The organism is Candidatus Methylobacter oryzae (assembly GCF_003994235.2).
Taxonomy (GTDB): Bacteria; Pseudomonadota; Gammaproteobacteria; order Methylococcales; family Methylomonadaceae; genus Methylobacter_A; species Methylobacter_A oryzae.
Genome location: NZ_RYFG02000116.1, coordinates 1 through 57,671, shown reverse-complemented (window position 1 = coordinate 57,671; position 57,671 = coordinate 1). Strand labels below are relative to the sequence as shown.

Genomic DNA, 57,671 nt, shown 5'->3' with positions numbered 1-57,671 from the left:
AAAAAACCGCGCAAATTTATAATGGAGCATCCTTATTGGGGGAAAGAATACAACGACGATGAGGCTTTGTCAGCCATTAACGCGACCGGGCGTTCATTTGAAAAAGTGGAAGACCCGGATAAATTGGCTCATATGATTACCGACGACTTGCTTGCCGGCAAGGTTGTCAGTCTTTGCCAAGGGCGTTTCGAGTGGGGACCTCGCAGCTTGGGCAATCGCTCAATCATTGCCGATCCGCGCAGAGCTGAGATGAAATCCATCGTTAATGAAAAAATAAAATTCCGTGAGCCTTTCAGGCCTTTTGCTCCGGCTATTCTCGAAGAGCGGACCTGTGAATTCTTCGAAGACATAGACGACCCAAAGACTCATTATCCGTTGCGTTTTATGCTGTCGGTTCATAAAACTAAAAAAGATAAAATAGATAAAATCCAAGCCGTAAGCCACGAAGACGGAAGCGGTCGCGTCCAAACCGTCCGCAAGGAATGGAACCCGCTATGGCATCGTACGATCGAATTGTTCGGCCAGGCAACAGGAGTACCGGTGATACTTAATACTAGTTTCAATCTCCGCGGGGAGCCGATGGTAACAAGTCCTTCGGATGCTTTAAAAACCTTCGGTAAAAGCGGTTTAGAAACCCTTTATGTAGGGAAATATGTAGTTCGTAAATAAAAAAGGCTACAGGCTTTGCGGATGACTGGGAGCTATGGCTAAAAGCGCAACTAAAGGAAGACACCAAAGCGGCGAGGGGGCCAGTTAGCGCGGAAGCAGTACTCTCGCAGGATTAGGGGCCGATAAAGAATTTCGAGAAATCAAGCCAAGGATTTGCCGTGATTTCTTCGCTTCGCAACGAAGCGGTCGGCAACTAATTAATAATATGTTTTTTGTGGTCTGGTGTTCGCCGCGTAGGAAAAATGGCGTTCGGTAATAAACAGTGACATAACCTAATAATTATAAACATGATAAAAAGTTTGGATAAAATTACCCTGCATCTTTCAATAGTCAGTGAAATGTTTGGCTTTTACTGGAAAGAAAAACGATGGCTATCGCTACCCGGCTTAATGATCTGGTCGCTGTTACCGTTGTTTTTAATCATTGTTTTGTTCATAGCCGTCGCTATGTTTTGGAAGATAATCTAAGCCCTTATGACCGATTTCAATCCTTTTCTTAAAAAGCTTGGCTACTCTGCCGATGATCGTGTCGTTATTTTTCATGCCGATGATGTCGGTATGTGCCAAGCTACAGTTAGCGCATTCAAGCAGTTGATAGAACAGCAAGTATTAAATTCAGGGGCGGCGATGGTGCCTTGTTCGTGGTTCCCATCAGCCGCTTCTTACTGTAGGGAATTTCCAAATACCGATTTAGGCGTTCATATGACCTTTACGAGTGAATGGAAAAGTTATCGATGGCGGCCTCTCTCTACCAGTCATCCTGAGTCCGGCTTGATTGATTCCGAAGGCTACTTTTTTTCCACTACCGATGCGGTTCATAAAAACGGGATAGCAAAATTCATTGAAGGCGAGGTGGCGGCGCAAATCAATCTGGCCTTGGCGGCCGGAGTCGATGTCAGTCATATCGACATGCATATGGGGGCAATGTTGCATCCCAACTTCCTACCGGCCTATTTGCAAGCAGGAAGAACGCACCGCATTCCAATGCTCGCTTACCGGATGTCTGAAGAAAAATTGCAAAAATGGAACAACCCTCAATTGGCCGCAAAAATTAAGCAAATTTTAGCGGAACTGGAAGAGCAGGGCTTTCCTATCATCGATCACTTCTATCAGACCGATTTGTCGCGGCCGGAAACACGCATGGACGAGATTGATCATGTATTGAAAACACTGGAACCCGGTCTTACTCACTTTATTATACATCCGGCACACGACACCCCTGAATTGCGGGCAATTACAACCGACTGGGCCGGCCGCGTTGCCGATTACCATGCCCTGGAACAAGATGGGTTTCTTAAGTGCCTGAATAAATACAATATCCAAAGAATCGGCTACCGAGAACTTAGAGATGTGATGCGCAGCCAATAAGGTTTAATGCAGATGGAAAATTCAAAAAACGAAATCAATAAACGTATTCAACAGCTGGACCCTGAAAAGCGGGCTGCACTGGCAGACATCGTAAAAGAAAAAATGGCCCAAAGGGAACGGTCGCCTGAAATGCCGGCAGACTATGATGTCGTTATCTTGGGCGGCGGCCTAGCCGGCTCAGGACTGGCTAGGCAGCTGATCCGCCGGAGAAAAGCCACGCGAATATTAGTCGTTGAAAAAAGTACATTTCCCTGTCCGGAAGTTGCCTTTAAGGTTGGGGAATCCGTGACGGAGTTAGGCTCCTATTATTTAAGGGAAGTTCTCGAACTTCATGAGCACCTCAATGAAGAGCAGATAGAGAAAGCCGGAGTTCGCTATTTCTTTTCATTCGAAGACAATCAAGATATTACGCGCCGCATGGAAGTCGGTTTGAAACGCTTTCCCCCTGTCCCTGGGTATCAGTTAGACCGAGGCCGTTTGGAAAACTATTTATACAAGGCAAACTGTAGCGAGGGCGTGACATTTTGGGACAATTGCCGCGTGGCCGATATTGCCGTCGGAAACCCGCATAAAATTACCGTAAAACGGGGTACGGAACAGCACGAAGTTACCACAAAGTGGATCGTTGACGCGACGGGGCGGGCCGGCACATTAAAACGTAAATTGGATCTTGCCGAACAAACCCAACATGCTTCCAGTTCGGCTTGGTTTAGGATTTCCGGCGTTGTTAGTGTAGAAACATGGACGGATAACCTGAAATGGAAAGAACGCATTGCTCCGGGCATTCGCCAAATCGGCACTATCCATTTAATGGGCAAGGGCTATTGGGTTTGGATTATTGTATTGCCAAGTAATGCAACCAGCATTGGTATCGTAGCCGATCCCGAATACCATTCTCTCAGTGAATTTAATAGCCTGGAAAAAATGATCCAGTGGCTTCATAAGCATGAGCCTCAGTGCGCCGCAGTTATCGAAGCGCGTAAAGACCAGATTCAGGATTTTCTTGCGGTTAAACATTTCTCGCACGGTTGCAAGCGCCTGTTTTCAAAAGATAGGTGGTGTATCACCGGAGAAGCCGGCGTTTTTGCAGACCCTTTTTATTCTCCCGGAACAGACTTTATTTCTATAAACAACACTCTGATTTGCGATCTGCTGATGCGGGATTTCGAAGGTGAAGAGATAGCCGCCCTTGCCGAGCAATATAACTTTAACTTACTTGGCCTATTCAAGCTGTACCTGAACACCTATCAAAATCAATACCCGGTAATGGGCAATGAACAGGTCATGCTGGCAAAGATCATATGGGATTGGGCTATTTACTGGGGCGTCAATGCTTTCATGTTCTTTCGAGAAAACAAATCATTCGATTTGCAATGGCTGTCGACAGTGCAATCCGAAATGCGGCGCTTCAATGAACTGAATAACACCATGCAAAGTCTATTCAAAGAATGGGATAGGATCGAAAATCCCGTCGTTAGCGACCAGCTGTTTAGCCTGCTTGACCTCGAATTTCTGTACAAACTGCACACCGGGCTGGTTGTCGATCTCGACTCGGAAGAAAGCAGGGCTCAACTCATCGAAAACATTAGAACGCTTGAAATTCTTGCTCGCGAATATTGCCGATATGTCAGTGCGTTGAAAGATCCTGCCGAGCCCTCGATGAAAGCAGCCCAAGAGCTAATAGAAAGCTTAAAGCTCGATCAGTCCCTGACTGCTTCAGAACGAATGCAGAATGACTTGAGCACCATTTGGCTGTCGAAACGCCAACAATCAATCGCTTAATTTTTACTATCTATTACCGAAGATTTTATGAAAACAACAGAAGCCATCGCAATCGTAGGAATGGGGTGCCGTTTCCCCGGAGGTGCCAATGATCCCAATGCCTATTGGGAGCTATTAATCAATGGTATTGATGCCATTTCCGAGGTTCCTGAAGATAGATGGAATCTTCGTTCTCATTTCAACGAAGACAAAACAAAACCTGGGAAGACTTATACTCGTTGCGGCGGGTTTATTAAAGATATTGATAAATTCGACGCTGATTTCTTCGGAATCTCCCCGCGCGAAGCGGCGTGCATGGATCCCCAGCAGCGCATCTTGTTGGAAACCACGTGGGAAGCCTTTGCCGATGCCGGCATAGATACGGAGCGGCTAGCCGGAACAGGCGTCGGCACGTTCATGGGGATTTTCACCCATGATTACAATAATATGCAACTCGACACCAGCAATCGCGAGCTGATTGATACGCATACCGGGGTTGGCGTTTCGATGAGTATAGTGGCCAACCGGATTTCCTACGTCTTCGATTTTACCGGGCCGAGCGTGACTTTGGACACTGCCTGCTCCTCTTCGCTGGTTGCACTGCATCTGGCTTGCCAAAGCATTAGAAACGGCGAATGCGAGGTTGCTATTGCAGGCGGGGCCAACGCTATTCTAAAACCGGAATTTACGATTGCCACCAGCAAGGCGTCGATGTTGTCTCCGGATGGCCGTTGCAAAAGTTTCGATGCTTCTGCGAACGGTTATGTTCGTTCCGAGGGGGCGGGCGTTGTCATTTTAAAGCCGTTGTCGGCAGCACAAAAAGACGGGGATTCTATTTACGCCGTTATTAAAAGTAGCGTCGTCAACCAAGACGGTAAAAGTAACGGATTGACGGTTCCCAATCAGAAATCGCAAAAAGCGGCTCTACGCAAAGCTCTTGAGCTTGCCGATGTCGCTGCCGAGGAAATTTCCTATGTCGAAGCCCACGGCACCGGAACATTTGTTGGCGACCCGATAGAGGCCAATTCGATCGGATCGGTCTTTGGGGAAAACCGCAAAACGGATCTTGTAATAGGGTCCGTTAAAAGTAATATCGGCCATTTGGAAGCGGCCTCGGGTATGGCAAGCTTGATCAAGGTTGCGATGTCTTTAAAGAATGAAATGATTCCGCCTAATATTCATTTTAAGATGCCTAACCCGCAAATAGAGTTCGATAAATATCACCTGCACGTTCCAGTAGTTCCCGAAACTTGGGCGGCTGACCCGGATAGTAGCCGTCATGCCTGTGTCAATTCTTTCGGTTTTGGCGGTACGAACGCGACCATTATTCTCGCTGAAAGCCCTCAACGACAACCGTCGCAAAGCGAAGCGGTTAATAAAGCCGATGCCGGTTCGTCCCCGTTCATACTGCCGCTTTCAGCCAATACGCCAAAGGCGCTGGAAGCCGTGGTCGGAGGGATTCGGAGCCATTTGGAAACTACTGATGACAGCCTGTCCGATATATGTTTCAGCGCGGCTAACCGAAGCGGTCACAAAGATCAGCGCGTGGCATTTATTGCATCGGACAAAGATAAGATGCTTGATTTAACGGCCCAATTCCTTGAAGGCAAGGACAGTCCTTTTATTGTTAAAGGAAGCAATCGTTATACAGGCGGAAAGCTCGCCTTTATATTTTCGGGCATGGGTACCCAGTGGTGGGCCATGGGGCGCCAGTTGATCGCAGAGAACGCTCTTTTTCGCGAGACGATAGAAACTTGCGATCGGTTATTGTCACAACATGCAAGTTGGTCGCTGCTGGAAGAATTAAGCCGTAGCGAATCCGATACCCGCATTAACACCACTCAATTTGCCCAACCGGCTATCTTTGCTGTTGAGGTCGCGTTGGCTAAGCTTTGGCAGTCATACGGGATTGTGCCCGATGTTGTTTGCGGTCATAGCGTCGGCGAAGTCGCAGCCGCGCATATATCGGGAGCGCTGAGTCTCGAGGACGCCGTTAAGGTTATTTTTTACCGCAGCCTGCTGCAACAAAAAACCGCCGGCATGGGCGGCATGCTTGCCGTTTCGATGCCTAAAAGCGACGCGGCTCAACTTATTGAAAAGTATAACGACAGAGTATCCATTGCGGCTGTTAATAGTCCTTCTTCCGTGACCTTGGCAGGAGAGTCGGATGCTCTAAACGCCCTCGAAAAACAGCTCAGCGCCGATAATATATTTTGTCGCCCATTAAGGGTCGAAGTTCCATTTCATTGCGTCGTGATGGACGTGATTAAGGATGAGCTGATCAGCTTATTGCAATCAATCGCTCCCAACGAAACAGTCATTCCTCTTTATTCTACGGTGACCGGCAACCTCATTTCAGGCACCGAACTCAATGCCGATTATTGGTGGCACAATGTCAGGGAACCGGTAGAGTTTGCTAAGACCATTAAAGCGATGGAGGATTGCGATGTTTTTCTGGAAGTCGGTCCGCATCCGGTATTAACGCAATCGATGAACGAATGTTTAAGCGCAAGAAAAAGTGCAATCGTCCTGGGCACGATCAAGCGGCAACAAGACGAAACGGCTGCGATGTTCAGTACATTTGGCGCGCTCCATGCTGAAGGTTATCCGGTAAATTGGACTCATATCGTTCAAGGACAATTTGTAAAATTGCCGAAGTACCCTTGGCAACGGCAAGCGTACTGGAGAGAAAGCGAGATTTCCGCTCAGGACAGAATGGGCAATATGACAAAACGCACCTTGTTGCTGGAAGAAGCGCATCCTTTGCTAGGAAACAAGATCGCATTGGCTCAGGCCGACTCGATTTGGGAAGCGGAGATTCAGACCGAAAACCTCCCGTTTTTAACAGGGCATAATGTTCACGATGCGATTGTTTTCCCCGGTGCCGGATTTATCGAAATGGCGCTGGCTGCGGTATTCAAAGAAGGCCGTAGCGTTCAAGTGATAGAAGGTTTTTCTTTCGAAAAAGCATTAGTCTTGAGAGAGGAGGCTGTAAGAATGCAGTCGGTGCTTTCGCAAAATACCTTTTCTATCTACTCGGAGAAAATGACGCCGGGCGGTGCGAGCACATGGATAAAACACGCATCGGTTAATATCGCCGGCCATCATACGGCTAATGAAAGCCCCGAGTTTGATTTAGCGGCTATTCGTCAGCGATGCACCTCATCGAAAAGCAAGGAAGAGGTTTATGAAGCATTCACCAATATGGGATTTAACTATCAAGGTGATTTTCGCGGGATCGGCAGTTTTCAATACACTGAAAACGAAGCTTTGGCCCGGATAGAGTTAGGTAGCCAGCCCGACCGGATTTACAAGATCTATCCGCCTTTACTTGACAATGGTTTCCAGGCCTTGTTGGGTATTATTTCCTGCGCTGCCGGCAACCGGATCCAAAACCGTGTTTTCTTGCCCGTACAGATAGCTAAAATCATAGTTCACCACCGTTCCAGCACTATCGGAACAGAGGCTTGGTGTCATGCCGTGATTACCGAAAGCAACGAGCAGGGATTGAAAGGGAATTTAAGTATTTACGACAACAATGGGAAGCTCGTCATTAGCATCGAAGAGCTCTTCTGCGTTTCGGTCGAAAAAGCCAAATGGGATGCCTTGCTTTTGCAGAATGAGCAGGACTCGACGTCGCAATGGTTCAACGAGGTTCGTTGGATGCCTTCAACATCGGAGTTGGAAACCTATACGGTTTCACCGAGGCAGTGGATCATATTTGGCGATAATGCCGGCCATGGCGCGCAATTAACAAGCAAATTGTTGGCGCAAGGGCACGATGCTTTCTCCGTCTCGGCGGGTACTGAATTTCGCCAATGCTCCGATCGTGAATTCCAAATATCCGTCAAGCAGCCGGATGATTTCCGCGAATTGTTAAAGCTTGTTAAAGATGCAGGAAGTTCAGCGGGAATCGTTTACCTGTGGCCGCTCGATGTCTTGCAGCTTGATCAATCTTCCGACTCGACGTGCGGTTGCGGAACGCTGTTGTATTTGATCCAGGCATTAAACAGCCTCAATCTGGAAATTCCGTTATGGATAGTCACGCAAGGAGGTCAATTCATATATCCTGAAGCGTCGCGGTTAGAGCAAGCGCCAATGTGGGGCTTTGCTCAAGTCATTTCACTTGAACAACCCCAGCTTCAGTGCCGCTGCATCGATTTAGACCCGGAAGCGGACACAGCTGATAACGCTTTGTTTCTGGTGCAAGTTCTCAATTCGGACAGCAAGGAATCCAGATTGGCATTCCGTAATGGAGAAGCGCATACGGCGCGGCTCGTTCCGTCCCAGTTCGCGATCGGTAAGAGCGGCAATGACGACGTTTCGTCAATTTCAGCAGAAGCTACATACCTGATTACTGGCGCTTTTGGCGGTTTAGGCCGTTTGGTCGCTCAGAGGTTGGTTGACAATGGGGCACGCCATTTGGTGCTAATGGGGCGGCGTGGTGCTGTGGGGAACGAGGATTTTGTTGCCGATCTTGGCCGTGCCGGCGTTACATGCCATGTTGCTGTCGCCGATGTCAGTGTCAGGAAGGATGTTGAACGCGTCGTCAACGACATCAAGGAAACTATGCCTCCTTTGCACGGTATTATCCATGCGGCGGGCGTATTGGACGACGGCGTGATTACGCAACAATCCCCGGAGCGCTTTGAAAAAATCATGCAGCCCAAAGTTCAAGGCAGTTGGAACTTGCACGAACTGACGGTGGATTTGCCGCTGGATTTCTTTGTTTGTTTTTCCTCGGTTGCGTCATTGGTTGGTTCGCCCGGACAAAGCAACTACGCCGCCGGAAACGCCTTCATGGACTTGCTGGCCCACTCGCGGCAATCGGCGGGGCTGCCCGCGCTGTCGATCAATTGGGGGCCTTGGGTAGGCGAGGGCATGGCTGCAACGCAACTTAAACGCCTGGAAAGCAAGGGATTCGGAGCTATTGATATTGAACCGGGATTGCAGGCTTTTGAACAACTGATCAGCGAACCGAACATCGCACAAATCGGTGTTGCACCGATAAATTGGGAGATCTTTTTCAGCGCATTTCCGGCACATAAAAACTCTTTCTTCTCAAAATTCATCGAAAAATCAACAACTGAAGAATCCGGCAATAATGATTTCCTTAAACAGCTTAAAGAAGTCATTGAAGCTGAACAACACCACTTCTTACTCAAGCATATTGAAGATGTTGTTAATGCGGTTTTCGGTTACAGCTCTTCCGAAAGTACGGACCACCGGAAATCACTGTTCGATAATGGACTGGATTCGTTGATGGCGCTTGAAATTAAAAATCGCCTAGAGTCCAGTTTACGCATGCCTCTGCAATCGACTTTGTTATTCGAGCATCCGACCGTTGAATCTTTAGGCGATTTCTTAAGTCAGCAAATAGGGCTCTCAACAGGCAGTCAGAGCGACTCTGCTGCTAGCGAAGTGGACGAGCTCCTACTCGACTTGGATTCGCTAACGGACGAAGAGCTAAGCGCACTTCTGGAAAATGAGTTATCTGATATTATCAATAACTGATAGTTGTTTTTCCGGGCATCGAAACGGCACGAGTTTGTAGAAGAACAATCGGTTTCGCTGAGAATCTTGAAAGCGAAGCCGATTTAGCGAAAACGCAAGCTTAGTGCCGCGCGTGAATATTTTGAAATTGCGTTGAAAATTGTCAGAACAATGCCGGGCACCCCTGTGGGATGCCCGGCAAAATAAGCGGTTTATTGAAAATAGCCCCTGAAGTTATCTCTCGGTCAAACAACCATCTGTTCGTCAGCGTTTTGCCCTTCATGGCTGATTTGTAATCGCCACAACTGAGCATAGTGCCCTTCTTGAGCTAAAAGCTCTTCGTGAGTTCCTACTTCACGCACCTCGCCATTTTCTAAAAGATAGATACAGTCGGCTTTGCTGGCGCTTGAGAGCCGGTGAGCGACTATCATCAGCGTTTTATTGGGGAGTTCGTCAACAATAGCTTTATACATTTTTGCTTCAGTCAGGTTATCAACCGCAGAAGTGGCTTCATCCATGATCAAAATCGGCGAATCTTTCAACAACGCCCTGGCGACGGAAATACGCTGGCGTTGTCCGCCCGATAAAGACTGTCCACGCTCACCCACATCTGAATCAAAGCCTTGTTCTTTTGCTTCGATGAACTCGTCGGCGCCGATCAGCTTTGCTACCTGTATCACGTCGTTATCACTCGCATCCAGATTTCCATAGCGGATATTATCGGCAATGCTGCCTTCAAAAAGATAAACATCCTGGCTCACCCAACCCAATGCATGCCTTAAATCGGCAACGTCAATCTGACGAATGTCTTTACCATCCAACAGAATTCGGCCTTCAGTAGGTTCGTAAAAACGCAGCAGTAACTTGATCAATGTGGATTTGCCTGAACCTGAGCTTCCGACAAAAGCGACGGTACTTCCGGGAGGAATTGTCAGATTGACGCGGTTCAGTATCAGCGTTTCCGCTTGTTCATCCTTTAGGATGATTTCTTGCCCTGAACACGCTTCTTCTAGGATAGATTGCAGGGGAGGAGCTGGATAGCGGAAAGAAACATTCTCGAAACGAATCTCTCCCTTGAGTTTGCTGAAATCCAGCGAGTCGCCTGAAGATTGGTCGGATTGAGTGGCTAAGAGCTGCTTAATTTTTTGAGCTGAGCTTTGCGCTGCCAAGTAGTAAGAATAATCCTGATCGAGTCCTTGGGTCGACAAGATCATCCTGGGCAGCAGGAAGGCGATGCCGGTAAATACAGTAAAGCTTAACTGTTTTTGGTAAGCCTTATAGCTGCTATAAATGATCGGCATACTAATGCCCAGGTAAATTCCGTATTCGAGTGTCGTATGGTACTTCGTGCGTTCCTTTGAAGCTTTTTGATGACTCAACTGATAGCTGTGATTGATCTCTTTTAAGCGGTTCTGTTCCCACGTTTCGGCAGTATAGCTTTTTACCGTAGGAAGACCGTTTAGGCTATCGGTGATACGGCGATTGAGTTCCTGCTCGTGGCGGCCGACATCCTTGTAAAGATCCTGGCTTTCGCGATTAAATTCTCCGGTTAACCGGTACATGAACGGCAGCGGAATCACTGCCAGCAACAGCGCAACAGGTGAAACCGCCAATAACAGAACGCTGCATCCTGAAAAAGTAAGGCCTTTATCCAGCAGATTGGGAGCTGCGAATTCAAGAAGCTTCTTCACCCGGTCGTTGTCTTCTTTTACAAAGCGAGCCAGCTCAGCGGCCCCCCATTCCTGTTCTGTCAGCGTGGTTAGCGATAATGAATGGATATGTTGGTAAGTACGCTGACGCAAAGAGGCTTCTACCATATTCGCATAGGCGGTCCATTTCTGTTTGCGTTTATATTCGATGGTCTTTTCTAATGTCGCAGAGGTGTAGTAGCCGCCGGCCAGTATTGCTATTTGGGAAAGGACATTTAAACCCAGGCGGGAAAAGATAGAGAATCCCCCCTGAAGCCCGCAAGCCATGATCATGCCTTGCATTAACGGCGTGGTGATTTTAAAGGTGGTATTAAGGGCCGATAAAGTAATAGCTTCGCGGCGTATCTTTTTCTCTCCATCGACAGATCGAATTAAGTCAAATAAGGTCTTGCCGTCATTAGGAATTTGAGGGACAGTCGCATCCTGTTCAACTAGCAGTCCATTATCGCAGTGTAATTTGGTTAGCCGCGACAGTGCCTCTCTGATTAACCCGCCAGTACCTTGTTTAAAATATGTTGGATCAAAAAGAACCAAAACCCGCCCACTGAAAGGATTGGCTTCGGCAACAGTAATATGCTCATTAGCAAGCAGTTCTTGCTCCAGAGCCTGGGCCAGAAAATGTTTGCGCCGCAAGGCCTTTATCTGCCAACGCTCTCGACCGCTAGTCGCCGAACGCAGGGAGATGCTATCTGCAAAAGAAAAAGACTCATTCATTTTGTTGTTCCGTTTATTCGGGTTTGTTGCTTTGCTGAATCTCAAAATAGGCATCCTCAATATCTTCCTGGATTCCCGCCTTGATTTCTTCAAGTGTCATGCCTGCAACCATTTCTGTACGGACCTTCTCACTCAAATCCTTGATACGGTCGCTGCCGTCTACTTCGATCGGTTTTTCGTCTGCTTTCAGAGAGCGGTAGAATGAACTGGCTCCAACTAATAATAGCCCCGGCACACCCAGTAAAGTCTTGCCTAACAGTCCCACACCGGCATGAATCACACCATCTTGAGTCTTGCCTTCGCCCAAAAGGCTAATGCCCGGAGTTATTAAAACTTCCCCAGCAACTTTAAGGGTGTTTTTTACATATTCATTCTTAAGGGTGTTTTTTATGTATTCATTCATAATTATCATTCTTTAAATTAAAAAGCTGCTTTTGTTATCTAGTTAAGCCGGTGAGACTAAATAACCTTAATTTCGGCTGGTCTTATAACGAAAAACATGAAAAATTGAGGCAATAGTCTAGTGAGTACAATGAAACTGAGCTATATTTACAATCACTAAAACATGGCAACGATCGAATTGTAACCAAGATTTACAACTTAAATTTTTTTATCGTAAAGTTCTATAAAGCATTCCGCCTAATATCCAGAGTGCTGTAAATTAAAATAGGGACTTAAATGCAGCGCAATCTTAACCTAGTATCAATAATGATTCCATATACCCCGTAAAAATAATCCCCTGAATAAAAAACGTTTATTCTAAACTCCCAAAATCAGCATTCATTTTACTTGATAAAATCTCATTTAGATTACACGGATGAATTAAGAATACTGGATAACCTAATAACCGAAACATAATAACAAGAATAGTCCATATGAAGCCCAATTTAGAGTTATTCAAGCATCAAAAAATCGTGTTAATTCGTCTAATTGAGCGCCGTATTTTGTTAGGAAACAGTTTTATACAACCCAATAATAATTAAATATTTCATTAAGCTGATCTTTGAGTATTTAAGTCCCTATATTTCAATTTTGTAACTGGTTAAGTTTCAAGGAACATCGTTGTGAATCCCAATCTGCGCCTTCCCGTTCTGTGGACGTTTTCTTGTCTGCTGCTCCCCATTCTGACCTCATGCGAAGAACAACGTGCAACCCCAAAGCCTCATGTTGTGCCGGAAGCCATCATTCAACGAATTGAGGCGCGAACCATTCCGGTAGAATGGGATTTTGTCGGCCAGACCGAAAGCTCTCGCCTAGTAGAAATTCGTACCCGGGTTGAAGGATTTTTGAATAAGCGCCTCTACGAAGAAGGTTGGTTGGTGCATGAGGGGCAAACGCTGTTTCAATTGGATGACCGTCCCTTTATCGCGGCTTTGCAAAGCGAAAAAGGCGCTTTAGCCCAGCAAATAGCCAGGCAGGATAACGCCCAACGCAATATGGTGAGGCTTAAAAATCTGATCGCACAAAAAGCGGTTAGCCAAAAAGATGTGGATGACGCAGCTTTTGAATTGGCGCAAGCCAATGCCGCCGTCCTGACCGCACGCGCCAAAGTAACTTCGGCCGAATTAAATTTGGACTACGCCACTATTAAATCGCCGCTAACCGGATTGGCAGGCCAGGCCAAAAAGGCAGATGGCAGTCTTGTCAGCCCAGGGCAAGAAGGTTTATTAACCACAGTGATCCAGACCGATCCTATATGGGTTAAATTCAGTGCATCGGAAAGCCGGCAGTTGAAAGTTAACGAGGCCATCCTGCATAAAAAAATGCTAATGCCCGAAAACCACAAATACGAAGTAATACTTCAGTTGTCGGACGGTTCGACTTATCCCCATATTGGCAAAATGAGTTTTTCCGATAAACAATATTCCGTCGAAACCGGTACTACCGGTTTTCGCGCGGTATTTAAAAATACGGACATGATGCTTGTCCCAGGTCAATTTGTTAAGGTCAAAGTAAAAGGAGCTATCCGGCCCGATACCATTTTGGTTCCCCAGCGTTCAGTGATGCAAGGCCCGCAAGGCAAATACGTTTATGTCGTCGGTGCCGATAACAAAGTGGAAATTCGCCCTGTTGAAATAGGCGATTGGTACAGTGACGATTGGATTATCGAAAGCGGTCTAAAAAGCGGCGAGCAAGTCGTTGTCGAGGGTATGGAGCGGGTGACGCCGGATATGCCGGTAAAACCGCAACTTTTAAACAAGCCCGCCGGTGAGCAGTCGTGAACATTGCTTTTTTTATATCCAGACCTATTTTCGCCGCGATTCTGTCGATAGTTATGGTGATGGCGGGCCTATTGGCCTTGCGTCAATTGCCGGTAGCGCAGTTTCCGGATATTTCCCCGCCGCAAATACAAGTTGTTGCAAATTACCCCGGCGCCAGCGCCGAAACGGTGGCTCAAACTATCGCCGCGCCGATTGAGCAGCAAGTTAACGGCAGCGAAAATATGCTTTATATGAACTCAACCAGTTCGTCTAATGGTTCGTTGGCGCTGAGTGTGGTGTTCGATATCGGCACCGATATTGATAAGGCCCAGATTGATGTGCAAAACCGGATCAAAATGGCCGAAGGGCAATTGCCTGACGAAGTGCGCCGTAACGGCGTGTCTGTGACCAAATCCAGTTCCAGTATTTTGCTGGTGGTGGCTATCAAATCGGACGGCCGTTACGATCCCACTTTTGTCAGCAATTACGCCAACCTGCATGTGCTGGATAAACTCAAGCAGATTCCGGGAGCCAACCAGGTTGCGCCAATGGGCTCTTCCGACTATGCGATGCGCATTTGGTTGAAACCCGACAAGATGGCGCATCTTAGCATCACCGTTGCAGATATTCGTGACGCGATAGAACAGCAAAATACTCAATTCGCCGTTGGCCAAATTGGCCAGAAACCGACTTCCCAGCCTGTAGTGCTCACCTTGCCGGTAGCGGCGGAAGGTCGCCTGACCGACCCGAGAGAGTTTGAAGATATTATCCTGCGTTCGAATAAAAACGGCGAGACTATCCGTTTGCGCGACGTGGCGACGGTGGAGCTGGGAACGCAAAGTTACGACATGAAAACCCGGCTTAACGGCGGAGACACCACATTGATAGCGGTGTATCAACAAGCCGACGCCAATGCGTTGGATGTGGCGACGCAAATCAGGGACACCATGAGCCGTTTGTCCTCTACATTTCCGGCCGGCATCAGCTATGAAATTCCTTACGACACCACGGAGTTTGTCAAAATATCCATTGAGGAAGTTATCCATACGCTGTTTGAAGCGATTATTCTGGTAATCGCAGTGGTGTTTTTATTCTTGCAAAACTGGCGCTCCACGTTGATTCCGACGCTGGCCGTTCCGGTATCGATGATCGGCACGTTGGCGGGCATGTATTTTTTGGGGTTTTCAATCAATACGCTGACACTGTTCGGCATGGTGCTGGCCATTGGATTGGTGGTCGACGATGCGATCGTAGTGATCGAAAACGTCGAACGCAATATGCGCGAACTGGGTTTGAAGGGCAGGGAAGCGGCTACTCACGCTCTATCCGAAGTAGCGGGCCCGGTGATCGCCACTACGCTGGTGCTGATCGCCGTGTTCCTACCGGTATCGTTCCTCGGCGGCATGACAGGACAGCTCTACAAACAATTTGCGATCACTATCGCCATTTCGGTTACTTTGTCCGCTATCGTCGCCTTGACGCTGAGTCCGGCACTTGCAGCAATCCTGATCAACTGTTCCGAGCATACGGAAAATAAACCGCGCCTATTCCAAAGTTTCGATAACCTGCTGGAAAAGTTCACCCAGTATTACCTTGCCGGTATCCGCTGGCTGTTACGGCATGCCGGTATCGGCCTGTTGCTGTACCTGGGCATGGTGGCAGTCATTGTTGGTTTGTTTAAGATAATTCCGACCAGTTTTGTTCCTCCGGAAGATCAAGGCACTTTATTTACCATCGTCAAACTACCCGATGCCGCCAGCCTGGACCGTACTAACGCAGTAGTGAAGCAAGTCGAGGACATCGTAAAACAAAGTCCGGCAGTACGCGATATAGCGTCTATTGCCGGTATGAACATGATGGATGGCGGCGACGCGTCCAATGCCGGGGTGTTGTTTCTTACCTTGAAAAATTGGAAAGACAGGGCCTCCGCCGAACTGCAAGCGGAAAATGTGCTCAATAGTTTGAGGCGCCAACTCTTCAGCATCAAGGAGGCATTTGTAATGCCCGTGAATCCGCCATCTATTCCAGGGCTTGGCATGGTCGGCGGTTTTGAGTTCTGGATACTGAATCAGGGCGAGGGCAATACCGTCGACCTGGAGAATATGACCCAAAAAGTTATCGCCAAAGCGAGCCAGCGCCCTGAATTACAACGTTTATCTTCGTCGATTAACGCTAACTCGCAACAGTTAGGCATTAGCGTAAACAGACAAAAAGCCTGGGATATGGACGTACCCATCAGCGATGTGTTCGATACGTTGCAAGGCCTTTTCAATACCACCTACGTTAACGATTTCAATAAGTTCGGGCGTACGTATAAGGTTTTGTTGCAGGCGGAGGCGCAATACCGCAGCCGTCCCGAGGATATTGAAAAAGCGTCTGTCCGCAGCCGCTCCGGCGCAATGGTGCCGCTTACCAGCTTGGTCTCCATGCATTACGCCAGCGGTCCCAACTCTATCAGCCGTTTCAACGGTTTCTCCGCAGCCCGTATCAACGGCAACGCGGCACCCGGCTTTAGCTCCGGCCAAGCCATGCTGGCCATGGAGCAAGCGGCACAGGAAACCCTGCCGGACAACATGACATTTGCTTGGGGCGGTCAATCCTTCCAGGAAAAGGCCGCCGGCAGCTCTTCCGTATCTGCGTTCGCCTACGGTATCGTTATGGTATTCCTGATTTTGGCGGCTCAATACGAAAGACTGATACTGCCTTTCGCCGTCATGTTGGCCGTGCCTTTCGGCTTGTTCGGCGCCTTTTTGTTAGTCTGGATCTACCATATGGAGAACGATGTTTATTTCCAAATCGGCTTGGTGACGCTGATTGCGTTGAGCGCCAAAAACGCGATACTGATTGTCGAGTTTGCCGCGCTTAAACAAGAACAGGGCATGAGTGCGCTGGAGGCCGCGCTGGAGGCCTGCCGGCTGCGCTTTCGCCCGATCCTGATGACTTCCTTTTCGTTTATTCTTGGCGTATTGCCTTTGGTTCTTAGCACCGGTGCAGGCGCAAACAGCCGTCATTCAATCGGCGTCGGCATTATGGGGGGCATGGTTAGCGCCACTTTATTGGCGATATTCTTCGTGCCGTTGTTTTTTGTGCTGTTGGAAAGGGCCAGGGCAAATAGCATTGTTGAAAAAGAGGAAATCTAATCATGCGGCGTACTACCATTTCTTTATTATTGCCTTTGAGCCTAACCGGCTGTTTTATGGTCGGCCCTGATTACCAACAACCAACGACCATTTCCCCGAAAACCTGGCGTTTTGCTCCCGCCGAAACCGTCTCAGCCAATGACAGGCAATGGTGGAAGCAATTTGGCGATCCCCAACTGACGCAACTGATAGAACAGGCGTTGTTGTATAACAAAGACCTGCAAATAGCCACGGCGACAGTGGAAGAATATTTGGGCTTATACCGGGTTACCCGCGCGGATTTATTTCCACAAATTGCCGGCGACGCATCGGGCCAACGCCAAAAGCTTTCCAGTGCCGAATTCGGTGCCAGCGATACGCCCGAATTCAACAGCATTCAAGCATCGTTGAACCTGTCCTGGGAAATCGATGTTTGGGGAAAATTGCGCCGTGCCACGGAAGCCGCCCGCGCGGGCCTATTCGCACAGGAAGAGGTCCGTCATACCGTGGTGCTTACTCTTGTCACCAGCGTGGCTCGTTCTTATGTGCAATTACGCGAACTTGACCTGCGCCTGGAAATCGCCAAACGAGCACTGGTCGATCGTAACGAGGCTCTTCGTATCGTCAAGGCGCGTTTTGAAAACGAGCTCAACTCAGAAGCCCAGGTGCGACAAGCGGAATCGGAAGTCTATAATGCCGCGGCATTGGTTCCGTCGTTGGAAAAACTGGTGGCGCAAAAAGAACATGAATTGAGCGTATTATTGGGCCATAATCCCGACGCGATAAAACGCGGTTTAGCGTTAGGTGATTTGCATCCGCCGGCTATACCGGCGGGTCTGCCGTCCGAATTATTAACCCGTCGCCCGGACATACGGCAAGCCGAACAAAATTTAATTGCCGCCAATGCCAATATCGGCGTTGCCAGAGGCCAGTATTTTCCTAAGTTCACCATTACCGGGGAACTCGGCAGCTCTAGCGCGGACTTTAGCCGCCTATTATCGGGGCCTGCCGGACTGTGGAGTTACGGCGTTGGCTTAGCCATGCCGTTATTTAACGCCGGCAAAATTGCAGGTCAGGTAAAAGCCGCCGAAGCGCGTGAACAACAGGCATTATTTACTTACCAAAACACACTGCTGCAAGCCTTTAGAGAAACCGAAGATGCGCTGGTGGACAACAGCAAGACGCAAGAGCAAGTTCAAGCCTTAAGCAGCCAAGTCGTCGCCTTACGTGAATACTTAAAATTGGCATGGCTGCGCTATGACAATGGTCTTACCAGTTACCTCGAAGTATTGGACGCGCAACGTAACTTACTTAATGTTGAGATCGCTCTGGCGTCAAGCCGTAGCGGCGCATTGCAAGCGCGCATCAATATATACAAGGCGTTTGGCGGCGGCTGGGCGGTGAACTCTTAATATACCCAGCCGCAGTTGTTGATGCTAACCCATCTTCTTATGCTTATTGGTAAAGTCAGGTAGCGGCTCCGAAGCATGTACAGGTTCGCTTTTCACTGTTTTGAAAATAACGGACTTTAGGCGTTTCAGCATCGGGTTTACGACAGGGATTGTCAGCATGGTGCTGCTCACGGCCATTAGCAACAAAGCGGTAAAAGTTTCATCGGTGATAATATGTTTATCCAGCAGCACGTTGGCAAAGATGATCTCGATCAGCGCCTTGGTTTGCAGCAGCCAACCAATCAGCGAAGCTTCGCCTTTTTCCCATTTTAGCGCCCAACCGGCCATGCGCAGACCGATCAATTTGCCCGCCACCGAGACAAACAACAGGACCGCGGCACCGAGTAATACGACAGTGCCGCCCAATTGCCAGTTGGTCCTTAGCCCGGTGCTGAGGAAAAATACCGGCATGACGACCATTAGGACATGATTGCGCATTAAATCCATTTGTTTTTGTTCGAACCAGTGGTGGTCGATTACAACGCCCGCCAAAAACGAACCCACCATAAAGTGCAGGCCGGACCAGTCGGCAAAAAAAGCGCACAAAGGTAACCAAATAAACAATATATACCAGCGGTCCTGGGGCGGCAGCCAAGCAATCAGCTTCCTGATCAAATAAGCGCAGACAGCATAACCGGCCAGGAACGCGCCTTGTTTACCCAAGCGGTCCCAATCCATTAATACAACCGACAATACTCCCCAGATAGCGATGTCGTCTAAGCTTGCATAGCGCAAAATGCGTTGGCCGATAGGCTGGCGCAAAATTTCCAACTTTTCCATCAACAGAACCAAGATAGGCAAGGCCGTGACTGCGCAGGCCATGCCGACACCAAGGATAAACTGCCACGGCCGGCCTTCGGCGCCAAGCCAGCCGGGAAATTGCAAAAAACCTAAGGCGGCTATACAACCGAACAATAACGGCGTTCCCAAGGCAAAGCCGGCGGTGATGGTACTTTCCCTACGATTGATCCACGCCTGGCGTAAATCCATCTCAATGCCCGCAAGCATTACGAAACAGGATACTCCCCACCAAGCGAGACCGTTTAAAGATTGGATGACTTGTTTATTGAAAATAAAACTGTAAATATCGGGAAAGGCATGGCCCAATATTCCAGGTCCCAGCAAGATACCGCCAATGATTTGCACGACTACCAGTGGGGCGTAATAATCGAGAGAACCCAAGCGCCACACTAAATAAGGAAAAGTAAAAATAATAAAAAGAGCAATAAAAAATATTTCTGTGGTACTCATTGAGGGATATCCTTTCTTTGCAAAAATATAGTAGCCGTTAGGTATATAGAGTACCGGCCTAGCAAAAATCCAGGGCGCCGGTTTACCGCGCCCGGTATAAAGTTACAATTCGGCTATACCGGTAGCAGGTGAGGATAATTACTAATCTAAGTCATGTCCAGAAATTTAGCCGGGAAATTTTAAGTGCACTAGCTTAGAAAATGTTCTGGATCCGATTGTGTTCAACGTATAAAAATAGTGCGAAGGCATCTTAACGTGACCCCAACTCAATTCCGGAGATTGCAACAATGTCAAAAAAGATCATAAAAGCCAAAGAAAACACCGATAGACAGGACTATATTCAGGATTTGCAACGCAGGGCCGAAGAATTCGTGGATAGAGATGTGTCGTTTTTCGAATCGGAAGCAATGCCTCAAGAGGTGCGCGAGCAATTTTGGGAACGCGTGGCAGCCTTCGAGGAATCGGAGTGGACTACGTCTTTCAACCAACTGGTGCAGGGTGGGATGGAACTGCCTGCACCGGAAGAATTGGACGATGCACAACTGAGCGCCAAGCTGTGGGAAGTCATACGTGGCTTGGCGATGCTGCGGACGTTCCTTTATAGCACCGACCATCTTAGCGGCCGCGAACTATATGAAGAGTTGTGGCATGAAGTGTTACGGGAAGAAAACCCGTCCATGCCACTCGACGAAAATTCGGCTTGTCACATCGATCTGGTTAGCAGCGGCAGCGAGCAAGATAATGTACTTTATCTTCGCTATTACGCCGATGAAGAAGAGCGGGCTAAAGATTGGCCTGACGACGTTATACCGGTTCATAAAGCCTTACCTTACGACCGTGACAGGCATTTGCCGAGTCGCGATCAAGCCGAGTGGCAAAGCTGTTGTCAATCATCTTGATAATTATCTTTACGGCGAAGTCAACCTCATTTTCTTATTATCTAAATGCCATGTTTCAGATTGATGCAAGCGCTTATAACTCTCGTATTGACTGTGCCGCAAACGGATTCAATTATTAGCCGAATTTTTTCGTTATAATTCAATAATACAATAACTTGTCGAGTCGCATGTCTGACAATACGGTAAACTATAACGATTTGGTTCGTCTCATTTCTCTTGCAAATTCGGAACACTCATGACTACTTGGTTAGAAACCTGTCAAAAACAATTGGCCAGACTGGAAAAAACGTCGGTACTGGCAGATAAACTAATTACGCTAGGCAATAAAACCGGTGTGGATATTTCCCAGGATTTACTGAGACGACTTAATATTGAGCGGCCGCGTTTAGAGCGCCAATTAGAACGCTTACATGCGAATCGTTTTGAAGTCGCCGTAATCGGTTTGGAAAAGGCCGGCAAAAGTGCGCTATTGAATGCTTGGTTAGGGCAGGAAATTTTGCCGTCCGCGCGGGAGCGCTGCACATTTACCAGTACCGAGATATGGTCTGCGCAAACCGAACAGGACCAATTGCTGTTCATCCAGTATTACACCAAGGAAGAAATCAGCAAGCTGCAATTACAGCGCCGCGATGCATTGTTAGGTACGCTGGGCGAACGCGAGCGCAAAGAAATACAAGAAGATTTCGACGATACGGAAAAGCACCTTAGCGATATTTTAGTATTTTCGAAGCAGAAAAACGGCTTTACTCAGCGCTTTACCGATATTGGCGAAATCAGCGAACAATTGCAATCGGCCGTGTTTAAAAACCGGGCCCAATCTTTGGCGATCAAGCGTATTCAATTAAAAACCGTGCGTTTACGCAGTGACCGCGACATTATTTTTCATGACGTGCCGGGCTTTAATTCGGGTATTTTAATGCACTCCGAGCAAGCGATCGAACGGCTGAAAAACTGCGATGCCATTATTTATGCGAAGGAAATGAAGCAACCTTCGATTACCGGGCCGGAGAAAGAAATGCTGGTCATTGCCGATTCCGAAGATCCTACTATCAAGGTTTCCGACAAAGTCTTTGTGGTACTCACGCAAGCCGATGCGATGGACGATCAAATCGATTTTAAAGAGACCTATGCAAAGCATCGCAGCTATTGGCCGTCAGTGCCTGAACGCCGGTTAATTCCGGTGTGCGCGCGCGCTCATTTGGTCGAATTCGGCATTCCTTCCGAGGATACGTTAAGACGGACTAAAAGCGCTGACGACAAAGCGAAGATGAAAAAGCTCGGCATCAACGACGGCATGGCTGCTTTAAAAGAATCGATAAATTACTACATCGACAATGAGCGCTCTGGCGTTTTGGAAAGGCGCTGCGACGCTCTGGTCAGCAACATTCGCCAAATCGCTAACGAAGTGTTGCTAAAGCTTGAACCGATTTACGGCGTGTTCGATGAAACTGAAATTCAAGAAGACGACTTGCTCGGCAAAGAGTTTAATCAATGGTGGGGAAGGGAATGGCAGCGCATCAAAAAAGACTTCGATACCTGGTATGCCGAGGTTATCCAAGGCCGTAAAGAAGCCGATGCGTTGGGTTCGGAACATCACGAATTGGCCGCCTTGCATTCATCCTACGATGAAAAAATCGAGTTTTTGCTGTCCAACCTGAACACAGCCCAGGCTGACGAGTTAAAGCGCATCTATACGGCAGGCGGCACCATTTCAATGCCCGATCCGCGCGAAGGCAATTATAAAATTCGCGAGGAATTATTCCGGGAAATCCAGAAAAAATTTGAAACCGAGCTGACCGACCAATTGGCGCAAGCACTACAAGCGCTTATCGATCAGATCGCTCTTAAAACGCAAAGCCTGTTGTGGGATACCGAAGAAGTGCGCAAAAGCTTGCTGCATTCCGATGTTGACGAAAGTCTTGAACAAGCGCGTATTCGTCACGGCTTTCAAGTGCTGTTTTTACGTTTTAGCCGCGTTGCGGTTGAAGCATTCATTGCCAAACCTTTGCAGGCCCGTGAACGTTTATTGAAAGAACGCGCTGCTGAAATTAAAACGCTGGAAGCATTTTATCAAGGCAGCGATAAAGCTAAACGCGAAGGCGGCCTTACCAACTACCTGCGTTACGGGTTGTGGACAAAACTAGCTCAAGGCGGCACTGTCAGCCGCGCCAAAGCAGCGGAAAAACCGACCGCCAAAAACCAGGTCATACAGGATATTGTTAATGCAGTTACCGCCGAAGCGCCGTCTCCTGTCAAAAAGGTCATCGAAGAGTTGGAAAATACGGCCACTGTAAATGAACCCAGTGATTTCGAGTCCGTTGTTGCCGAAATTAACGGCGATTTGGCTGCCTTGCAGGATTACCTGAAAAACAGCGTATTTTATGCCGCAGGCTTTATTACTTACTGCAACCAGGAACTGGAGCGCATTCGTAACCGCTTTAAAGAAATGGAAGATAACGACCGGCAATGGATCGGCATCATCCGCACCGCCGTCAAATATGAAAAAAATCCGAACATTCCTTACAACATTATCCACACCAAGCGCGATTTTCGTATGCGCCGGGAGATTGCTGTAGAGCTTAAGGAAGTCAGGGAAAGTTGCACGAATGTATTTTGATGTTTTTTTCTTATGGGCAGTGTTCCGAAGCTTGTCGCGGAATAACAGATGCGGCTGAATCAGTACCGGGTAAAATTGCCGTTTTAATCTAATGCAGCCGGGCCAGGAATTGGCCCGGTATGTCAAAATGATCGGGGTGCAGCATCCGCCGGCTTGATGATTGTTTTCAACGGCGTGACTCATATCTCTAAATTTTCTTAGTCCGGAATATTGAACTCCGAACCCTTATCAACACCGGCCTGCCCCGAATTGATGCGATCGGCTATAATCTCCCGCCTTGACTGAAACGTGCGGCCTAGGCGATTACGGCGTATTTTAAAATCAATTGTAACTATCAGCACATAGAAAACGGGACACGGATAGGACGGATTTACACGGATATTTAGCCCAAGCCACGTTAGATAATGCTTTTAAAATCCGTGATTATCCGTTTAATCCGTGTTCTATTCGGAATACGCCGAATAGCTACAATCAATTTAGAGAACCATATGAGAAAACTATCCTTATTTAGCGCAATAATGTTGACTGCCTGCGTCACTATCAATATTTATTTCCCCGCTGCCGCCGCTGAAAAAGCCGCGGATGAAATCATTCAAGACATACAGAAAAACACCCCGCAACAAACGGAACCCAAACCCAAGGCAAGTTTGCCTGATTGGCAGGTGAGCATGTATCAGCTAATCGATTCGGCAATCAATATGGTGGTGCCGCCGGCTCAAGCCGATCAGGCAAATCTGGCAATCGATAGTGCCGAAATCAGGCAGTTGCGCGCGGCGATGGCAGGCCGCTTTGCCAGTCTGCAACCTTTGTATACATTAGGCTATATCGGCATACAAGCGGACGGTTTGCTGGCGGTCAGGGATATTGACGACATAGCGCTTAAGGACAGGAATCAGGTCAACAAGCTGGTCGCCGCGGAAAATGCGGATCGGCAAAGTCTTTACCATGCGATTGCCAATGCCAACGGCCATCCCGAATGGGCCGCACAAATTAAATCAAGTTTTGCCGGCCGTTGGGTGAGCAATGCTCAGCCGGGCTGGTGGTATCAATCCTCTGGAAGCTGGAAACAAAAGTAAACATGGCAAGAAGAAAGAGAGTTAAAAAACCGTTACCGGAAACCCCGGTTAAAGTCGCTATAGAATCGTTGGCTCATGACGGGCGCGGCGTGGCGCACGTTGAAGGTAAGGTGATTTTTATCGATGAGGCGCTGCCGGGCGAGGAGGTGGAGTTTGTTTATACCGAAAGCCGTAAGGATTATGCGGAAGGCAAGGTCGTTAATCTGTTGAGCCGCGCCGCTGACCGCGTCGATGCGTTGTGCCCGCATTACGGTGTGTGCGGCGGTTGCAGTTTCCAGCACGTTGAATCGGCCGCGCAAATTCGCATCAAACAGGATTTGCTGATTGAGCAGTTCAAACGCATCGGTAAAACCGAAATCCCCGAACTTTGGCAACCGCTGGAAGGCCCGCATTGGGGTTATCGCAGCAAAGCGCGGATGGGCGTTAAATACGTCGAGAAGAAGAACCGGGTGCTGGTCGGTTTTAGGGAAAGACGGCATCCTTATTTGGCTGAAATTGACAGTTGCGTGGTGATGAACCCTATTGTCGGCACTAAGCTGATCGCGTTGTCGGAAATGATCGGCGGTTTGACCGTCAGGGACAAAATTCCGCAGATTGAAGTCGCTATCGGCGATCGGCAATGCGTGTTGTCGTTCCGGGTGCTGGAGCCGCCGACCGATGCCGACAAGGAACGGATGCGCGAATTCGGCCGTCAGCATGACATATCGATGTGCCTGCAATCCAAAGGTCCCGACACCATCGTGCCGCTCGACGGAGAACCGGAAGTAATTCCAACTTATGCGCTGCCGGATCAGGGCCTGGAGTTTAAATTCAAGCCGGCAATGTTTACGCAGGTGAATTACGACATTAACCGGCAAATGATTAACCGCGTGCTGGAGACCTTGGCGTTGAATGAAAACGACTCGGTGCTGGACCTGTTTTGCGGCCTGGGCAATTTTACGTTGCCGATGGCAAGATTTGCAGGCAATGTGGTCGGCGTCGAAGGCGATCAACCGTTGGTTAATCACGCGAAAGAAAACGCCCGCCATAACGGCATAGAAAACGTTGAATTTTATGCGGCCGATTTAAGCAAGGATATTAGCGGCCAGCCTTGGGCTAACCGGAAATACAACAAAATCATGCTCGATCCGTCCAGGGCCGGAGCTTCCGAAATCTTGCATCATTTTAAAAAATGGCAACCCGAGCAAATTGTTTACGTGTCGTGCAATCCGTCGACGCTGGCTCGCGATGCCGGGATTTTGGTTAACGAGCTGGGCTATAAACTGATTAAAGCAGGAGTCATGGATATGTTCCCGCAAACCGGTCACGTCGAGTCGATTGCTTTATTCAAGAAATAAAATGACGGATTATCTGGATATTTGTATCGCCACCCAGCAATTGACCGTTTATGAAGGCGGAGACAGCGTGCAATGTTACCCGGTTTCTACCGCCAGAAAAGGCGCGGGCGAACTGATGGGTAGCGAATGCACGCCGACCGGCTGGCATAAAATCAGGGCCAAGATCGGTGACGGTCAACCGTTAAATTCGGTATTTGTCGGCAGACGCGCCACGGGTGAAATTTACAGCGCCGCTTTGGGCAAGCAGCAACCGCAACGCGACTGGATATTAACGCGAATTCTGTGGCTGGGCGGCCTGGAGCCGGGCAAGAACCGTTATGGCAAAGTCGATACGACTTGGCGGTATATTTATATCCACGGCTGTCCCGATCAGTTAATGAATGGCAGTCCCGGCTCGCATGGCTGTATCCGGATGAAAAATGCCGACGTATTGGAGTTGTTTAATAGGATTAAGGTTGGGGTTAAAGTTTATATTCATGAGTAAGGTTTTAATGTTTCGCGGCGTGCCCAAGGGGACGGTATGACGCGTATCGTTTTAGGTGTCGAATACGACGGCAGCGGTTTTTCAGGCTGGCAGTGGCAAACCCATCAACGCAGCGTTCAGCAGGTGCTTGAGCAAGCTTTATCGAAAGTCGCCAACCACCCTGTTACCGTGCAATGCGCCGGCAGAACCGATACCGGCGTGCATGCCTTGGAGCAGGTCGTGCATTTTGACGCCAAAGTAGAACGCGACCCTCACTCATGGTTGCGGGGCGGTAACAGTAATCTGCCGGACGACGTCAGGATTATCTGGGTAAAGCCGGCGGTAGGGGATTTTCATGCCCGATACAGCGCGATTGCGCGTTTTTACCGCTACGTCATTCTTAACCGGGCTATCAAGTCGGCGTTACTGCGCAACCAGGCGACTTGGCGTCCCGGTCCGCTGGATGCCGATAAAATGCACCAGGCTGCGCAGTACTTGATCGGCAAGCATGATTTTTCCTCGTACAGGGCGCAAGGCTGCCAGTCCAAAAGTCCCTGCCGGGAAATGTATTTTATCGATGTTTACCGGGAAGGGGAGAAGGTCATTATCGATCTTTCCGCGAACGCTTTTTTGCACCACATGGTCAGGAATATTGCCGGCGTGTTGATGGATATCGGTGCCGGAAAACAACCGCTGGATTGGACTTGGGAACTGCTTGAGGTGAAAAGCCGGAAGTTGGGTGGTGTGACCGCGCCTCCCGACGGCTTGTATTTGGGTGCGGTTTATTATCCCGAGCATTACGGTATTGCCAAACATCCGGTGTTCGATAAATTGCCGGTTGACGCCAAGCGTCACGATTGAGCCGTACGGAGACGTTGTGAAGCGTATTTGCAATTGTTTAAATATCAAGTAGATTGTCTTTCTTATACCCAAAGGGCATATGAGCAGACAATCTACTCATTATCAATAATAGTGATGGTTAATATGAATAATTTTTTGTCTTTCCAAGTTCATGGCGGAGCCGACCACGGCGGCGGCATTGCTGACAATATTGCAAGTCTGCTGGCTTTTTTTGAAGGACTTACCGCGCATGATTCGCCGGGTATTTTCCCGAGCCTAATGCCCGGTCTTGCCAATATGGATAATATTCATCCTATGTTGGTTCATTTTCCTCTCGCGTTTTTGTCGACTTTTTGGGTTTTGGATGTGGTCGGTACTCTGGCGAAAAAGCAACAATGCCGTAATGCCGCAAGCTGGCTGCTTTATTTGGGGACTGTAGGCGCCTTGTTTACGGTGATCGCCGGTTTTATTGCGGCAAATTCCGTACCTCATGGCGAGGATGTTCATGCCATTATGGAACGGCATGAACATTTTGGGGTGTCTGTGCTTTCGTTAGCGGCATTATTGTCGGTCTGGCGTTTGAGAACCGGCGGAGTTATTCAGGGTGGAGCAAACAGTTTTTTCCTGGCGCTGGCGACGTTGCTCTGTGGGTTGATGATGCTGGGCGCCGATTTAGGCGGTTTGATGGTCTATAAGTATGGAGTGGCTGTTAAAGCCGTTCCGGTTTCGGCTGTTGAAATTCATGAACATGAACACGATCATGAACATGCTCATTCGCACTCGCATGAATAAATAGTTTTTTACTAAACGTAATTTGTCGATGTGCATAATGAAGATGCTGATTTTAAGAAAAAGCGGCAAATATTTTGAGCTTGAGTTGTGAGTCAAGTCTTGCTTGATTTTCAATGTCATAGCGAAAAAGGCCGATTTTACGTCGGCCTTTTTTATTGATGAGCTTGTTAATTACAGACAAATTAGAGTGCCGTTTTATGTTATTCTAGGCGGCTAGCTTTTTTTGGTTAAATTTCTAATATCACTTTATGCGAACTCGCGTTAAAATTTGCGGCTTTACCCGTGTTGAAGATGCTGTTTACGCAGCCCAGCTAGGGGTGGATGCAATCGGGTTGGTGTTTTATCCGCCCAGCCCAAGAAACGTTGATATTGATCACGCGGTTAAGATTGTTAATGCGCTGCCGGCGTTTGTTTCGGTCGTTGCTTTGTTTGTTGACGAACAGGACTCGCGAATACGCGAGGTTTTGGAACAGGTGCCTATCGATTGTCTTCAGTTTCATGGCGATGAACCCGCTGAAGCGTGCAGACTTTATGGTAAACGTTATATGAAAGCGGTCAGGATGCAGGATGGCATCGACATTCCAAGCCTGGCCCGGCAATATCATGATGCGGCTGGGTTGCTGCTGGATGCGTATCATCCGGGAGCGAAAGGCGGGACAGGCAGCCGATTCGATTGGAACAGGATTCCTGAGCATTGTGAGCTACCCATCATACTGGCGGGCGGTTTAGATGAAAATAACGCCAGACAGGCGGTACAGGCGGTAAAACCTTATGCATTGGACGTTAGTAGCGGTGTAGAAGCGGAAAAAGGTGTAAAGGATGCGCTAAAGATGGCAGCATTCGTACGTGAAGTTAATGAGGGTAACAGAATAATAATATGACAGAAAAATATAATATGCCCGATGAGCGGGGGCACTTCGGCCCTTATGGCGGAATGTTCGTCGCAGAAACATTGATCCCGCCGATTCAGGAGTTGAATGCCGCTTATCAGCAGTATCTAAACGATCCTGAGTTTATAGCCGAATTGGATGCCGATTTACAGCATTACGTAGGCCGGCCTTCGCCTTTATATCATGCCGAACGCTGGAGCCGCGAGCTGGGCGGTGCGCAAATTTATTTGAAGCGCGAAGACTTGAACCATACCGGCGCTCATAAAATCAACAATACGATTGGGCAGGCTTTATTGGCCAAACGCATGGGCAAGACCCGTATTATTGCTGAAACCGGCGCCGGCCAACATGGCGTTGCGACAGCTACCGTTGCTGCGCGATTGGGGTTGGAATGCGTGGTTTACATGGGCGCGGTCGATGTTGCGAGACAATCTTTAAACGTTTATCGAATGAAATTGCTCGGCGCAAAAGTTGTTGCTGTTGAATCCGGCTCAAAAACCCTAAAAGACGCATTGAACGAAGCGCTCAGGGATTGGGTAACCAACGTCGATAATACTTTTTATATTATCGGCACCGTCGCAGGCCCGCATCCTTATCCAGCGATGGTTAGGGATTTTCAAGCCATCATCGGCCGCGAAGCAAGACAGCAATGTCTGGACCAAGCCGGACGCTTGCCCGATGCGTTGGTCGCCTGTGTCGGCGGTGGATCGAATGCAATCGGTTTGTTTTACCCTTTTATTGACGACCGTTCGGTAAAAATGATCGGCGTTGAAGCAGCCGGCGACGGCATCGAAACAGGCCGTCATTCCGCGCCTTTATGCGCAGGCCGTCCGGGCGTTCTGCACGGTAACCGCACTTATCTGATGGAAGATGACGACGGTGAAATCATCGAAACGCATTCGATTTCGGCAGGCCTGGATTATCCGGGCGTTGGCCCTGAGCATGCATGGCTGAAAGATACCGGCAGGGCTCAGTATGTCAATATTACCGACAACGAGGCTTTGGAAGGTTTTCACTCATTGACTCGGATGGAAGGTATTATTCCTGCTTTGGAATCGAGTCACGCGATGGCTTACACGATGAAGCTCGCACCAACCATGAGCAAAGATGACATTATTATTGCCTGTCTGTCCGGCCGCGGCGATAAAGACATGCAAACCATGGCGCAACGCGAGGGGATAGCACTGTGAGTCGATTAGCCGCTACATTTGAACAACTATCTAAAACAGGCCGCAAGGCGCTAATTCCATTTGTTTCTGCCGGCGATCCAAGACCCGATTTCACCTTGCCGTTGATGCATGCAATGGTTGAGGCAGGTGCCGATGTGATTGAGCTGGGTGTGCCGTTTTCCGATCCAATGGCCGACGGCCCGGTCATTCAACGTGCCAGCGAGCGCGCCTTGGCCCATAAAATGAGCTTAAGACGCACATTGGCTCTCGCATTGGAATTCAGGAGAACTAATCAACATACGCCGGTGGTGCTAATGGGGTACGTCAACCCTATTGAAGCCATGGGCTATGAAGATTTTGCGAATGCCGCACAACGAGCCGAGATTGACGGTGTTTTAACCGTTGACCTGCCTCCAGAAGAAGCCGAAGAATGCGCCGCATTGCTAAAGGCTCGCGACATTGATCCGATTTTCCTGTTGGCGCCCAACAGTAGCGAAGAGCGTATCAAGAAAATGGACGCGGTCGGCAGTGGTTATCTTTACTATGTCTCGTTGAAAGGCGTCACTGGCGCCGGGCATTTGGATATTGCCGATGTTGAAGCAAAGCTCAATCAAATCAGGGCGAATACGCGCTTGCCCGTTGCTATCGGCTTTGGCGTTAAAGACGCGCAGACTGCAAAAACAATTGCACATTTAGGCGACGGCGCGGTAATCGGCAGCGCCTTGATCAGCAAGATCGAAGCCAATCTGGATGATCCTGAACGCGCAAAAAATGAGATAGTCGAATTATTAAAAGCTATGCGCGAAGCAATGGATAGCTGATAAGAGCCGGGGTTAAAATACGATGATGAAATACAACGGGGCATACGAATGAGTTGGTTTGAGAAGTTAATCCCTTTAACAATTAGAACCGAAGGGTCCAAGAAAAATACTGTACCCGAAGGATTGTGGAACAAGTGCCCTAGCTGTAATGCAATCCTTTACAACACGGAACTGGAAAGAAACTTCAGCGTTTGTCCGAAATGTGAGCATCACCTGCGCATTTCAGCCAGAACAAGGTTGAACATGTTCCTGGATGAGGGCAATCATGAAGAGATAGGTAAAAATGTTAAGCCTGTCGACCCGCTAAGGTTCAAGGATAGTAAAAAATATAAGGACCGGATTTCCCAAGCGCAAAAACAGAGCAAAGAAAACGATGCGCTGGTTGTAATCAAAGGCCAGCTAAAAGGCCGCGATATCGTTGCGGCAGCTTTTGATTTTGGCTTCATGGGCGGATCGATGGGCTCGGTGGTTGGCGAAAAATTTGTTCGCGGCGTCAACAAGAGCCTCGAACTGGGCGTGCCTTTTATCGTGTTTACGGCCAGCGGCGGCGCGCGCATGCAGGAATCGCTGTTTTCGTTGTTCCAGATGGCAAAAACCAGTGCCGCATTAACCAAGTTATCCGAAGTCGGCATTCCGTACATTTCATTCATGACCGATCCGACCATGGGCGGCGTTTCGGCCAGTTTGGCCATGTTGGGCGACATCAATGTTGCCGAACCCAATGCGTTGATAGGTTTTGCAGGACCTCGTGTCATAGAGCAAACCGTCCGGGAAAAATTGCCGGAAGGTTTTCAGCGTAGCGAGTTTCTACAGGAGCATGGCGCTATCGACATGATTATCGACAGACGCGAGATGCGCGACAAAATAGCCAGCATTTTAGCTTTGTTGATGGCCAATAAAGCATCGTCTGTACAATCTTCCGATGTTGAACAGGAAGTTAGCGCGGTTGTTGAAGAAACAGCGATTGTAGACATTGAAGCGAATGATGCCGAACATCACTCGGATTCGGAAGACTGATTTTAATATCGGTTAATGACAGGTTTTGATTCGCTACAGGACTGGCTGAAGTGGCAGGAAAGCTCACACCCCTTACTGATTGATTTAGGTTTAGAGCGGGCGGCGCAGGTTTTTCATGCGCTTAACCCCGATTATGTAAAACCGCCAACGATTACTGTTGCCGGAACCAATGGCAAAGGCTCGACTATTGCTTATCTTGAGTCGATTTATACGGCGCAAGGTTATCGGGTAGGCGCTTATACCTCGCCGCATATTCTGAAATATAATGAAAGAATAAAAATAAACGGCAAACCGGTATCCGATGACGAAATCTGCAAAGCGTTCACAAGAATAGAGTCGGTACGCGGCAATACTTCATTAAGCTATTTTGAATTCGGCACATTGGCCGCGCTGGATATATTCCGGCGTGCCGATGTTGATGTTCAATTGCTTGAAGTGGGCTTAGGCGGGCGGCTTGATGCAGTCAATATTATCGATCCCGATGCGGCAATAATCACCAGTATCAGCATTGATCACATTGAATGGCTGGGCGGCACGCGGGAAGCCATAGGACGCGAAAAAGCCGGTATTTTCCGGGCCGCAACGCCCGCTATCATAGGCGATCCGGAACCTCCGCAATCGTTAATACAAAGCGCTGTTGAGCGGCATGCTTTGTTGTATCGTATCGGCAAGGATTTCGGTTATAAAAAGCATTCGACAGGATGGGATTGGTTTTTTAGCGATCGACAAATATTACAATTACCGGAACCGGGATTAAAAGGGGAGCATCAATATCGCAATGCATCCTCCGTCATTTTAGCCGTGACCCAGATGGCTGAAACCTTGCCGGTAACTGAGGCATCGATTAAGCAAGGGTTGAAAAGTGTCCATTTAGCGGGGCGCTTTCAACTGATCGACGGTGAGGTTCCAGTGCTGCTCGACGTGGGGCATAATCCGCAAGCAGTCAGAACGCTGGCCGATTACATAACAACTGTCTTTCCGGGCAGACGTATTCATGCCGTCTTTTCAATGATGAAAGACAAGGACATTGCCGGCGTCCTTGAAATTATGAATCATGTGGTTTATGACTGGTTTTTTGCACCGTTGGCAAATCCTAGAGCGGCATCGGAATCCGTTATGCGTGAAATTTTTTCACAAAGTTCGGTAACCAATGTCGCTTTTGGTTTTAACAGCTTTAACGAAGCATTCTCTGCTGCGAAAAAACAGTCGCGGGAAGGCGACCTGTTGCTGGTTTTTGGATCTTTTTTTTTAGTATCTGAGTGCTTGGTTGAATTTGAGAATAAGTGAGTAGACGAAATGGATCATGAATTAAAACAACGTTTAATTGGTGCCGTCGTTGTTACGGCACTATGTGCTATTTTTATCCCGATGCTGTTCGATGATCCTGTTGATAATAGTGGTCAGTTAGTCAGTGAGTTAAATATCCCGGCTCCGACTGGAACTGGCGCAACCAATACAGCCAATAAATTACCAACCAGTGCCGACCAGGTTGCAAAACTGCCCGATCCGGAACCGTTATCGGCTGAAACTTCCGGCGATACGATTGAAAGTACCGGAGCAGCAGAAGAAATTATCGATGAACCTGTAGCGGGTCGTCAGTCGAAATCAGGGCAATCCGAAGAATCTTTGTATACTGAATCCGAGGGCTATACCAAAGAAGATGGCAATGTGGAAGAAGTCGCCGACCCTGAAGAAGTTCGCCCCAAGTCTCGTCCGCGGCAAGTTCCTGTTGATCAATCTTTATCGGCAGAGGTTGCGGATGCCGCTCGCAAAAATATAGTTCCGAAAGTACCTGTTAGAGAACCTAACGTAGAAGTTATAACGAAAGAACCTGCAAAGGTTAAAAAGATTGTTGAAACAGTAAAGCCGGTAATTGTAAAAAAAGAGCCGGTAATTGATGAGCGTGGCGCTACTACCTTTACCGCAGCCCCTCCTAAACAACCTAATAGTGCAAAGAGTCTGGCCGCCGCTGTAGCGGAAGCTAAAAAACCGTCGGCTGAGCCAAAAGCGAATCCAAAAATGGTGCGTTGGTATATTCAGCTAGGCAGTTTTAGCAAGAAAGAAAATGCGATGTCTCTTTGGGAGAGCTTGCATGAACAGGGAGTGCCTGCCTCATTGGATACCGTTCAAACAGATAAAGGCGTTTCATACCGGTTGCGGGTAGGTCCTGAGCTTGATGGAAAAAAGGCCGCCGCAATGAAGTCAAGACTGGATAAACAAAACATCAAGGCAATCCTGATGTCCGAGTGATGCGTTTAATGACGGCATGATCTGGATAGATTTTACTTTTATTGGGCTTATTTTTGTTTTCTTTGTGACCGGGCTATTGCGCGGATTTGCCAAGGAAGTTTTTTCACTAGCATTCTGGATACTGGCAGTCTGGGTAAGCTTGATGTTTAGTCGCAGTTTTTCCGTCTTTTGGGAACCGGCTATCAAAAATCAGCTGGTCCGGATTGTGGCTTCTTTTATGGCTTTATTTGCAATTACGCTGAGTCTTGGCGGTTTAATCGGTTTTCTGGTCAGCTTAGTGACGAAGAAAACCGAGTTGACCTTTATGGATCGTTTTTGGGGTATGGTGTTAGGCATTTTTCGCGGCATGGTTGTTGTTACCGTCATTGTCATCGTTGCGGGCCTAACGCCGTTACCCAAAGATTCCTGGTGGAAAGATTCAACATTGATTCCACCTTTTCAGATGTCCGCAGTATGGCTGCGAGACCATTTTTCGCCAGGTTTGGCGGAATACATCAGTTATCGTTAATTCCTTTCGCTAATTTTTATAAAACAATGCAGGTTAAAAAATAATGTGTGGTATTGCTGCTATCGTTTCACATCAAACTGTTAATCAAGAGTTATACGACGCTCTGACAGTTTTGCAACATAGAGGTCAGGATGCCGCCGGCATCGTGACTTGCGAGGCCGGGCGCTTACATTTAAGGAAAGAGAACGGTTTGGCCCGTGATGTTTTCACCAATGCCCAGATGTTGAGACTGAAAGGCAACATGGGTATTGCTCATGTACGTTATCCGACAGCCGGCTGCACCAGCTCCGCAGAAGCGCAGCCTTTTTACGTAAACTCTCCTTTTGGCTTGACGCTTGCTCATAACGGCAATTTAACGAATACCGAAGAGTTGAAAAAAGCCCTATTTGTAGAAGATCAGCGTCATATCAACACCGATTCCGACTCCGAAGTTTTGCTGAATGTATTTGCTCACGAATTGCAGACTTTCGGTAAATTGGATTTAAGCGTGGACGATGTTTTTCAGGCGGTATCGGGCGTGCATCGCCGTTGCCGCGGGGCTTATGCGGTTGTGATTATGATTGCAGGGTTCGGGGTTTTGGGGTTCAGGGACCCTCATGGTATTCGACCTATCGTATTCGGCGAAAGAAAATCCGACCAAGGCTCGGAGTTTATGATCGCATCCGAAAGTGTGGCTCTGGATGTATTGGGCTTTGATCTGATTAGAGACATAGAACCTGGCGAAGCGGTATTTATTGAAGAATCGGGCGTATTGCACACCAAACAATGCGCAGAAAGAATCGATCATTGTCCATGCATTTTTGAATATGTTTATTTTGCGCGCCCGGATTCCATTATTGATAATATTTCGGTTTACAAAGCCCGCCTGCGTATGGGTGAAAAATTAGCCAAAAAAGTTCAGCGAGACTGGCCCGATCATGACATCGATGTGGTTATCCCTATTCCCGATACCAGCAGGACAGCGGCTTTGCAGATGGCAAACCTGCTGGGCGTAAAGTACCGTGAAGGTTTTATAAAAAACCGTTACATCGGCCGGACGTTTATCATGCCGGGCCAAAAAATGCGGGAAAAGTCTGTCAAGCAAAAGTTAAATGCGATCGGTCTTGAATTTGAAGGCAAGAATGTATTACTGGTTGATGATTCAATCGTCAGGGGTACAACATCCGAGCAGATTATCCAAATGGCACGGGATGCGGGCGCTAAAAAAGTATACTTTGCTTCTGCCGCGCCTCCGGTCCGTTACCCGAACGTTTACGGCATTGACATGCCGGCCGCTCACGAACTGATTGCCCATGACCGCACAGAAGAGGAGGTGTGCGAGGCAATAGGCGCGGACCGGGTAATTTATCAGGAATTGAATGACCTGATCGATGCGGTTCGCAAAGGTAACCTGGATATCGGACATTTCGACACGTCTTGCTTTAGTAAAGAATATATTACCGGCGATATTGACGACGCCTATCTGGAGCGTATTGAAGCTTTACGTAATGACAGTGCGCAAGCGCAAAGAAACTCGGAAAATTTCATTATCGAAATGCAAAATGTTGATTGAGAATCGAGGTTCAAAAGTAAAGGCACAAGGTATAAGAGATACACTTGTTAAATTACGTTCGTTTTACTAGCAAACAAAGACGTTAAAAATAAATGAAAGACATTGATTGGAACAACTACTCTCTGGAAACTCAAGCGATAAGAGTCGGGCATCGGCGTACTCATGAAGATGAGCACAGCATCCCGATTTTTGCAACCTCCAGTTACGTGTTCAAGAGCGCTGAAGAAGCCGCTTTGCGCTTTAGCGGACAAAAACCGGGCAATATTTATTCCCGCTTTAATAACCCGACGGTCACCGCTTTTCAAGACCGTTTGGCGTTAATGGAAAAAGGCGAGCGCTGTCTGGCATTTTCGTCCGGCATGGCTGCCATTATGGCGGTCGGCATGGGTTTGCTTAAGGCCGGCGATCATGTGGTTTGTTCGCGCGGCGTATTCGGCAATACGGTATTGATGTTCCAAAATTATTTCGGCAAATTCGGGGTTGAAACCGATTTCGTCGATTTGATCGATACGGCTGCTTGGGAAGCCGCGATCAAACCGAATACCCGTTTTTTGTTTTTGGAAACGCCGTCCAATCCCTTAACCGAAATTGCCGATATTTCGGTGCTTGCGGACATCGCTCATAAACACGGCTGCTTGTTGATCGTTGACAACTGCTTTTGTACGCCGGTACTGCAAAAGCCTCTGGAACTCGGTGCGGATATTGTCGTCCATTCGGCAACTAAATATATAGACGGGCAGGGGCGTTGCGTCGGCGGCGCGGTCGTTGCGAATGAAGAAATTATAGAAAAACATATATATCCTTATCTGCGCACCGGCGGCTCGACTATGAGCCCGTTTAATGCTTGGGTATTTTTGTCCGGCCTGGAGACGCTGGCGGTCAGGATGAAAGCGCATTGCGAAAACGCCTTCGAACTGGCTCTTTGGCTGGAACAGCAACCCGGCGTCGCCAAGGTGCATTATCCGGGCTTGCCGTCGCATGCGCAGCACGAACTGGCCAAGCGCCAGCAAAACTATTTCGGCGGTATCGTCAGTTTCGAATTGACCGGCGGCAAAGAGCACGCCTGGAAACTGATCGACGCGACCGAAATGTTGTCGATTACCGCAAACTTGGGCGATGTCAAAACCACTATCACCCATCCGGCAACCACCACGCATGGCCGCTTGACGCCGGAAGTCAGGGCCGCAGCCGGTATTAAGGACGGTCTAGTCAGGGTTTCTGTCGGTTTGGAAAATATTGACGATATTAAAAAGGATATTTCAAGAGGTTTGTGATAATTGCATAAAGAGGCCGCAGAGAGCTTGAAAAAAATAAGTTTCAGGCTCTTTGCGGTGACAGTGTGCGGCAGTCTATGCGGCCGCTAACAAATCATCCAGTTTCATTTGTTGTTCCAGCGCATATAAGTCGTCGTAGCCGCCTACGTGATAATCACCGATATAGATCTGCGGAACCGTCCGGCGCTTTGTTTTACGCATCATTTCTTCTCTTAAGCCGGGGTTGGCGTCTACGTTGATTTCTTTATAATGAGCGCCTTTTTTGTCGAGCAGGCGCTTGGCCATAATGCAATAAGGACAAATGTTCGTCGTGTAAATTAGTATTTCGGGCATATTTATTTAAGAGTTGCTAATGAATAAATGCGCGGCATTTTATCGGTTAATACCTTGCTGTTCAACGCCGATAGCCAACGACAAATATTTGATCAGTTCCCAGGCGGCCTCGCGCATGTTTTTGCCAAAAGCCACCACTCCGTCTTCATGTCCGAGCATGGTAAACAGCGAAGTTTGCATGAGTTTGCCGGATTGGAATAAGTGCTCGACAGCCGCCGCCATTTCAACCGTACCGTAAGGTACGTCAGCCTTAGTGTGCGGTAGACCAAGCGACCCGGTATGCTTCCATATTTCAGGGCTATGGGCATGAATGACTGTCTGGATAGACATGTCCTGGGCGTAAATACTGGCGTGGGTCAGCGATTCCGAAGAAGGTTTGCAAAGTCCGCAGGATTCAAGCCGGTTTTGATGCGGGTCGGCCTTGACGATAAGGCAATAATGCTCCGGGTTAAGCTGTTCGATATGTCCGGTTTGAGTTCCGCTGATAACAAATTGCGAGCTATCGGGAGCGAGTCTTTGGCTGATATTGCCGAAACCAATGTTATCGTATCGTTCGGGGATTTGACCGATCAGACCGAGGCGGACGGCAATCGTGCGCCAAGCATTAATTTCTGTTAATGATAAAAGGTGACTGATCGGCTGTTGCGTATGATGTAGTTGGTACTTTATGACACCTTCTTGTTCTTTCATTTGCTAAAGTCTTAAGCGGTATATTTTAGGTGGCTACAGTATAGTTTAGAAAAATAAAATACAGATAAAATGCGGAGTGTTATAAAATTAACGGTTATCAAAATTGAAGGCTGATTTTGCCGCAGCTGCTTCCCGGCAGTAAGCGGTATTTCCTCCATCCTTGGATGGTCGGCGTTAAACAAAAAAAAACAGTGGCTTAACTATGCGATGTCCGTTTTGTGGGGCGCAAGATACGCGGGTTCTTGATTCCAGATTGGCGAATGAAGGCGACCAGGTTCGCCGTCGACGCGAATGCAGCGCCTGTAAAGAACGATTTACTACCCATGAGGTGGCAGAGTTGTCGCTGCCCCGCATCATTAAGCGTAACGGCATAAGTGAGCCTTTTGAGGAAAATAAACTGCGTTCCGGTATGCTCAGAGCCTTAGAAAAACGTCCGGTAGGCAGTGACGATATTGAAGCGGCGATCAACCGGATAAAAAAGGATTTGCGGGCACTCGGCGAGCGGGAAATATCCGCTCAGGAATTAGGCGAAAAAGTCATGAAAGAATTAAGCTCATTGGATCATGTGGCTTTCGTGCGTTTTGCGTCGGTGTATCGCAGTTTTCAGGATGTCAGTGAATTCACCGATATGATTGAAGATTTACAAAAGAAATAATGCCGGTGCCTCGCGATACTTTTTATATGGCAAGAGCCATTAACCTGGCTAAAAAAGGCCGCTATACGACCGATCCGAACCCTCGCGTGGGCTGCGTTTTAGTCAGGGATGATCTGATAATCGGCGAAGGCTGGCATGTTAAAGCCGGTCAGGGCCACGCCGAAGTTGAGGCGTTAAAAAATGTCGCGGACGCCAACGGCGCAACCGCTTACGTTACGCTGGAGCCTTGCAGCCATCACGGCAGAACGCCTCCCTGTTGCGACGCATTGATCAAAGCCGGAGTCGGCCGGGTTGTTGCGGCAATGCAGGACCCGAATCCTTTAGTAGCCGGGCGCGGCCTGGAAAAACTCAAAGCCGCCGGGATTGAAGTCTACTGCGGCGTATTGCAGGAAGACGCGCAGGCGTTAAACCGCGGCTTTATCAAACGGATGACTGTCAACCGCCCGTTTGTGCGCAGCAAGTTGGCGATGAGCCTGGACGGACGCACCGCGATGGCTTCGGGAGAAAGTCAATGGATTACCTCGGCAGAAGCCAGGGCCGATGTGCATCGATTAAGAGCGGAAAGCTCGGCAATTTTAACGGGCATTAATACGGTCTTGGCCGACGATCCGTCATTAAATGCCCGTATCGATGAAGATATTGAACAACCGGTCAGGGTCGTGCTGGATACGCACCTGAATATGCCGGTTACGGCCCAAATGGTTAAATTACCGGGGCGTAGCTTGGTTTTGACTGGCTCGCAAGATCAACAAAGACAAAGCGCGTTACAACAAGCGGGCTTTGAAGTTCATCAACTGCCTTGCAAAAATGGTCGATTGGATTTACATGCGGTCATGGCTTGTTTAGCGGAACAGCAAATCAACGAGCTTCTGGTTGAAGCCGGTCCCGTACTTAACGGCGCGTTACTGGCGGAAGGATTGATCGACGAATATGTGATCTACATGGCTCCTTGTGTTTTGGGCGACCAGGGACGCGGGTTGTTTAACCTGCCGGGTTTAGAAAAAATGGCCGATAAAAAGCAGTTAAAACTGCGCGACGTCAGACAAGTCGGGCAAGATTTAAGACTAACTTATATACCGCTGTAGGAGCGAGACATTCCATGTTTACAGGCATTATCTTGGCAGTGGGCAAAATATCGGCAATCGAGCAAAAAGCCGGCGACTGCCGCTTGACCATCGCCACCGGCAAATTACCGCTGAACGGCGTCGTACTTGGCGACAGCATTGCCGTTAACGGCGTGTGCCTGACTGCGGTCGAGTTGGGTGCAAATCATTTTTGCGCCGATGTCTCCAATGAGACTTTATCCAGAACGACCTTAAATACCGCAACCGTCGGCACACCGGTTAATCTTGAGCTGGCTCTGACGCCGACAACACGCTTGGGCGGGCATATCGTCAGCGGTCATGTCGACGGTATCGGCATGGTGACGGAAAAGCAGGCGGACGGACGCTCGTTCCGTTTTAAATTCAAAGCCCCCGATAATCTGGCTAAATATATTGCCGAGAAAGGCTCTATTTGTATCAACGGCATTAGCCTGACCGTCAATGAAGTCAACGGCTCTGTGTTCAGCGTTAATATCGTACCGCATACGCTCAAGGAAACCACGTTGGGCGATGCGGCGGTCGGGACTAAAGTCAACCTGGAAGTGGATTTGCTGGCTCGTTATCTGGAGCGGTTAATCAAGGGTGATGCGGCAGCTAAAAGTTGCGGCGGAGTCACGGAAGAATTATTGCAAAAAAGCGGTTTTTTTGGCTAACAGCCCAAGGCAACAATGAATACCATCGAAGAGATTATAGAAGACTTACGCTTAGGGAAAATGGTCATCATTATGGACGATGAAGACCGTGAAAACGAAGGCGACTTGGTCATGGCGGCTTCCTTTGCACGGCCTGAGGATGTGAATTTCATGGCCCGTTACGGCCGCGGCCTGATTTGTCTGACGTTGACAAGCGAACGCTGCCAGCAATTGCGTTTGCCGTTGATGGTCAACGAAAACAAGACCGCCCACTCAACCAATTTTACCGTGTCCATTGAGGCCGCAAGCGGCGTAACAACCGGCATTTCCGCAGCCGACCGGGCTCGTACCATTCAATGCGCGGTCGCGGCGGACGCTAAAGCCGACGATCTGGTACAACCGGGACATATTTTCCCGTTAATGGCGCAACCCGGCGGCGTATTAAACCGTGCGGGTCATACCGAAGCCGGCTGCGATTTGGCCCGCTTGGCTGGCGTGGAACCGGCGGCGGTTATCGTCGAGATACTTAATGAAGACGGCTCGATGGCAAGACGCCCTGATTTGGAAGTATTTGCCAAACAGCACGATCTTAAAATAGGCACTATCGCCGATTTAATCCATTACCGTATCCAGCACGAAAATACGTTGGAACGCATCAGCGAATGCGCTTACCCGACCGAATTCGGCGATTTCAGGCTTTACGCTTACCAGGACAGGAACGACAATAACCTGCATCTGGCGTTGGTTATGGGCCATGTTTCCGGCGATGAACCGGTTCTGGTCAGGGTTCACGCTCGCAATTTGCTGGATGATCTATTGTCATCGAAGCGTAGCGATTGCAGCATTCCATTGCGTTCGGCCATGCAGAAAATAGCCGAAGAAGGGCGGGGCGTGTTGGTGATTGTCAGGCAAAGCGAAGACAACAAGTCATTGGCTGAACTGATACATCATTATCAATTGGAAGATCACGGCATCGGCAGCCAAACCCAAATAGCCGGCGCTACCGATTGGCGCACAACCGGTACCGGCGCCCGAATTCTGTCCGATCTGGGCGTGCACAAATTGAAAGTGTTAGGTACCCAGAAAAAGTATGTCGCGTTGTCCGGCTTTGACTTGGAAGTCGCCGAGCATATAGGTTGAATAAAGAAACCCAATAACATCACAAGTTAATCACATAGTAGAGAAACATCATGTCAACATTAAAAACCTTTGAAGGAAATTTGCTCGTTCAAGGCGGAAAATTCTGCATCATCGCTTCCCGGTTTAACAGTTTCATTGTTGAGCAATTGGAAGCCGGTGCGATTGACGCACTGGTACGCCACGGCGCCAATAAAGAAAACATTCATTTGGTTAAGGCCCCCGGTGCGTTTGAATTGCCTATCGTCGCACAGCGCGTAGCGGCAGCTAAAAAATACGATGCGATTATTGCGTTGGGCGCAGTGATTCGCGGCGGCACGCCGCATTTTGAATACGTCGCCGGCGAGTGCGTTAAAGGTTTGGCGCAAGTTTCGCTGCAACATAATGTGCCGGTCAGTTTTGGCGTGTTAACTGTGGACAGCATTGAACAAGCGATAGAAAGAGCGGGAACCAAAGCTGGTAACAAAGGCGCGGAAGCGGCGTTATCCGCTATTGAAGTAGTCAGTTTATTTAACAACCTGGAAATCTAATGAGTCAAGCGAGAACCAATGCCCGGAAAGCGGCTGTGCAGGCATTGTATCAATGGCAAATGGCCGGTCAGAATCTTAGCGAGATTGAGCGGCAATTTCTCGAAGAAGAACGGTTGAAAGACGCCCAGAAAAGTTATTTTGTCGAATTGTTTTACGGCGTACCTAAAAACCTGGATGAAATCGACCGAGCGTTGTCGGAATTTGTTGATCGTCCTGTTGACACGATTGACCCGGTTGAAAGGGCGATTTTAAGAATCGGCGTGTATGAGTTGTTGTACCGGTTGAATATGCCGTACCGGGTTGTTTTAAATGAAGGTATTAATCTCGCCAAAGACTTTGGCGCTGATGGTAGTCATAAGTATGTTAATGGCATATTGGATAAAGTGGCTCAGCAAAAAAGAGCGGTGGAGATTAAGAGTAAGACGCAAAGTTCAAAGTAAAAGCTTTTATTCACCACGAAGGACACGAAGTTTTATATTTCGTTAACTGGAAGGATTGATACGATGAATGAACATTTTTTAACCGAGATTCAAATAAAACAGTTTAAATGTTTTATCGATTTTAAAGCATCCGGTTTTAAGCGGGTTAATTTAATCGGCGGGAAAAATAATGTCGGTAAGACGGCTTTTATGGAGGCTTGTTATATTAATGTTCATTCTATAAATATAAACACAATGATAACGGCGATTTATAATATTAAATTTGACCGTGAAAGTTTGAATATTCTTTACGGATATAAAAAAGATATAGATCAGCAAGCTATATTAGACTCTACAAAGTGTTATATTGCAGATTCCAATCTATTTTCCATAAAATATTCAATTTCAGAGAAAGATGCTTTAAAAACATATCAACTGAATATCAACAATAATTCAATATTTATTAATGCAAATGAATTTAGTATTATTTTTGAGACCATCGACAATGTTAGAATTATTGATAATTTTGGTTGGAGCGATGGCGGAATAATATGGGCTTATCAAGCTATTCAAAAGCAAGATCAAGAAAATCAGCTAAATACCTTTATTCGTGAGTTTGACGATAGCCTTGAGAGCTTTAAAATTATAGGTGACAAACCTCAATGTAAAACTAATGGTGTATACCGCGATATAGTTGAATTCGGCGATGGATTAAGGCATTACATTTCCATAATCTGCGCTCTTTATGCCTGTGAAAACGGTTATTTATTTATCGATGAAATAGATAACGGTATCCATTACACCCAGTTAGACAGATTATGGGAGATCATTTTAACGCTCTCAAAGAAAATCAACTGCCAAGTATTTGCAATTACCCATTCCAAGGAAATGCTTGAGTCGTTCGCGCGAGTTTCAGAGAAACTTGAAGAACGCGATATTAGCTATACTCGTTTAGTAAGAAATAAGCAGCAAGAAATAAAGACTGTTGTAATGGATTACGAAGTATTCTTAAACAGTTTAGATCAAGAACATGAGGTAAGGGGATGGTAAGGGCTGCTATTTTGCATGAGGGCAGCCGCAATGATAAGACTGCTGATAAAAAGTTAATAATAAGTTTATTTAAAGAACTAGGACTTCCTGAAAATTCAGTTGATTTTTATGCTTTTGGTTATAAAAGCGAGTTTTTTAACATCAATAATGCTAACTATAAGGAGCTTAAAAGTTCTGTAGAAGCCGAAGAGATAAATAAAATATTATTTGTCGTCGATGCCGATGATGAAAAAGATGATGCAAAATATAAAGGTTTTGAAAATACAGAAAATCAGCTAAAGCAAATTGTTGAGAAATTAGGTTTTCAAGATATTTCTCGCGTTTATATTGTTTGTGACCCTAATACTAAAATAGGTTATTTGGAATCATTAATTCTAGCTTCGTTGCCAGAACAAAAACGAAAATGTATCGAATGTTTTGTTAAATGTTCGAAAATGAATTCTAAGAATATTCACAAAAGAATTATTAATCATTTGTACACAATCGCATACCCGGACCCTCCCTATAATTTCGGACATCCGCATTTTGATGATTTAAAAGCCGAGTTAAAAAATCTGTTTGCATGATTTCTTAATCTTTCTTCCTAAAAACTCATGTCTCTTTCCGAATTCTCCCTAATCCAGCGCTTCTTCACCCGGCAATCAATCAAAAATCCGTCGACGCGCTTGGGCATTGGCGATGACTGCGCGTTGATGTCGATTCCGGACGGTTATGAACTGGCAGTCACCACCGACACAATGGTTGAAAACGTGCATTTTTTTGCCGGAACCGACCCGGAGCTACTGGGCCATAAACTGCTGGCCGTCAATTTGAGCGACCTTGCCGCGATGGGGGCAAAGCCGGTCTCGGTGACGTTGGCATTAACCCTGCCTAAAGTTGACGAAAATTGGCTGACCGCTTTTGCCAAGGGTTTTTTAAATCTGGCCGAACGTTATTCAGTAGATTTGATCGGCGGCGATACCACATCCGGGCCGTTGACATTAACCGTTCAAGCGATGGGCCTGGTTCCGAAAGGTCGGGCGTTGATGCGTTCGGCGGCCCGTCCCGGCGATTTTATTTATATGAGCGGTTCTCTGGGCGATGCCGGCTTGGGATTAAAAGTAAAGCAGGGCTATGACTGCGCCGATTCCGAGGCAGCTTTAGCGCGATTTAACTGTCCTGATCCGCAAGTCGAAGCAGGGCAGGCCTTGATCGGTATTGCCAATGCCTGCATAGACTTGTCGGATGGCTTGGCGGGCGACCTGGGCCATATTCTGCAACAAAGCCAAGTCGGCGCCTGTCTTGATTGGGATGCGTTGCCGTTGTCAAAAGCGGTAACGGATTACATAAATAATACCGGCGACTGGTCAATGCCGCTGACTGCCGGTGACGACTATGAGTTATGTTTTACGATAAGCCCGGAACAGGCGGCGCAGTTGAAAATAGCCGCAACCAAAATCGGCGTCATTGAATCCCAGCTCGGTTTGCGGCTGAATAAATCAGGTCACATCCAACTATTAGAGGTCAAAGGTTTTGAGCATTTTTCTTAACACCGAACTGGGCAAGAATAAACTGACGCCCAAACAGATAATGTCCGATCCGATCCTGTTTATGGCGTTCGGTTTCGGTTCCGGTTTGGCAAAAAAGGCCCCCGGCACCTTTGGGACGTTGGCCGCCGTTCCTGTCTACTGGTTATTTGCGCAAGCCAATCTGTTCGTTTATAGCCTGTTGACGCTGATTGTGACGGTTGCAGGAATATGGATTTGCGACGTTGCGGCAAAAAAACTGGATGAACACGATTTTGGCGGCATCGTTTGGGATGAGATTGCCGGTTACCTGATTACCTTATGGTTGGTTCCTTTTAGCTGGCAAGCTATGGTATTGGGCTTTGTTCTATTTAGATTTTTTGACATACTCAAACCGTGGCCGATTAAGTGGGTTGACCGGCAGGTGCAGGGCGGTCTTGGCATCATGCTGGATGATGTGTTGGCAGGAGTATTTGCCGGCGGTTTGCTGTTTTGGGCTTCAAGTTATTTTTAAATGAGTTTCTAATAAAACCACAGCGGATTGCTTGGACTCTATTGGAACCCTTTGCCTTTTTTTGTCAGATGAAGCTCCATCGCACATCTTCGCCGTAAATATCTGAGATAAATTCGGTCTGTTAATCTATTTATCCTGCTTTCGTGTTCTATTGAATAACTTGATGCCCGATTAACATCCAAGATTTTCAGATAAAGAACCCATGCTTCTTCCGTTAATTTCCCAATCATTATATTGTTCCCCTAATCTACACAGCAGGCAGCTTTTGTGTAAAGTCAGGTTAACATACGAAATTGTAATCAATCACTTACAACAGTCGTTTAAAAATCATTAACGTAATATCGTCATTAAAAGAGGCGGCTCGACAAAATTGTTTTAGCTGGCGCAGCAGCTCTTCAATAATTGCCTGCGGAGGCTGCTGCGCATGTTGTACGAGAATATCATGGACGCGTTTTAGACCGAAAAATTCGCCATTGGCATTTTCCGCTTCGGTTAAACCGTCGGTGTACAGTAGGATTAAATCACCCGCGGATAGCTGGATAGTATTTTCTTCAAAAAACACATCTTTGTGGACACCCAGTATTAAACCCTCCGCATCCAGTTGTCTGCATTCGGTTTGATTCGTATGAAGCAACAACGGAGGAGGATGGCCGGCATTGGCAAAACTCAATTGGTGATTAGTTGTGTTGTATTGCAAATAGAACAAAGTGATAAAGTATTCGGACCTGTCCAAATCCTCAAAAAGAAAATTATTCAGCATTTTCAGTGTTTGTGAAGGCGTAGCCGAGATACTTGCCTGAGTGCGAATAAAGCTACGAGTCTCCACCATAAACAGGGCAGGGCCGATCGAATGGCCGGAAACGTCGGCTATAACAATGTCCAAATAGTCTTCATTGCGGTAAAAATAATCGAAGTAGTCTCCGCCTACTCGATCGGCCGGCAGGCAAAAACCGGTAATTTCAAAATGACCGGTTTCAATCGGCGCAGAGGGGGAAAGCGATGCTTGAATACGTTGGGCTATCTTGATTTCACTTTGCGCAATGGCCAGGTTAACCTGGGCTTGACGAATTGCGGCTTCCGTCGCTTTTCGCGTGGTAATGTCTACGATGGTGCTTAGTATCAGTGTTTCTTCTTTACTATCGATCAGACTAAGGCCGATTTCAACCGGAAATTCAGTTCCGTCTTTGCGCAATCCGTAAAGATCACGGCCGACGCCCATTGGTCTGGACACAGGGGCGGCCAGATAGGCTTGGCGATAGCCGAAATGCGAACCGCGAAAACGTTCGGGCACTAATATTTCAACCGGCTGGCCAATTAGTTCAGCGCGAGAGTAGCCGAAAAAAGCCTCTGTTTGCGAATTGACCATCTCAATCGTTCCCGATTTATCAACCATGACAATGGCATTGGGAGCTGACTCCACGGCTTGCCGAAACCGATGTTCCAGGCGTTTGCGTGTTGTGATGTCGTGGATAAAACCGCTGAATATATAGGTATTGCCTAGTTTTAATGGCGACACGCTCAGTTCAACCGGGAATTCAGTGCCGTCGCGGCGAATGGCGATCTGCTCGGTCAGCTGGTTCAATAATGGGCCAATGCCGGTGCGCAGGAAGTGCTGTAAGCCTTGCCGATGAGCATCGCGTTGCGCCGGCGGAATAATTAATTGGTCGAGACGCTGGCCAATGGCTTCATCTTTAGTCCAGCCGAACATTTTTTCTGCCGGATGATTCCAGTCGGTAACGATGCCGTAAGAATTCATAATCACGATAGCGCTCAAGGAGCTTTCAATAATCAAACGGGTACGTTTTTCACTTTCGATAAGGGCATCCTGAAAATGCATTCTGGCCGTAATGTCCCTATCAACGCCTCGCCATTTAATGATCTCTCCCATGGCATTAATGATTGGTAATCCGGTCGATTCGGTCAATATCTGCCGGCCGTCTTTGTGCCGATAGTGGGATAACAGCGCATAAAAAGGCCGGTGACTGGTTATGTATCGGCGTTGATCCGCTTTATCCTGGGGCATTAAAAATTCGGTATAGTGTTTGCCAAGCACTTCATTAGGGCTATAACCCAGTATTTGGGTAACAGCGGCGCTGCTATAACTATAATATCCATTAGAATCTTGCTCCCACAACCACTCACCAGCCATTTCCGCCAGTTGTCGAAAACGTTCTTCACTCGACTCGAGGTTGGAGACTTCGGCCGCTCTGTTCAAGGTACGTCTGTCCTGGATCAGTAAAACAATGTCGGTTATTTCCGGCGTTTGTTTAGATAATACCGAAAGCGATATTAATGCCTGAATTTTGTTATTTGTTTTGCTAAGTACCTCGGCGATAAAATTTTCACTGGTTTTTTTATCGATCACCTTGGCTAAGGTTGTTCGCCATAACGCCTCGTCATTTCCCCCACTGTAGATCATATCGACAGGCTTACCGATCAGCTCTTCTTCGGTATAGCCTAGAAACGTAGCGGCGGCAGGGGACAGCTTTTTAATCCGTGGTACGGTATCACTTGAATAGACTAACTCGGTGATAATGATGCAAGGAAGAAGCTGATGCATTTTTAGTCAGGAAAGCCCAATGAAGCTTAGTTATAAAATACAAGCGGCACACTCTAAAAATGAAGCTTGCTATAGAATAATCCGACGAGAAACTATTTCTTTTATATTGGCAGAGAGGGTTAACTTGATAAATTTAAACGGGGTCTCGTCAATTTACCTGAATAGATGCAAGATACTCGCTTAAGGTAAGTTCAACTGCGATTTTGATGCTATTACGCTTGGCATCATTTAGCAATTTATATTTAACGGCGGGAAGCTGGGTTATATATTGTCATAGCATGAAATGCCCCGAAGAGGTTAGCCGTTGTTGGGCAGGATACTTTCATCACAGGAGTTTATTGGGATGTACGCAAGGCTAGCTTGGTCTCGCGTATTTTACTGCTTTTAATGTTTACTTGAAATTCGAACGGCGTATTCGTTTGAGAGTCACAATCGGATTTAATCAATATCGATTTGGAAATCATCGAGAAATTTTTCAGCGTATCGCTTATAAATTTTTTTCTCGACAAATGCATCGTGCAGGTCGGGATCAATGTGTCCTTCTTCTTTCATTTTTCCTAAGATAAAGAGCGCTTCGGAAAGTGTTTTGCCGGATTTGTAAGGTCTATCTTTTGCTGTTAAGGCCTCGAAAACATCGGCTATTGCCATTGCTCGAGCCGGAATCGACATTTCCTCCCGGAAAAGTCCTTTAGGATAGCCTTTGCCATCCATACGCTCATGGTGACCGCCCGCATACTCCACAACATTTTGTAAATGTTTAGGAAATTTGATGGCTTCCAACATAGAAATGGTGAGATTGATATGATTATTGATGATTTCCCGCTCTTCCGAGGTTAATGTACCGCGGAATATACTCAAATTGTAAATTTCTTCATCGCTTAGCACCGGCATATCGACGTTATTCAGCGACCATCTTTTCTGTTGCAAGGACTTAAGGCGGACAATATCGTCATTAGACATTGCTTCGCCCCCGGTATTGCAAAGACGAATAAACGCAAAATCATCATCTAATTGGGCGATATCGGCTTGGTAAGATTGTTCAGCTAAAGGCGGCGTTCTATGCTCTTGAAGATCTGCAAGCTGCTGTTTGAGAAATGCGATTTCCCGGTCGCGCTTTAATACTTCAAAGCGTGTTTCCAGTAAGTGGATACGGTCAAAAATGGTTTCCAGTTTTGTGGCTTTATCAATGACATGTGTTGGCGTGACAATTTTTCCACAGTCGTGCAACCAACTTGCGATATTCAGTTCATAGCGATCTGCTTCAGTAAGCTTGAAATCCCGCAAATAGCCATGGTTAGTTTCATGCGCAGCTTCCGTCAGCATTGTGGCTAATTCCGGAACACGACGGCAATGTCCGCCGGTATAAGGTGACTTTTCGTCAACTGCGGTCGCTATCAACTTGATCAACGACTCAAACATGTTTTCCAAGTCAGTAATAAGCTGTTGTTTTGTTAAAACAGTTGCGGCTTGCGAAGCCAGAGCTTCAGCAAAACGTTGTGAAACTGAATCGAACGTAGTAATTTCTTTAGTTGCAGGGTCGAGTGCGTTAATCAACTGCAAAATGCCTATAATCTCGCCTTGGTGATTGGTTAAAGGAATAGAAAGAAAAGACTTTGAACGGTAATTGTTTTTCTTGTCGAAAGCTTTGGTGCCAGCAAAATCAAAATGCGCAGCATTGTAAGCATCTTCAATATTGATGGTTTTGTTGTTGTGGTATGAATAGCAGACGACATTCTTGAGGTTGGGTTCGCCATTTTCCTCGTAGAGCGGAATGTTCGGAATATTAATCGCATTGCCACCGCCTCCCAAGAAAATACCAAGGCTATCGGAACGGATGATTTCTATTTTAATGGTATTACCATCAACCCGGTAAATCGTTCCTCCGTCTGCATTGGTGATGGATTTTGCTCCTACTAAAATTTTTTCTAATAATCGCGTAGTATCTTTTTCGGAAGAGAGGGCAATACCAATGTCGGTCAGCTTTTCAACTTGACTGATGATTTTTTGTAAGTCGGAAGAAAATTCGTTACCAATAGTAGAAACTTGATCTGGTTGTGGGGAGATCTTTTGCGTGGTCATAGACGATAAGTACTGCGATTTAGAAAATATTTGTTTAACTATAGTTCATGTAAGTTAATGACGCAAAACAGATTATCGATTATATTGATTTTTCCGCTTTTATCGCTTTTATATAGAACGGCAAGAACTGGGCTGTAAAGTATATCTAAAATAAGTATAAATTTTTGATAACTTGTTTAGATTTTTTCATTAAATGCTGCTTTAAGTTAAAAGAACTAACTATTCAATATCCGTCATTAAGGCCTTAACGTGTAGCGCAACGCTAGCGGCTAACGCTTTTAAATTATAACCGCCCTCCAAGGCCGAAATAATCCGTCCTTTGCGGTTACTGTTAGCAATCCTCATTAATTCCTGGGTCAACCATTTAAAATCATCTTCTACCAGCATAATGGATGATAATGGATCGTCTTTGTGGGCATCGAAGCCGGCAGAGATCAGCAATAAATCGGGGTTGAACTTCTTCAGCGCGGGCAAAATGATGTTGTTGTATTTTTGCCTGAATTCAATACCGGAATCGCCCGCTGCCAAGGGCACATTGATAATATTGCCGACGCCGGTCTCTGTAGGATATCCGCTACCGGGGTAATGCGGCATCTCATGACTGGATACATAAAGTACGTTAGGCTGATTATAGAAAGCCGTTTGCGTTCCGTTACCATGATGAACGTCAAAATCAACAATGGCAACGCGTTCGAGTCGATAATGTCGAAGCGCATAATTGGCGGCAATAGCTATATTATTAAAAAGGCAAAAACCCATCGCCTGCTGGGGCTCTGCATGATGCCCCGGCGGACGGATGGCGCAAAAAGCAGTGTCCGCTTTATCAGTCAGGACTTTATCAACGGCATCGCAAACAGCGCCAACAGCCCGGAAAGCGGCTTGTTTCGAACCGAATGACAATACAGTATCATGGTCCAAATAGTGCAGGCCGCCTTGTTCGGGAATAGCTTTAAGAATCGCATCAATATGGGACTGGGGATGGATGAGCCTGATTTGCTCCTCGGTAGCGAGTGGCGGAGATTGCCGAATTAAACTTGAGAACTCCGGTGCTGACAATGATTTTTCTATACTTCTGAGCCGGTCTGAGCATTCGGGATGTCCAATGCCTGTTTCGTGTAGTAAGAAATCAGGATGACTGTAATAAAGTGTTCTCACAAAGCCTCGCCGGAAAGTCGATATTATCTATTAAGATGGCCTGCCAGCTCGATCCCTTGAATATTTGATGCGCTTGGTTTGGCAGGAACATTGAGTTTATATCCAAAACCTTTCACAGTTAATATCCATTGCGGGTTGTTAGGATCGTCTTCAATCTTCTTCCTTAATAAATGCATGTATTGATAAAGATCGGATTTAGTTGCCCGGTTATTTTCAGGCCAAAGATGATTGATAATTTCGTGGGTCATAAATACCCGGTCAGTATCCTTCGCCAGCAGCTCGAAGAGTTCAAATTCCTTGCGTGTTAAATTCAATAACTTTCCGTTAAATAAAACGGATTTAGAACGCTGATCAATTTGGAAAGGCTCGAGCATAAAACAGTTATCATTAGTCGGCCTGCCATGATAGAAAGTGTCATTTTTCCGCTCAAACATCGACAGCCTACGATCATGAGCAGCCCGTCTATGATAACTCCTCTTTTCTTGAATAAATCGATTATGAAGATTAAATTTGTTATGCAAATAAGCTTTCAGTTGATTGATATCGAGAGGAGCATCTAACGTCGCGTCAATCCAACAAATGAGTTCTTTTGGTAGATTGGAGGGGCTATTAATATCACGTAAATAACATACCGGTATTTGATGACTAATACTCATGTCGCGAATCAGGTCAAGGCTATTTTTTTGAGTTTGAATATCTACCGGATCGGTAGCAATAATAATGATATTTGGCTGTATTTGAATCATCTTCTTAATTGACTCTCTGTCGAAAGTTGATTCAAAAAATCTATAGCGGTGCGCATGACAATATCCTTTTAATAAACCTAGGTGATAAGGATCATCACTAATTAGTCCAATCCGAAAATCTGTATTCATATGAGTCCTCGTAAAATCCATTAAAGTAAACAAGCACAGGGTCTGAACGGACAAAAGCAATTTATTTAAATAACGGTAGAATAAAGCCTTACAAAATCAGAAGTTATAATAAATTAGCAAGTTACAAAAAACATTACCACAATTATGGGGTGATGCACAAGATTACTTGCTTCTGAATCTTTAATATGAGTAATAGTGCGTAAAGAAGATCTAATATAATATTATTTTAATAATTAATATGGCTTAGATTGACAGTATTAATACTTAATAAACCGGTATTATTTCACAGATTAGTATGTATTTGCCTTGTTATCGCCAACAATATCGATTCATATTTAAGATTGGATAATACATTTCAATTGTTGCTGTTTTTGTATAAAAAACTGCAACAATATGCAATCAACTATACCTTAGCTGAAACAGATTCACGAGTATTTTGGATTGTCTAGCGCGCTATAAAAGGCTAAAAAATACTTTGGATTTGTAGTATAAGCCGGCTTTTCGCCTTAGTTTTCGGGGGTATTTATCGACAATTGTTGGCTTCGGGTTTAGCCAGTTCCGAGGATTATCTTTTATCTGGTTTAGTCATCGATACCTAACTGTATTACTGACGTTCACCATTCAAATGTGGTGAAGTGAAGACCAATTTCCCAACCATCTTCAGACTCTTGCACTCGTACTACTCGGCCTTCGCAGCGAAGACGCGTTAGATTTCTGCCTTTTTTCTGCATGGGAATAAAGCAGCGAAGCATATTATCTCGTTCAATAGGCTGATCGGTTGTAAAACATACGCCGGTAGTGCTCAAATTGCGTGTTAGGCCCGTACCTGAATCAAGCTCAACGGTACAAAAAGTAGGATACCGTCCGGTTAATCGTTTTTCTCTGCTCATATCTTGCTCCATTTGATGATTAGCTTAGCACGGCGGTGCGGACTATCTATCTAAGGTGTAACGCGTTTTACCTATCTTTATCGAAAGGCAACCGATCTCAAAATTTTTCAGAATAATAGACGTTTTCCGCTCATAAAACAATTGATTATAAAAATCCGTGAAACGCCGCTCAAATTGTCATTGGCAATCTGCAGAATAGCGCTTAGCTTGACCATTAAACTTACTATAGCAGCATAGTTAACTTAAGTTCTTTAATCCATAAGCACCTATACCTAAATTTGGAAGAATTACCCAATCTGTGTGGCTTATATTGTTCTACTGGGTATTCCGATGAATAAGTTTTAAAGCGATGAGGCTTACTTATTTTATGTGAATTAGGTAAAATCGATCAGCTGAAAAGCCATTCAGGTATTGTTAAAAAAATAAGTTAACCGCTTTATTCATTAAATAGTATCAATACCTTTGATTAATAAAATCTTTAATTGATCATCCATCCCATTCGTCTCCGTTCAATGAATGAGCGGTCTTCTTAATTGCGTACCATATCCGTACCTATTTTTTGCATACAACATGTCGATTACTGAAATAAGCTATGAAACCAAAAGGCGGCGCACATTCGCTATAATTTCGCATCCCGATGCCGGAAAAACCACTATCACCGAAAAACTGTTGCTGTTCGGCGGCGCAATCCAACTTGCCGGCTCGGTAAAAGGGCGCAAAGCAGCTCGCCATGCGACCTCGGATTGGATGGAAATGGAGAAGGAGCGGGGTATTTCGGTGACTACCTCGGTCATGCAGTTCGAGCATAAGGACAGCATTATTAACCTGCTCGACACTCCGGGCCATGAAGATTTTTCGGAAGATACCTATCGCACCTTGACTGCCGTCGACTCCGCGCTGATGGTGATAGACGTTGCTAAAGGCGTCGAAGAAAGAACCATCAATTTGATGGAAGTGTGCCGCTTACGCACTACGCCGATCCTGACTTTTATTAACAAATTGGACAGGGAAGGGCGGGAGCCTATTGAATTAATGGACGAGGTAGAGACTGTCCTGAATATCAAATGCGCGCCGATGACTTGGCCTATCGGCATGGGTAAGCGGTTTAAGGGCGTCTATCACCTGTATAAAGATGAAATTCACCTGTTCAGCGCCCAACATGGCGGCAGAATTGCCGAAGCCGAAGTCATCAAAGGTTTGCACAATCCAAAGCTGGATGAGCTGCTCGACGATCAGGCTCAAGAACTCAGAGACGAAATCGACCTGGTCAAAGGCGCTAGTCATGAATTCGACCTTGACGATTATCTGGCCGGCAACCTGACACCGGTTTTTTTCGGTTCTGCAATTAACAATTTCGGCATTATCGAGTTGCTCGATGCTTTTGCCGAATATGCGCCGTCGCCTCGTCCCAGAGAAGCGGAGCAGCGTACTGTATTACCGAATGAACCGGCATTTAGCGGCTTTGTGTTTAAAGTACAGGCCAACATGGACCCATCCCATAGAGACCGGATTGCTTTTCTTAGAGTATGCTCAGGCAAATTCGATAAAGGTATGAAGATTCACCATGTCCGTATCGGTAAAAATGTCCAGGTTGCCAATGCGATTACCTTTCAGGCCGACAGTCGCAAAAGCGTCGAAGAAGCTTATCCCGGTGACATTATCGGTTTGCATAATCATGGTACGATTCAGGTTGGCGATACTTTTACCCAAGGCGAAACGCTTAAATACGGCGGTATCCCTTATTTTGCCCCTGAACTATTCCGCCGTGTAGTGTTAAAAGACCCGCTAAGAGCCAAAGCGCTGCAAAAAGGATTAGTGCAGTTAACTGAAGAAGGCGCGACCCAATTATTCAGGCCCTTAAAGAATAACGACCTTATTTTAGGAGCGGTCGGTATTCTACAGTTTGATGTGACCGCGTACCGGCTGAAGAGCGAATACAACGTCGAATGTGTCTACGATGCTGTGCCTGTTTCAGCCGTACGTTGGGTAAGCTCAGACAAACCGGCTAAATTGGAAGAGTTCAAAAAGAAGGTATTCGATAATCTGGCTGAGGACGGCGGCGGCTATTTAGTTTATGTCGCCAATAGTCGCGTCAACCTGCAATTAACCGAAGAACGCTGGCCGGATATTAAATTCAGCGCAACGCGGGAATTATAAGAAGTTCTCTCAATTAAGCTTGGAAACTCATTAAAAGAGTGCCAAGAATTTCAGCAAATAAAAAGGCCGGATCAGAGTATCCGGCCTTGAAAAGAACTACGATCGCAGAATAAATTAGAATTTGTTCACGTCGAGCCGTCCACTAGTCGCAGTTTTACCGCTTAGTGATCAAATATTTTTCTATCAAGCGGCAAGACTTTGCCATCTTTGACATTTATCGCGTAGGCTTGACCGAATCCCATGACGTAGCGGCCGGTTTCAGGGCATAGCGCAAATAGGTGAAAATCATTTAATGAATTCAACAAACTAACTATTTCTCCGAACTTTCCCAAAAGTACTTTTAACTGAGCCGCATAGAGAGGTTCCTCACGTCTTATTTCCTTAGCTTTGCAATTGAACACTGCACGTTCACGGGCAAACAAGTTGTTCGATTCGGATTCAGGGCGAATAAACATCACCGAAGCCTGGGGATTATTCAGCAAATTGGTCGTATGCGTTGCGAGTTCGCTGATAAAGATATAAAAGCAGCCTACTTGGTCCCGTACATAGGGTGCGACGCTAATGTCAGGAACACCGCTGTCCGAAGCTGTCGATAATAACAGCGTTTGTTGCGAAACAAGCAGTTCCTGTAAGGACTTTGCTTTTTCGGATAGGTTTTCTGTATCGTTCATTTTAATGTGCGTTCTGAAATAAATTTCGTAGCCTTTAAACTAAGGGAAACGGTTCAGTATAACTATAAGGCAACAGAATCGATGCTGTCCAACAGCAATTTCGTATCTACCGTGGGTCAGAGAGTCATTAACAGTGGAGGGCAGAGGGTGCAATGGTTTTCAACGAGCCATCGGAGTTAAATCACCCCAAAGCCGGTGGTGATTTAACTGTCAGGAGGTATGATTTTGTAAATGCTTTGCAAGCTGCTGTCATTGTGCATTCGTTGAATGTCTGTCGCTCTGGGAGGTAGGTTTTCCTGGGTGTCGTTATTTCCGTATAATTTAAAAATTTAGCAACCGATACCACAATAATATGACACATGAACTTAGCGAATCTGAACTTTTTGAAGCTCTCCACTACGCCAAAAGCATCGACGAGGAAACCGGTGCCCAAATCATCGGACAATTCCAACTCGAACAAACAGCTCTAGCCGAAATCATGTTCGGCATGTTCCCCACTTTTATTGCCGAACAAAACCAGGAAATGTCTTATCTGTTCATGGATCTGTGCTTTGATGTGCTGTGCGTCTTTCAAAAAGCTTTCGGCTCCTTGCCATCTCAAAACGATATGAATTTTGACTGGCTGGAGAAACAAGCGACCTTGTTAGCGCCTGAATTCAAATCATTGGTTAAAGAACAGCACATGGATGAGCAAATAAGGTCAAAACTTCAAGATAGGTTTATACAACGATCCTCAGAAGAGACAGTTCAGAGAGACTTGGTTAATTTTATGAATGCAGCCATTGACGATTTTGCTTTAGAAGACGCCAGCAGGGCTCCAGCGACTAAAATTACCCAAACTATGATCTCTATCGTGATTAGGCTGTTCAGTAATTTATATAACAACGCAAATAAAACGTCTTAAAAAAACAATCCACAGGGGAGAAAAGGGAAGACTTTCAAAACAATCGCGTTTTGAAAGTCTTCAAATCACAGTTGGGACAAGTAATTCAGTCGAGTGAATTACTCGCATAAGAATTGACCGGATTTAGCCTTTTTACGGTAAAGCTTAATATTGCTGGCAATAGCAGCGGTCCCAAACAGTGCGGATGAAAGAGTGAATTCGCCGGAAAGAAAGCCAAACAATCCAGTTATAAAAAGTGTCCCGGTTAAAATATCTTTGTGAAAGTTGTTCATTAGAAAGTCCTCATTAAAGTTGAAAAATTCTTTATGCTACGGCTTAACTATAATAAAGACGTCGGTTATTGACAATGATACTAAAATTATATGTATTGTTTCCTTATTGAATACAGTGATTTCCTCATGTTGAAATACGAGGATTACGACCGGACGCATCGAATTGTAAGATTCTTCCGTCCGAAAAATACACCACTTTTGATTAAATCATTAATTTAACATAATATACATATTTGGCAGTTGAATGAGTTGCGTCTAAATCCTTTCCGTCGCTTGAATTTGCTAGTATTAGGGCGGTTC

48 protein-coding genes (1 of these 48 running past the window's edge) are annotated in these 57,671 nt (G+C 46.8%); 36 read left to right on the top strand and 12 right to left on the bottom strand.

The features are described from left to right. The 5 genes from EKO24_RS18390 to EKO24_RS18370 form a co-directional block, all read left to right on the top strand. Nucleotides 1–669, top strand: partial view of a carbamoyltransferase family protein gene (locus EKO24_RS18390; protein WP_143733254.1) — the 3' end only. The gene continues 1,140 nt to the left of window position 1, outside the view; the window shows 669 of its 1,809 coding nt (coding positions 1,141–1,809); its start codon lies off the left edge, out of view; the stop codon is at nt 667–669. Between the two features lie 287 nt (nt 670–956). Then, complete coding sequence (locus tag EKO24_RS22920; protein ID WP_127027454.1) at nt 957–1,136, top strand: hypothetical protein; 180 nt, start codon at nt 957–959, stop codon at nt 1,134–1,136. Nucleotides 1,137–1,142: 6 nt separating this feature from the next. Beyond that, complete coding sequence (locus tag EKO24_RS18380) at nt 1,143–2,036, top strand: polysaccharide deacetylase family protein (protein WP_127027453.1); 894 nt, start codon at nt 1,143–1,145, stop codon at nt 2,034–2,036. Between the two features lie 12 nt (nt 2,037–2,048). Continuing rightward, entirely contained in the window at nt 2,049–3,818 is a 1,770-nt protein-coding gene (locus EKO24_RS18375; protein ID WP_161990622.1) for an NAD(P)/FAD-dependent oxidoreductase, read from the top strand. A 27-nt stretch (nt 3,819–3,845) separates the two neighbouring features. Continuing rightward, a complete protein-coding gene (locus tag EKO24_RS18370) occupies nt 3,846–9,311 on the top strand; it encodes a type I polyketide synthase (RefSeq protein WP_127027451.1) in 5,466 nt (1,821 codons plus the stop codon). A gap of 224 nt (nt 9,312–9,535) precedes the next feature. Here the strand turns inward: EKO24_RS18370 and EKO24_RS18365 are convergent, their stop codons facing one another. Both EKO24_RS18365 and EKO24_RS18360 read right to left on the bottom strand, forming a co-directional pair. Then, nucleotides 9,536–11,713, bottom strand: a complete 2,178-nt coding sequence (locus EKO24_RS18365) for an ABC transporter ATP-binding protein/permease (protein ID WP_161990621.1) — start codon at nt 11,711–11,713, stop codon at nt 9,536–9,538. Nucleotides 11,714–11,726: 13 nt separating this feature from the next. Then, nucleotides 11,727–12,116 carry a DUF6072 family protein gene (locus EKO24_RS18360; protein ID WP_127027449.1) on the bottom strand — a complete coding sequence of 130 codons (390 nt, stop codon included), beginning with the start codon at nt 12,114–12,116 and terminating at the stop codon, nt 11,727–11,729. A gap of 661 nt (nt 12,117–12,777) precedes the next feature. Here EKO24_RS18360 and EKO24_RS18355 point away from each other — a divergent pair. The 3 genes from EKO24_RS18355 to EKO24_RS18345 are packed head-to-tail and all read left to right on the top strand — an operon-like array spanning nt 12,778 to nt 18,445. Beyond that, nucleotides 12,778–13,935, top strand: coding sequence for an efflux RND transporter periplasmic adaptor subunit (locus EKO24_RS18355; protein ID WP_127027448.1), 1,158 nt, complete (start codon nt 12,778–12,780; stop codon nt 13,933–13,935). Further along, a complete protein-coding gene (locus EKO24_RS18350; RefSeq protein WP_127027447.1) occupies nt 13,932–17,054 on the top strand; it encodes an efflux RND transporter permease subunit in 3,123 nt (1,040 codons plus the stop codon). The genes EKO24_RS18355 and EKO24_RS18350 overlap by 4 nt, the downstream gene beginning before the upstream one ends. 2 nt (nt 17,055–17,056) lie before the next feature. Beyond that, a complete protein-coding gene (locus EKO24_RS18345; RefSeq protein ID WP_127027446.1) occupies nt 17,057–18,445 on the top strand; it encodes an efflux transporter outer membrane subunit in 1,389 nt (462 codons plus the stop codon). Nucleotides 18,446–18,469: 24 nt separating this feature from the next. On the opposite strand, the gene EKO24_RS18340 is transcribed toward EKO24_RS18345, so the two are convergent. Next, the gene (locus EKO24_RS18340; protein ID WP_127027445.1) at nt 18,470–19,735 is read right to left on the bottom strand and encodes a cation:proton antiporter; all 1,266 of its coding nucleotides are present in this window, start codon (nt 19,733–19,735) and stop codon (nt 18,470–18,472) included. Nucleotides 19,736–20,022: 287 nt separating this feature from the next. Here EKO24_RS18340 and EKO24_RS18335 point away from each other — a divergent pair, with 287 nt between their 5' ends. From EKO24_RS18335 to EKO24_RS18260, 16 genes are all read left to right on the top strand, one after another. Continuing rightward, nucleotides 20,023–20,634 (top strand): hypothetical protein, encoded by a 612-nt coding sequence (locus EKO24_RS18335; RefSeq protein WP_127027444.1) that lies wholly within the window; start codon nt 20,023–20,025, stop codon nt 20,632–20,634. A 235-nt stretch (nt 20,635–20,869) separates the two neighbouring features. After that, nucleotides 20,870–23,251, top strand: coding sequence for a dynamin family protein (locus EKO24_RS18330; RefSeq protein WP_127027443.1), 2,382 nt, complete (start codon nt 20,870–20,872; stop codon nt 23,249–23,251). Nucleotides 23,252–23,739: 488 nt separating this feature from the next. After that, complete coding sequence (locus EKO24_RS18325; protein ID WP_127027442.1) at nt 23,740–24,327, top strand: YdbL family probable chaperone protein; 588 nt, start codon at nt 23,740–23,742, stop codon at nt 24,325–24,327. Between the two features lie 2 nt (nt 24,328–24,329). After that, nucleotides 24,330–25,664, top strand: a complete 1,335-nt coding sequence (gene rlmD, locus EKO24_RS18320; RefSeq protein WP_127027441.1) for a 23S rRNA (uracil(1939)-C(5))-methyltransferase RlmD — start codon at nt 24,330–24,332, stop codon at nt 25,662–25,664. A gap of 1 nt (nt 25,665) precedes the next feature. After that, nucleotides 25,666–26,148, top strand: a complete 483-nt coding sequence (locus tag EKO24_RS18315; RefSeq protein WP_127027440.1) for a L,D-transpeptidase — start codon at nt 25,666–25,668, stop codon at nt 26,146–26,148. 36 nt (nt 26,149–26,184) lie between these two features. Beyond that, nucleotides 26,185–26,988: a tRNA pseudouridine(38-40) synthase TruA gene (gene truA / locus EKO24_RS18310; RefSeq protein ID WP_127027439.1), complete on the top strand. Its 804-nt coding sequence runs from the start codon at nt 26,185–26,187 to the stop codon at nt 26,986–26,988. Between the two features lie 123 nt (nt 26,989–27,111). Beyond that, nucleotides 27,112–27,759 (top strand): DUF2231 domain-containing protein, encoded by a 648-nt coding sequence (locus EKO24_RS18305; RefSeq protein WP_127027438.1) that lies wholly within the window; start codon nt 27,112–27,114, stop codon nt 27,757–27,759. Nucleotides 27,760–28,007: 248 nt separating this feature from the next. Next, nucleotides 28,008–28,640: a phosphoribosylanthranilate isomerase gene (locus EKO24_RS18300; RefSeq protein ID WP_127027437.1), complete on the top strand. Its 633-nt coding sequence runs from the start codon at nt 28,008–28,010 to the stop codon at nt 28,638–28,640. Next, on the top strand, nt 28,637–29,839 hold the full coding sequence (gene trpB, locus EKO24_RS18295; RefSeq protein WP_127027436.1) for a tryptophan synthase subunit beta: 1,203 nt from the start codon (nt 28,637–28,639) through the stop codon (nt 29,837–29,839). Before EKO24_RS18300 ends, trpB begins: the two co-directional genes overlap by 4 nt. After that, nucleotides 29,836–30,639 carry a tryptophan synthase subunit alpha gene (gene trpA / locus EKO24_RS18290; protein ID WP_127027435.1) on the top strand — a complete coding sequence of 268 codons (804 nt, stop codon included), beginning with the start codon at nt 29,836–29,838 and terminating at the stop codon, nt 30,637–30,639. Before trpB ends, trpA begins: the two co-directional genes overlap by 4 nt. A 42-nt stretch (nt 30,640–30,681) precedes the next feature. Continuing rightward, nucleotides 30,682–31,656: an acetyl-CoA carboxylase, carboxyltransferase subunit beta gene (accD, locus tag EKO24_RS18285; protein WP_241674669.1), complete on the top strand. Its 975-nt coding sequence runs from the start codon at nt 30,682–30,684 to the stop codon at nt 31,654–31,656. A 15-nt stretch (nt 31,657–31,671) separates the two neighbouring features. Next, the gene (gene folC / locus EKO24_RS18280; RefSeq protein ID WP_127027433.1) at nt 31,672–32,943 is read left to right on the top strand and encodes a bifunctional tetrahydrofolate synthase/dihydrofolate synthase; all 1,272 of its coding nucleotides are present in this window, start codon (nt 31,672–31,674) and stop codon (nt 32,941–32,943) included. Between the two features lie 9 nt (nt 32,944–32,952). Further along, the gene (locus EKO24_RS18275; RefSeq protein ID WP_127027432.1) at nt 32,953–33,906 is read left to right on the top strand and encodes an SPOR domain-containing protein; all 954 of its coding nucleotides are present in this window, start codon (nt 32,953–32,955) and stop codon (nt 33,904–33,906) included. A 16-nt stretch (nt 33,907–33,922) separates the two neighbouring features. Then, nucleotides 33,923–34,414: a CvpA family protein gene (locus EKO24_RS18270; RefSeq protein WP_127027431.1), complete on the top strand. Its 492-nt coding sequence runs from the start codon at nt 33,923–33,925 to the stop codon at nt 34,412–34,414. Nucleotides 34,415–34,457: 43 nt separating this feature from the next. Further along, nucleotides 34,458–35,966 carry an amidophosphoribosyltransferase gene (gene purF / locus EKO24_RS18265; RefSeq protein ID WP_127027430.1) on the top strand — a complete coding sequence of 503 codons (1,509 nt, stop codon included), beginning with the start codon at nt 34,458–34,460 and terminating at the stop codon, nt 35,964–35,966. A gap of 92 nt (nt 35,967–36,058) precedes the next feature. Next, a complete protein-coding gene (locus tag EKO24_RS18260) occupies nt 36,059–37,240 on the top strand; it encodes an O-succinylhomoserine sulfhydrylase (protein WP_127027429.1) in 1,182 nt (393 codons plus the stop codon). 75 nt (nt 37,241–37,315) lie between these two features. Here EKO24_RS18260 and grxC read toward each other — a convergent pair whose 3' ends face one another. Both grxC and EKO24_RS18250 read right to left on the bottom strand, forming a co-directional pair. Further along, on the bottom strand, nt 37,316–37,573 hold the full coding sequence (gene grxC / locus EKO24_RS18255) for a glutaredoxin 3 (protein WP_127027428.1): 258 nt from the start codon (nt 37,571–37,573) through the stop codon (nt 37,316–37,318). A gap of 39 nt (nt 37,574–37,612) precedes the next feature. After that, the gene (locus EKO24_RS18250; protein WP_127027427.1) at nt 37,613–38,263 is read right to left on the bottom strand and encodes a class II aldolase/adducin family protein; all 651 of its coding nucleotides are present in this window, start codon (nt 38,261–38,263) and stop codon (nt 37,613–37,615) included. Between the two features lie 202 nt (nt 38,264–38,465). On the opposite strand from EKO24_RS18250, the gene nrdR reads away from it, so the two are divergent. From nrdR to EKO24_RS18200, 10 genes are all read left to right on the top strand, one after another. After that, nucleotides 38,466–38,918, top strand: a complete 453-nt coding sequence (gene nrdR / locus EKO24_RS18245; RefSeq protein WP_127027426.1) for a transcriptional regulator NrdR — start codon at nt 38,466–38,468, stop codon at nt 38,916–38,918. Beyond that, complete coding sequence (gene ribD / locus EKO24_RS18240) at nt 38,918–40,003, top strand: bifunctional diaminohydroxyphosphoribosylaminopyrimidine deaminase/5-amino-6-(5-phosphoribosylamino)uracil reductase RibD (protein ID WP_127027425.1); 1,086 nt, start codon at nt 38,918–38,920, stop codon at nt 40,001–40,003. The genes nrdR and ribD overlap by 1 nt, the downstream gene beginning before the upstream one ends. A gap of 14 nt (nt 40,004–40,017) precedes the next feature. Further along, on the top strand, nt 40,018–40,674 hold the full coding sequence (locus tag EKO24_RS18235; RefSeq protein WP_127027424.1) for a riboflavin synthase: 657 nt from the start codon (nt 40,018–40,020) through the stop codon (nt 40,672–40,674). A gap of 15 nt (nt 40,675–40,689) precedes the next feature. Then, nucleotides 40,690–41,793, top strand: coding sequence for a bifunctional 3,4-dihydroxy-2-butanone-4-phosphate synthase/GTP cyclohydrolase II (ribBA, locus tag EKO24_RS18230; protein ID WP_127027423.1), 1,104 nt, complete (start codon nt 40,690–40,692; stop codon nt 41,791–41,793). Nucleotides 41,794–41,843: 50 nt separating this feature from the next. Continuing rightward, nucleotides 41,844–42,320, top strand: a complete 477-nt coding sequence (gene ribH, locus EKO24_RS18225) for a 6,7-dimethyl-8-ribityllumazine synthase (protein ID WP_127027422.1) — start codon at nt 41,844–41,846, stop codon at nt 42,318–42,320. Next, entirely contained in the window at nt 42,320–42,760 is a 441-nt protein-coding gene (gene nusB / locus EKO24_RS18220) for a transcription antitermination factor NusB (RefSeq protein ID WP_127027421.1), read from the top strand. The genes ribH and nusB overlap by 1 nt, the downstream gene beginning before the upstream one ends. Before the next feature lie 63 nt (nt 42,761–42,823). Next, a complete protein-coding gene (locus EKO24_RS18215; RefSeq protein ID WP_127027420.1) occupies nt 42,824–43,789 on the top strand; it encodes an AAA family ATPase in 966 nt (321 codons plus the stop codon). Next, nucleotides 43,783–44,355: a DUF3226 domain-containing protein gene (locus EKO24_RS18210; protein WP_127027419.1), complete on the top strand. Its 573-nt coding sequence runs from the start codon at nt 43,783–43,785 to the stop codon at nt 44,353–44,355. The genes EKO24_RS18215 and EKO24_RS18210 overlap by 7 nt, the downstream gene beginning before the upstream one ends. 27 nt (nt 44,356–44,382) lie before the next feature. Further along, entirely contained in the window at nt 44,383–45,318 is a 936-nt protein-coding gene (gene thiL / locus EKO24_RS18205; RefSeq protein WP_127027418.1) for a thiamine-phosphate kinase, read from the top strand. Continuing rightward, entirely contained in the window at nt 45,302–45,808 is a 507-nt protein-coding gene (locus EKO24_RS18200; protein ID WP_127027417.1) for a phosphatidylglycerophosphatase A family protein, read from the top strand. The genes thiL and EKO24_RS18200 overlap by 17 nt, the downstream gene beginning before the upstream one ends. Before the next feature lie 307 nt (nt 45,809–46,115). Here EKO24_RS18200 and EKO24_RS18190 read toward each other — a convergent pair whose 3' ends face one another. From EKO24_RS18190 to EKO24_RS18170, 5 genes are all read right to left on the bottom strand, one after another. Next, complete coding sequence (locus EKO24_RS18190; RefSeq protein ID WP_127027415.1) at nt 46,116–48,368, bottom strand: PAS domain S-box protein; 2,253 nt, start codon at nt 48,366–48,368, stop codon at nt 46,116–46,118. 438 nt (nt 48,369–48,806) lie between these two features. Further along, a complete protein-coding gene (locus tag EKO24_RS18185) occupies nt 48,807–50,447 on the bottom strand; it encodes an HD domain-containing phosphohydrolase (RefSeq protein WP_127027414.1) in 1,641 nt (546 codons plus the stop codon). Nucleotides 50,448–50,666: 219 nt separating this feature from the next. Next, on the bottom strand, nt 50,667–51,602 hold the full coding sequence (locus EKO24_RS18180) for a histone deacetylase family protein (protein ID WP_127027413.1): 936 nt from the start codon (nt 51,600–51,602) through the stop codon (nt 50,667–50,669). Between the two features lie 23 nt (nt 51,603–51,625). Then, entirely contained in the window at nt 51,626–52,477 is an 852-nt protein-coding gene (locus tag EKO24_RS18175) for a winged helix family transcriptional regulator (protein WP_161990620.1), read from the bottom strand. 614 nt (nt 52,478–53,091) lie between these two features. Further along, entirely contained in the window at nt 53,092–53,367 is a 276-nt protein-coding gene (locus tag EKO24_RS18170) for a PilZ domain-containing protein (RefSeq protein WP_161990619.1), read from the bottom strand. A gap of 570 nt (nt 53,368–53,937) precedes the next feature. On the opposite strand from EKO24_RS18170, the gene EKO24_RS18165 reads away from it, so the two are divergent. Next, on the top strand, nt 53,938–55,524 hold the full coding sequence (locus tag EKO24_RS18165) for a peptide chain release factor 3 (RefSeq protein ID WP_241674659.1): 1,587 nt from the start codon (nt 53,938–53,940) through the stop codon (nt 55,522–55,524). A gap of 161 nt (nt 55,525–55,685) precedes the next feature. Here the strand turns inward: EKO24_RS18165 and EKO24_RS18160 are convergent, their stop codons facing one another. Beyond that, nucleotides 55,686–56,195: a HugZ family pyridoxamine 5'-phosphate oxidase gene (locus EKO24_RS18160; RefSeq protein WP_127027410.1), complete on the bottom strand. Its 510-nt coding sequence runs from the start codon at nt 56,193–56,195 to the stop codon at nt 55,686–55,688. A 352-nt stretch (nt 56,196–56,547) separates the two neighbouring features. On the opposite strand from EKO24_RS18160, the gene EKO24_RS18155 reads away from it, so the two are divergent. Further along, the gene (locus EKO24_RS18155) at nt 56,548–57,099 is read left to right on the top strand and encodes a hypothetical protein (protein WP_127027409.1); all 552 of its coding nucleotides are present in this window, start codon (nt 56,548–56,550) and stop codon (nt 57,097–57,099) included. Nucleotides 57,100–57,197: 98 nt separating this feature from the next. On the opposite strand, the gene EKO24_RS22660 is transcribed toward EKO24_RS18155, so the two are convergent. Continuing rightward, nucleotides 57,198–57,371, bottom strand: coding sequence for a hypothetical protein (locus tag EKO24_RS22660; RefSeq protein ID WP_162853373.1), 174 nt, complete (start codon nt 57,369–57,371; stop codon nt 57,198–57,200). Nucleotides 57,372–57,671 lie beyond the last annotated feature (300 nt).

Bases quoted from the DNA above. Each gene is read 5' to 3' on its own strand.
- EKO24_RS22920 (WP_127027454.1), top strand. From the start codon at position 957: ATGATAAAAAGTTTGGATAAAATTACCCTGCATCTTTCAATAGTCAGT.
- EKO24_RS18380 (WP_127027453.1), top strand. From the start codon at position 1,143: ATGACCGATTTCAATCCTTTTCTTAAAAAGCTTGGCTACTCTGCCGAT.
- EKO24_RS18375 (WP_161990622.1), top strand. From the start codon at position 2,049: ATGGAAAATTCAAAAAACGAAATCAATAAACGTATTCAACAGCTGGAC.
- EKO24_RS18370 (WP_127027451.1), top strand. From the start codon at position 3,846: ATGAAAACAACAGAAGCCATCGCAATCGTAGGAATGGGGTGCCGTTTC.
- EKO24_RS18365 (WP_161990621.1), bottom strand. From the start codon at position 11,713: ATGAATGAGTCTTTTTCTTTTGCAGATAGCATCTCCCTGCGTTCGGCG.
- EKO24_RS18360 (WP_127027449.1), bottom strand. From the start codon at position 12,116: ATGAATGAATACATAAAAAACACCCTTAAGAATGAATATGTAAAAAAC.
- EKO24_RS18345 (WP_127027446.1), top strand. From the start codon at position 17,057: ATGCGGCGTACTACCATTTCTTTATTATTGCCTTTGAGCCTAACCGGC.
- EKO24_RS18340 (WP_127027445.1), bottom strand. From the start codon at position 19,735: ATGAGTACCACAGAAATATTTTTTATTGCTCTTTTTATTATTTTTACT.
- EKO24_RS18335 (WP_127027444.1), top strand. From the start codon at position 20,023: ATGTCAAAAAAGATCATAAAAGCCAAAGAAAACACCGATAGACAGGAC.
- EKO24_RS18330 (WP_127027443.1), top strand. From the start codon at position 20,870: ATGACTACTTGGTTAGAAACCTGTCAAAAACAATTGGCCAGACTGGAA.
- EKO24_RS18325 (WP_127027442.1), top strand. From the start codon at position 23,740: ATGAGAAAACTATCCTTATTTAGCGCAATAATGTTGACTGCCTGCGTC.
- rlmD (WP_127027441.1), top strand. From the start codon at position 24,330: ATGGCAAGAAGAAAGAGAGTTAAAAAACCGTTACCGGAAACCCCGGTT.
- EKO24_RS18315 (WP_127027440.1), top strand. From the start codon at position 25,666: ATGACGGATTATCTGGATATTTGTATCGCCACCCAGCAATTGACCGTT.
- truA (WP_127027439.1), top strand. From the start codon at position 26,185: ATGACGCGTATCGTTTTAGGTGTCGAATACGACGGCAGCGGTTTTTCA.
- EKO24_RS18305 (WP_127027438.1), top strand. From the start codon at position 27,112: ATGAATAATTTTTTGTCTTTCCAAGTTCATGGCGGAGCCGACCACGGC.
- EKO24_RS18300 (WP_127027437.1), top strand. From the start codon at position 28,008: ATGCGAACTCGCGTTAAAATTTGCGGCTTTACCCGTGTTGAAGATGCT.
- trpB (WP_127027436.1), top strand. From the start codon at position 28,637: ATGACAGAAAAATATAATATGCCCGATGAGCGGGGGCACTTCGGCCCT.
- folC (WP_127027433.1), top strand. From the start codon at position 31,672: ATGACAGGTTTTGATTCGCTACAGGACTGGCTGAAGTGGCAGGAAAGC.
- EKO24_RS18275 (WP_127027432.1), top strand. From the start codon at position 32,953: ATGGATCATGAATTAAAACAACGTTTAATTGGTGCCGTCGTTGTTACG.
- EKO24_RS18270 (WP_127027431.1), top strand. From the start codon at position 33,923: ATGATCTGGATAGATTTTACTTTTATTGGGCTTATTTTTGTTTTCTTT.
- purF (WP_127027430.1), top strand. From the start codon at position 34,458: ATGTGTGGTATTGCTGCTATCGTTTCACATCAAACTGTTAATCAAGAG.
- EKO24_RS18260 (WP_127027429.1), top strand. From the start codon at position 36,059: ATGAAAGACATTGATTGGAACAACTACTCTCTGGAAACTCAAGCGATA.
- grxC (WP_127027428.1), bottom strand. From the start codon at position 37,573: ATGCCCGAAATACTAATTTACACGACGAACATTTGTCCTTATTGCATT.
- EKO24_RS18250 (WP_127027427.1), bottom strand. From the start codon at position 38,263: ATGAAAGAACAAGAAGGTGTCATAAAGTACCAACTACATCATACGCAA.
- nrdR (WP_127027426.1), top strand. From the start codon at position 38,466: ATGCGATGTCCGTTTTGTGGGGCGCAAGATACGCGGGTTCTTGATTCC.
- ribD (WP_127027425.1), top strand. From the start codon at position 38,918: ATGCCGGTGCCTCGCGATACTTTTTATATGGCAAGAGCCATTAACCTG.
- EKO24_RS18235 (WP_127027424.1), top strand. From the start codon at position 40,018: ATGTTTACAGGCATTATCTTGGCAGTGGGCAAAATATCGGCAATCGAG.
- ribBA (WP_127027423.1), top strand. From the start codon at position 40,690: ATGAATACCATCGAAGAGATTATAGAAGACTTACGCTTAGGGAAAATG.
- ribH (WP_127027422.1), top strand. From the start codon at position 41,844: ATGTCAACATTAAAAACCTTTGAAGGAAATTTGCTCGTTCAAGGCGGA.
- nusB (WP_127027421.1), top strand. From the start codon at position 42,320: ATGAGTCAAGCGAGAACCAATGCCCGGAAAGCGGCTGTGCAGGCATTG.
- EKO24_RS18215 (WP_127027420.1), top strand. From the start codon at position 42,824: ATGAATGAACATTTTTTAACCGAGATTCAAATAAAACAGTTTAAATGT.
- EKO24_RS18210 (WP_127027419.1), top strand. From the start codon at position 43,783: ATGGTAAGGGCTGCTATTTTGCATGAGGGCAGCCGCAATGATAAGACT.
- thiL (WP_127027418.1), top strand. From the start codon at position 44,383: ATGTCTCTTTCCGAATTCTCCCTAATCCAGCGCTTCTTCACCCGGCAA.
- EKO24_RS18190 (WP_127027415.1), bottom strand. From the start codon at position 48,368: ATGCATCAGCTTCTTCCTTGCATCATTATCACCGAGTTAGTCTATTCA.
- EKO24_RS18185 (WP_127027414.1), bottom strand. From the start codon at position 50,447: ATGACCACGCAAAAGATCTCCCCACAACCAGATCAAGTTTCTACTATT.
- EKO24_RS18175 (WP_161990620.1), bottom strand. From the start codon at position 52,477: ATGAATACAGATTTTCGGATTGGACTAATTAGTGATGATCCTTATCAC.
- EKO24_RS18170 (WP_161990619.1), bottom strand. From the start codon at position 53,367: ATGAGCAGAGAAAAACGATTAACCGGACGGTATCCTACTTTTTGTACC.
- EKO24_RS18165 (WP_241674659.1), top strand. From the start codon at position 53,938: ATGTCGATTACTGAAATAAGCTATGAAACCAAAAGGCGGCGCACATTC.
- EKO24_RS18160 (WP_127027410.1), bottom strand. From the start codon at position 56,195: ATGAACGATACAGAAAACCTATCCGAAAAAGCAAAGTCCTTACAGGAA.
- EKO24_RS18155 (WP_127027409.1), top strand. From the start codon at position 56,548: ATGACACATGAACTTAGCGAATCTGAACTTTTTGAAGCTCTCCACTAC.
- EKO24_RS22660 (WP_162853373.1), bottom strand. From the start codon at position 57,371: ATGAACAACTTTCACAAAGATATTTTAACCGGGACACTTTTTATAACT.